Source organism: Paenibacillus sp. PK3_47 (genome assembly GCF_023520895.1).
Taxonomy (GTDB): Bacteria; Bacillota; Bacilli; order Paenibacillales; family Paenibacillaceae; genus Paenibacillus_AQ.
Map to the genome: position 1 here is coordinate 6341420 of NZ_CP026029.1, position 57671 is coordinate 6399090.

At 46.8% G+C, this 57671-nt stretch carries 47 protein-coding genes (1 of these 47 cut by a window edge); 35 read left to right on the forward strand and 12 right to left on the reverse strand.

Features of this window, described 5'->3' with window-relative positions; all coding sequences use genetic code 11:
* The first annotated feature begins 1053 nt into the window (after positions 1 to 1053).
* From C2I18_RS27505 to C2I18_RS27530, 6 genes are all read left to right on the forward strand, one after another.
* Positions 1054 to 6657: an S-layer homology domain-containing protein gene (locus C2I18_RS27505; RefSeq protein WP_249898875.1), complete on the forward strand. Its 5604-nt coding sequence runs from the start codon at positions 1054 to 1056 to the stop codon at positions 6655 to 6657.
* Between the two features lie 604 nt (positions 6658 to 7261).
* Positions 7262 to 7801, forward strand: a complete 540-nt coding sequence (locus C2I18_RS27510; protein WP_249898876.1) for an STM3941 family protein — start codon at positions 7262 to 7264, stop codon at positions 7799 to 7801.
* 279 nt (positions 7802 to 8080) lie between these two features.
* Positions 8081 to 8659: an RNA polymerase sigma factor gene (locus tag C2I18_RS27515; protein ID WP_249898877.1), complete on the forward strand. Its 579-nt coding sequence runs from the start codon at positions 8081 to 8083 to the stop codon at positions 8657 to 8659.
* On the forward strand, positions 8652 to 10148 hold the full coding sequence (locus C2I18_RS27520; RefSeq protein WP_249898878.1) for a DUF5643 domain-containing protein: 1497 nt from the start codon (positions 8652 to 8654) through the stop codon (positions 10146 to 10148). The genes C2I18_RS27515 and C2I18_RS27520 overlap by 8 nt, the downstream gene beginning before the upstream one ends.
* A gap of 215 nt (positions 10149 to 10363) precedes the next feature.
* Positions 10364 to 11662, forward strand: coding sequence for an NCS2 family permease (locus tag C2I18_RS27525; protein ID WP_249898879.1), 1299 nt, complete (start codon positions 10364 to 10366; stop codon positions 11660 to 11662).
* Positions 11663 to 11811: 149 nt separating this feature from the next.
* Positions 11812 to 12438, forward strand: a complete 627-nt coding sequence (locus C2I18_RS27530) for a copper amine oxidase N-terminal domain-containing protein (RefSeq protein ID WP_249898880.1) — start codon at positions 11812 to 11814, stop codon at positions 12436 to 12438.
* 61 nt (positions 12439 to 12499) lie between these two features.
* Here C2I18_RS27530 and C2I18_RS27535 read toward each other — a convergent pair whose 3' ends face one another.
* The 4 genes from C2I18_RS27535 to C2I18_RS27550 form a co-directional block, all read right to left on the reverse strand.
* Positions 12500 to 12865, reverse strand: a complete 366-nt coding sequence (locus tag C2I18_RS27535; RefSeq protein WP_249898881.1) for a GntR family transcriptional regulator — start codon at positions 12863 to 12865, stop codon at positions 12500 to 12502.
* Positions 12865 to 13527, reverse strand: coding sequence for an ABC-2 transporter permease (locus tag C2I18_RS27540; RefSeq protein ID WP_342760324.1), 663 nt, complete (start codon positions 13525 to 13527; stop codon positions 12865 to 12867). Before C2I18_RS27540 ends, C2I18_RS27535 begins: the two co-directional genes overlap by 1 nt.
* Positions 13511 to 14365: an ABC transporter ATP-binding protein gene (locus tag C2I18_RS27545; RefSeq protein WP_249898882.1), complete on the reverse strand. Its 855-nt coding sequence runs from the start codon at positions 14363 to 14365 to the stop codon at positions 13511 to 13513. The genes C2I18_RS27540 and C2I18_RS27545 overlap by 17 nt, the downstream gene beginning before the upstream one ends.
* 67 nt (positions 14366 to 14432) lie before the next feature.
* Entirely contained in the window at positions 14433 to 15314 is an 882-nt protein-coding gene (locus C2I18_RS27550) for a LysR family transcriptional regulator (RefSeq protein ID WP_249898883.1), read from the reverse strand.
* A 198-nt stretch (positions 15315 to 15512) separates the two neighbouring features.
* On the opposite strand from C2I18_RS27550, the gene C2I18_RS27555 reads away from it, so the two are divergent.
* Positions 15513 to 16007: a sugar O-acetyltransferase gene (locus C2I18_RS27555; RefSeq protein ID WP_249898884.1), complete on the forward strand. Its 495-nt coding sequence runs from the start codon at positions 15513 to 15515 to the stop codon at positions 16005 to 16007.
* A 5-nt stretch (positions 16008 to 16012) separates the two neighbouring features.
* Here C2I18_RS27555 and C2I18_RS27560 read toward each other — a convergent pair whose 3' ends face one another.
* Positions 16013 to 16558 carry a TetR/AcrR family transcriptional regulator gene (locus tag C2I18_RS27560; protein WP_249898885.1) on the reverse strand — a complete coding sequence of 182 codons (546 nt, stop codon included), beginning with the start codon at positions 16556 to 16558 and terminating at the stop codon, positions 16013 to 16015.
* 170 nt (positions 16559 to 16728) lie between these two features.
* On the opposite strand from C2I18_RS27560, the gene C2I18_RS27565 reads away from it, so the two are divergent.
* The 4 genes from C2I18_RS27565 to C2I18_RS27580 all read left to right on the forward strand — a co-directional run bounded on the left by C2I18_RS27565 (position 16729) and on the right by C2I18_RS27580 (position 19482).
* On the forward strand, positions 16729 to 17589 hold the full coding sequence (locus C2I18_RS27565; protein ID WP_249898886.1) for an aldo/keto reductase: 861 nt from the start codon (positions 16729 to 16731) through the stop codon (positions 17587 to 17589).
* A gap of 11 nt (positions 17590 to 17600) precedes the next feature.
* Positions 17601 to 18011 carry a cupin domain-containing protein gene (locus C2I18_RS27570; protein ID WP_249898887.1) on the forward strand — a complete coding sequence of 137 codons (411 nt, stop codon included), beginning with the start codon at positions 17601 to 17603 and terminating at the stop codon, positions 18009 to 18011.
* A 184-nt stretch (positions 18012 to 18195) separates the two neighbouring features.
* Complete coding sequence (locus C2I18_RS27575; protein ID WP_249898888.1) at positions 18196 to 18624, forward strand: MarR family winged helix-turn-helix transcriptional regulator; 429 nt, start codon at positions 18196 to 18198, stop codon at positions 18622 to 18624.
* Between the two features lie 3 nt (positions 18625 to 18627).
* Positions 18628 to 19482, forward strand: coding sequence for an SDR family oxidoreductase (locus C2I18_RS27580; protein WP_249898889.1), 855 nt, complete (start codon positions 18628 to 18630; stop codon positions 19480 to 19482).
* A 106-nt stretch (positions 19483 to 19588) separates the two neighbouring features.
* On the opposite strand, the gene C2I18_RS27585 is transcribed toward C2I18_RS27580, so the two are convergent.
* From C2I18_RS27585 to C2I18_RS27600, 4 genes are read right to left on the reverse strand one after another with little or no spacing between them, the layout of a single operon-like run.
* Complete coding sequence (locus C2I18_RS27585) at positions 19589 to 21049, reverse strand: glycosyltransferase family 2 protein (protein ID WP_249898890.1); 1461 nt, start codon at positions 21047 to 21049, stop codon at positions 19589 to 19591.
* The gene (locus C2I18_RS27590; RefSeq protein ID WP_249898891.1) at positions 21030 to 22121 is read right to left on the reverse strand and encodes a HEAT repeat domain-containing protein; all 1092 of its coding nucleotides are present in this window, start codon (positions 22119 to 22121) and stop codon (positions 21030 to 21032) included. The genes C2I18_RS27585 and C2I18_RS27590 overlap by 20 nt, the downstream gene beginning before the upstream one ends.
* Complete coding sequence (locus C2I18_RS27595) at positions 22118 to 23764, reverse strand: response regulator transcription factor (RefSeq protein ID WP_249898892.1); 1647 nt, start codon at positions 23762 to 23764, stop codon at positions 22118 to 22120. The genes C2I18_RS27590 and C2I18_RS27595 overlap by 4 nt, the downstream gene beginning before the upstream one ends.
* A gap of 20 nt (positions 23765 to 23784) precedes the next feature.
* Positions 23785 to 26094, reverse strand: a complete 2310-nt coding sequence (locus C2I18_RS27600; RefSeq protein WP_249898893.1) for a hypothetical protein — start codon at positions 26092 to 26094, stop codon at positions 23785 to 23787.
* Between the two features lie 318 nt (positions 26095 to 26412).
* Here C2I18_RS27600 and C2I18_RS27605 point away from each other — a divergent pair, with 318 nt between their 5' ends.
* Positions 26413 to 27948: a glycine betaine uptake BCCT transporter gene (locus C2I18_RS27605; RefSeq protein ID WP_249898894.1), complete on the forward strand. Its 1536-nt coding sequence runs from the start codon at positions 26413 to 26415 to the stop codon at positions 27946 to 27948.
* A 109-nt stretch (positions 27949 to 28057) separates the two neighbouring features.
* On the opposite strand, the gene C2I18_RS27610 is transcribed toward C2I18_RS27605, so the two are convergent.
* Positions 28058 to 29275 (reverse strand): NAD(P)/FAD-dependent oxidoreductase, encoded by a 1218-nt coding sequence (locus tag C2I18_RS27610; protein ID WP_249898895.1) that lies wholly within the window; start codon positions 29273 to 29275, stop codon positions 28058 to 28060.
* Positions 29276 to 29468: 193 nt separating this feature from the next.
* Positions 29469 to 29906, reverse strand: coding sequence for a hypothetical protein (locus tag C2I18_RS27615; protein ID WP_249898896.1), 438 nt, complete (start codon positions 29904 to 29906; stop codon positions 29469 to 29471).
* 114 nt (positions 29907 to 30020) lie between these two features.
* Between C2I18_RS27615 and C2I18_RS27620 the strand changes: the two genes are divergently transcribed.
* The 21 genes from C2I18_RS27620 (at position 30021) to C2I18_RS27720 (ending at position 49951) form a co-directional block, all read left to right on the forward strand.
* Positions 30021 to 30989, forward strand: coding sequence for a CgeB family protein (locus C2I18_RS27620; RefSeq protein WP_249898897.1), 969 nt, complete (start codon positions 30021 to 30023; stop codon positions 30987 to 30989).
* Between the two features lie 86 nt (positions 30990 to 31075).
* Positions 31076 to 31855: a glycosyltransferase family 2 protein gene (locus tag C2I18_RS27625; protein WP_249898898.1), complete on the forward strand. Its 780-nt coding sequence runs from the start codon at positions 31076 to 31078 to the stop codon at positions 31853 to 31855.
* Between the two features lie 39 nt (positions 31856 to 31894).
* The gene (locus tag C2I18_RS27630; RefSeq protein ID WP_249898899.1) at positions 31895 to 33325 is read left to right on the forward strand and encodes a CDP-glycerol glycerophosphotransferase family protein; all 1431 of its coding nucleotides are present in this window, start codon (positions 31895 to 31897) and stop codon (positions 33323 to 33325) included.
* Positions 33312 to 34520, forward strand: a complete 1209-nt coding sequence (gene pseC, locus C2I18_RS27635; protein WP_249898900.1) for a UDP-4-amino-4,6-dideoxy-N-acetyl-beta-L-altrosamine transaminase — start codon at positions 33312 to 33314, stop codon at positions 34518 to 34520. Before C2I18_RS27630 ends, pseC begins: the two co-directional genes overlap by 14 nt.
* Positions 34517 to 36292, forward strand: coding sequence for an N-acetylneuraminate synthase family protein (locus C2I18_RS27640; protein WP_249898901.1), 1776 nt, complete (start codon positions 34517 to 34519; stop codon positions 36290 to 36292). Before pseC ends, C2I18_RS27640 begins: the two co-directional genes overlap by 4 nt.
* A gap of 23 nt (positions 36293 to 36315) precedes the next feature.
* Positions 36316 to 37230, forward strand: coding sequence for an aldo/keto reductase (locus C2I18_RS27645; RefSeq protein ID WP_249898902.1), 915 nt, complete (start codon positions 36316 to 36318; stop codon positions 37228 to 37230).
* Position 37231: 1 nt separating this feature from the next.
* Positions 37232 to 38029 carry an SDR family NAD(P)-dependent oxidoreductase gene (locus tag C2I18_RS27650; RefSeq protein WP_249898903.1) on the forward strand — a complete coding sequence of 266 codons (798 nt, stop codon included), beginning with the start codon at positions 37232 to 37234 and terminating at the stop codon, positions 38027 to 38029.
* Positions 38023 to 39123, forward strand: a complete 1101-nt coding sequence (gene pseG, locus C2I18_RS27655) for a UDP-2,4-diacetamido-2,4,6-trideoxy-beta-L-altropyranose hydrolase (RefSeq protein ID WP_249898904.1) — start codon at positions 38023 to 38025, stop codon at positions 39121 to 39123. The genes C2I18_RS27650 and pseG overlap by 7 nt, the downstream gene beginning before the upstream one ends.
* A complete protein-coding gene (gene pseH / locus C2I18_RS27660) occupies positions 39110 to 39724 on the forward strand; it encodes a UDP-4-amino-4,6-dideoxy-N-acetyl-beta-L-altrosamine N-acetyltransferase (RefSeq protein ID WP_249898905.1) in 615 nt (204 codons plus the stop codon). The genes pseG and pseH overlap by 14 nt, the downstream gene beginning before the upstream one ends.
* On the forward strand, positions 39660 to 40712 hold the full coding sequence (pseI, locus tag C2I18_RS27665; RefSeq protein ID WP_249898906.1) for a pseudaminic acid synthase: 1053 nt from the start codon (positions 39660 to 39662) through the stop codon (positions 40710 to 40712). Before pseH ends, pseI begins: the two co-directional genes overlap by 65 nt.
* 141 nt (positions 40713 to 40853) lie before the next feature.
* The gene (locus C2I18_RS27670) at positions 40854 to 41639 is read left to right on the forward strand and encodes an SDR family oxidoreductase (protein ID WP_249898907.1); all 786 of its coding nucleotides are present in this window, start codon (positions 40854 to 40856) and stop codon (positions 41637 to 41639) included.
* Between the two features lie 29 nt (positions 41640 to 41668).
* Entirely contained in the window at positions 41669 to 41848 is a 180-nt protein-coding gene (locus tag C2I18_RS27675) for a hypothetical protein (protein ID WP_249898908.1), read from the forward strand.
* A gap of 171 nt (positions 41849 to 42019) precedes the next feature.
* Positions 42020 to 42697: a response regulator transcription factor gene (locus tag C2I18_RS27680; protein WP_249898909.1), complete on the forward strand. Its 678-nt coding sequence runs from the start codon at positions 42020 to 42022 to the stop codon at positions 42695 to 42697.
* On the forward strand, positions 42694 to 43698 hold the full coding sequence (locus C2I18_RS27685; RefSeq protein WP_249898910.1) for a sensor histidine kinase: 1005 nt from the start codon (positions 42694 to 42696) through the stop codon (positions 43696 to 43698). The genes C2I18_RS27680 and C2I18_RS27685 overlap by 4 nt, the downstream gene beginning before the upstream one ends.
* Positions 43699 to 43781: 83 nt before the next feature.
* Positions 43782 to 44504 (forward strand): ABC transporter ATP-binding protein, encoded by a 723-nt coding sequence (locus tag C2I18_RS27690; RefSeq protein WP_481857853.1) that lies wholly within the window; start codon positions 43782 to 43784, stop codon positions 44502 to 44504.
* Positions 44501 to 45250, forward strand: a complete 750-nt coding sequence (locus C2I18_RS27695) for an ABC transporter permease (RefSeq protein WP_249898912.1) — start codon at positions 44501 to 44503, stop codon at positions 45248 to 45250. The genes C2I18_RS27690 and C2I18_RS27695 overlap by 4 nt, the downstream gene beginning before the upstream one ends.
* Positions 45247 to 45996: an ABC transporter permease gene (locus C2I18_RS27700; RefSeq protein ID WP_249898913.1), complete on the forward strand. Its 750-nt coding sequence runs from the start codon at positions 45247 to 45249 to the stop codon at positions 45994 to 45996. Before C2I18_RS27695 ends, C2I18_RS27700 begins: the two co-directional genes overlap by 4 nt.
* Positions 45997 to 46090: 94 nt before the next feature.
* Positions 46091 to 46936 carry a hypothetical protein gene (locus C2I18_RS27705; protein WP_249898914.1) on the forward strand — a complete coding sequence of 282 codons (846 nt, stop codon included), beginning with the start codon at positions 46091 to 46093 and terminating at the stop codon, positions 46934 to 46936.
* Positions 46937 to 47401: 465 nt separating this feature from the next.
* A complete protein-coding gene (locus C2I18_RS27710) occupies positions 47402 to 47797 on the forward strand; it encodes a class I SAM-dependent methyltransferase (RefSeq protein ID WP_249898915.1) in 396 nt (131 codons plus the stop codon).
* Positions 47798 to 48708: 911 nt separating this feature from the next.
* The gene (locus tag C2I18_RS27715; protein ID WP_249898916.1) at positions 48709 to 49146 is read left to right on the forward strand and encodes an RrF2 family transcriptional regulator; all 438 of its coding nucleotides are present in this window, start codon (positions 48709 to 48711) and stop codon (positions 49144 to 49146) included.
* A 157-nt stretch (positions 49147 to 49303) separates the two neighbouring features.
* Positions 49304 to 49951, forward strand: coding sequence for a nitroreductase family protein (locus C2I18_RS27720; RefSeq protein WP_249898917.1), 648 nt, complete (start codon positions 49304 to 49306; stop codon positions 49949 to 49951).
* 86 nt (positions 49952 to 50037) lie between these two features.
* Here the strand turns inward: C2I18_RS27720 and C2I18_RS27725 are convergent, their stop codons facing one another.
* Positions 50038 to 55821, reverse strand: a complete 5784-nt coding sequence (locus C2I18_RS27725; protein ID WP_249898918.1) for a bacterial Ig-like domain-containing protein — start codon at positions 55819 to 55821, stop codon at positions 50038 to 50040.
* Positions 55822 to 56276: 455 nt separating this feature from the next.
* Here C2I18_RS27725 and C2I18_RS27730 point away from each other — a divergent pair, with 455 nt between their 5' ends.
* Positions 56277 to 56912 (forward strand): glycoside hydrolase family 11 protein, encoded by a 636-nt coding sequence (locus C2I18_RS27730; protein ID WP_249898919.1) that lies wholly within the window; start codon positions 56277 to 56279, stop codon positions 56910 to 56912.
* A gap of 122 nt (positions 56913 to 57034) precedes the next feature.
* On the forward strand, positions 57035 to 57671 hold the 5' portion of the coding sequence (locus C2I18_RS27735) for an SUMF1/EgtB/PvdO family nonheme iron enzyme (RefSeq protein WP_249902272.1). 230 nt of this gene lie beyond the right edge of the window; 637 of the gene's 867 nt are visible here — the first part of the coding sequence; its start codon is at positions 57035 to 57037; its stop codon lies off the right edge, out of view.

Genomic DNA, 57671 nt, shown 5'->3' on the forward strand with positions numbered 1-57671 from the left:
AGCCCAATGTACTTGGTTTTTCGGGTACATTGGGCCCGTTTCCCTTCGCAGCGACCAAATGTACTCGGTTTTTCGAGTACAATGGGCCCGTTTCCCCTCGCAGCGTTCCAATGTACTTGGTTTTTCGAGTACAATGGACCCGTTTCCCTTCGCAGCGTCTCAATGTACTCGGTTTTTCGAGTACATTGGGCCCGTTTCCCCTCGCAGCGGCCCAATGTACTCGGTTTTTCGAGTACAATGGGCCCGTTTCCCTTCGCAGCGTCTCAATGTACTCGTTTTTCGAGTACAATGGGCCCGTTTCCCCTCGCAGCGACCAAATGTACTCGGTTTTTCGAGTACAATGGGCCCGTTTCCCCTCGCAGCGTTCCAATGTACTTGGTTTTTCGCGTACAATAGGCCCGTTTCCCCTCGCAACAATCTATTGTACTCGGTTTTTCGAGTACAATAGATTGCTTTCCGCTATAAGAGGACACAGGGACGGGGGAGAGAACGAAATGCCCGTTTAACGTGGAAGTGAACATGAGAAAATCACACTGAATTTGAACAAATGAGTGGCCGGGCTAGCGTCTTTAGGCACAGTTTGGTTGCATGAGGCTTCCCTCCAGGTACGACCCAACCGTTGGATGGAAAGTCTGTTTACCCGCAAAATGCTAAGGTGTGAATCTCAAAAAAGATTAAAAAAGGTACATACTGACCTTAAAAACGCCCCGGTCGGGTCAAACGGCATTCCTATATAATCAAAAACAGCAATATAGTAAGCGCTTACCGTCCCTTGCAGGTGGTTCTTGCAGGGCTGACAAAACAGGCTAAGCTCAATCATTTTTAGCAGGGAGGAGGTTTACGGAACGAGGAGATCCTTCACTTTAAAATATTTAACGGCAGAAGTGCCGTTAGTCCAAGAAAGGTGAGTGATTATTACCCATGAAGAAAACCTTCAAGAGGACGGTTGCCATAATCGTCACTGCTCTTTTACTCCTGCAGTCCCTTACGCTTACCGGAGTGTCCAAAGTGTACGCCGGTAGGACTGAGCCCCATGAACAGTATGGACCTTATGTGTCATCAATACCGGTGCCGCAGAACAGCAAATTGATTAACCCAGACTATAACAGGACCTATGACAACACGGTGGTAAAATCGGAAGCAGGGTTTGTCCATCCCGGATTCTATGTCAACCGCGAGGATTTGAACACCATGCGGGATATGGTCTGGCAGGGGATGTCGCCCTGGAAGGAATCATTCGAGAGCTTCAGAAAAAGCGCCTATTCAAGCTTGTCCTACATTAACAGCGGACCTTTTACAGAGCTGACCAGTGACAGGGAGACCTACGCGCTTGTTAGGGATGGCACAGCTGCATTCAACCTGGCGTTGATGTGGTACATCACCGGGCATGAGCAATACTCCGATAAAGCCAAAGCGATCCTGAATGACTGGGCCGGCACCCTGTCTTCAGACGCCAAAAAAGATGTGATCCGCAATGGGCAAGCCGTCCCGCAGCTGGTGATGGCTGCCGAAATTCTCAGGTATACGCCGAGTTCAGGGTGGGGAAGTCCGGCTGAGCTTGAGGATTTTGAACAGATGCTGCGCATTCTTCTCCCGGGAGTTGACCGGAAAGACGGATATTTCAATCAAGGGAACTTCGGAGCGCAGGCCTATATGGCCATCGCGATTTATCTGGATGATCTGGCGATGTATAAGGATGCTGTGGAACGCACAGTACGGAATCAGGCTATGACCGGTTTACCGGGCGAGAGCAACAATTTCTCAGTTGATGCCATGATTCTGGACTCCGGGCAGCAGGTTGAGATGGGCCGGGATATCCCGCATGCCCAGGATAGTATGATTCCCATGGCGGTTATGGCACGTACGGCTTATTTACAGGGCACATTGGTAAATGAAAACGGCCAATTTAAGACTTCAGCGGAGGGCGGTACCAATCTGTTTGAAGTGCATGAGCAGAAACTGCTGAAATATGCCGCCTATTTTTCAAAATACAATCTTGGAGAAGACGTCATCTGGCAGCCGAATATTAACGGTACCGGGGACCGGGCGCCTTACGCCAAAGTGACCACAGACGGCAGAGGCAGAATTTACAATTCTTTCAGCGCGCTAGTGAATTACTATAAATATGTGCAGGGCTATACCGATGGCGAGGAAAGACAGGATCCGTACATCGGGCATGAAGACGGAATTTACCTGGACCTATACGGTGACGGCACATACGGCAGTTTATACAAGTATATTGACGCCGCTTATGAAAGCGCCGGCATGGACGGGATTGATGTGATGCTTACAACGCCGTGGTATGTCAGTATCGGCCAGTCTGGAGCCGGTCTTCCTTCCGAACCGCAGCCGGCAGATAATACTTATGAACTCTACAACCGGATTGCCGGGCATGAGTATACCGCTACCGGCGGAACGGAAGGCGGAGTGATTACCGAACCTTTCCCGGACGAAGACGGGATTACGCGCTTTGCAACCAGCAATGTAAAGAACGGGGCGTGGACCGCTTACACAGTTGATTTTGACCGGTTCGGATCGACACCGGATCATCTGGCGGATCTCCTCATGTTCACATACGGCATCAACTCCAATGTAGGCGGAAGCATAGATGTCAGAATCGGTGATCTGGAGAGTACCCCTTCAGAAAAAACCTTCAGCAGCGCTGCACTGGCGGGTACCATTCACGTTCCGAACACTACCTGGTACAGCATTTTCAAGACCCATTCGCAGAAGCTTACCGTCAGACCTGACCTGCTGACAGGTCAAAAAACCGTCTACTTCTATTTCTACGGTTCGGGAAACGGGTATAATTTCCATGCGGATACGCTCTGGTTCAAATTTGCCTCTTCCTCTTTAGCGGCGCTGACAAAGGCAGCGGATGCCGATGTGTTCAGTTCCACCGGTGCGGTTAAGAATGCTGATGAGACTGTAACCCTGTCGGACGGCGGATATATCGGATTCGAAAATATGGAGTTCGACAAAGGCTACCGGACATTTGAAATCAATGCTGCTTCTACCGGCGGGACGCTGAAGCTTAATCTCGGCTCTCCCGGCGGGGCTACCATTAAAGAATACGCATTAAACAGCACTGGCGGTATTGCCAGAACCTTTTCGATAGAGCACGAAGAAGATGTTCCATTGTATGGACAGAACAGCGGTAATAACGACCTGTATCTGGTGTATGAAGGTGACGGCAGCATTACAATGAGCCATTTCACCGGAAAACCTGCAGCCCATACCGCCGCCTTCCAGCCGGTTAGCGGAGGAAGCTACGCCTTCAATGTTCAGGGACAAGCGGTTCGCGAACAAGGAACAGAAGGGGCTGTTAAACTCCGGATCTCTCCGGGAGAAGACAGTGCTGTAACTTATACAGACGTGGATTTTTTAAACGGAGCACCAAATCTTCGGGTTAAAGTCAAAAGCGATACGGATGCCGTGCTGCATTTTGATATGCTCGGTAATCCTGTAGGCCGGATCGCCGAATTTCATATTCCCCGTACAGACGGATTAAGTCCGGACGGCTGGATTAACGTCAGCTTTGATTTATCCAAGACCGGCTATAACACCCAGTCCGGGGCAAGCAACTTCGTTCGAGTGACTGCTTCCGGTACAGGAACCGGAACTGTAGAACTGCAGAGCTTTCTCTTGAATGAACCGGGCGAGTATCCAGTCATGAACGCTTCCTCCCTGGACACTGAAATTCTGGTCTATCCGGGCGCTAAATACGGGAATCACATTACAGCTTCGGATGTGTATGGCAGCAGAACTGCCGTCAAGCTGACCTCCAAGCCGGAAGCAGCAGCCTATGACCCAGAATCCGGTGAATTCATCTGGAGTATTCCTGATCAAGCCGCAGAAGAAAAGGGCTATATCACATTTGCGTCTACCGGCGCCGACGGAGTCAGTACTTCGGTATTCATGATTCAGTACACTTTACTGGACATTGAAAGCTATACCGCAAAACTCATCGAAGAAACGATCCTCATGTATCCTGCGATTGAAGCGCTGGAGGAGGATGATTATACGCCGGAGGACTGGAACCTGATTGTAACGGCTCTGAATGAGTCCAAAGCTGTTACCGGGCAGAGTTCACCTTCCAGAGAGGATGCGGAAAAAGCTTATTATGGCCTGAAACAGGCACTGGAACAGGTGCAGCCGATTCCTGAGGCAGACATTTTCGGAAAAAGCGCAAATATTACGCTCAATAACGGCAACACCGGCGATACTGCCCGGAGCATAGTATCCGTCTGGTTCGATAACAAACCGAATACGTATACAGAATGGCAGGGAAGCAATCAATGGGCGGTATTTGATTTTGGACCGGGTACAACCTTTAAGCTGAACCGGGCAAAAATTCTGGGCAGAGCACAATGGGGATCCAGAATAGCCGGTGTCCGGGTTGAGGGCTCGAATGACGCCAAAACCTGGACGCAGCTAACCGACACTGCGGCAAATACAGATGCTCTGCAAAAGTTCTTCAGCAAGGATGCGGATACAGAATACCGCTACATCCGGATCTACCGGCCGGGAAGCTGGTACGCAAATCTGGCTGAGCTTAAATTGTACGGCAGTTTTACGGAATTGAATCTGAGCCGTGAGATCAGCGCGGTATCGCTTACTTCAGACAATGGCGATCCAATGGTTGCAAATGCCGGGGATACTGCGACATTGGCTTTTACTGCTGATCATGTTATTGACGGCGTTAATGTTGTAATGAATGGTAAAGCTGTGCCGGCAGTATCTCCAGACGGTTTGAACTGGAAGGCGGAATATCCGGTCGGCGAATTTGATCTGCCGGGAGCCATTATTTTTGAAATTAACTATAGAAACGGATGGCCAGTTAACCGGACTACAGATGGAACAGGAGTTACTATCCTTGAAGAACCCGGATTCATTGAGGATGTAATGAGTAAAGCGGATTTCATAGATTCAACGCCTAACCGTTCCCCGGATGCAACGCGGACTCAAGCAGGTTATTTGTTCGACGGTTTGACCGGAACGAACTCAGATTTCCGCGGTCCCGGCAATAACGGTGCCGGCTGGCTCGTCATCGATTTCAAGGAAGGAAATTCGCTTACGCTATCAAAGGTGAAACTGATTGCCCGCCAGGACCTGCCGGCACGTGCGGGAGGAACTGTAATTCAAGGTTCAGCCGATAACAGCAGCTGGAGTAATCTGGTGTCCGGCATACAAGGTATACAGGAGTGGCAGTCATTCAGTGTTCATGATCCTGCCGGTTACAGATATTTAAGAATTTCCAATCCGTCAAGCAGCTGGTTCGGCAATTTGGGAGAGCTGAAGCTGTACGGAAGCCTGAATGCAGAGTCAGGAGACCAGAAATCCCCGGTATGGCCGGAAGGCAGTGTACTGGATGTCTCAGGTGTCTCGGCCAGCGGTGTGACTCTAACCTGGACGGCGGCTGAGGATGACACGGCGGTTACCGGTTACCGGATCTACAACGGTATAGATGCGGAGCCGGTAACGGTAACTGGGGAAGTGTACAGCTATAGTTTTACCGGATTACATCCGGCGACGGGATATAGCTTTAAAGTGGAAGCCGGCGACAGCTCAGGCAATTGGAGCGCAGATGGTCCGGCAGTACAGGTGACGACGCTGCCGGCGGCAGATATGGCGGCACCGGTATGGCCGGAAGGCAGTGTACTGGATGCCTCCGGTGTCTCGGCCAGTGGTGTGACTCTGACCTGGCCGGCGGCTGAGGATGACACGGCGGTTACAGGTTACCGGATCTACAACGGTGTAGATGCGGAGCCGGTTACAGTAACGGGGGAAGTGTACAGCTATAGCTTTACCGGATTGCAGGCGGCGACGGAATATAGCTTTAAAGTGGAAGCCGGCGACAGCTCAGGCAATTGGAGCACGGACGGACCGGCAGTACAGGTAACGACGCTGGGCGGCGGAGGAACGGCTCCGACAAAACCGCCTGAGATTACGCCTGTGCCTCAGCCGACACCTGCAGTAACTCCTGTACCGACAGCAGGTATACCGGCACCGGCAGCAACTACTGTTCCGGCGGAAACTCCCGTTACTACCCCTGCGCCTACAATGGCGCCAGCGGCTACACAAGCACCATCGCCGCAGCCTGCTGTCAATCATTTTCAGGATATCGGCAGCAAATATGAATGGGCAGCGGAGGCTATCAACAGGTTGTATGCAGAAGGGATTGTTAAAGGGACCTCCGGAACCTCCTTCAGTCCGGAACAAAAGATTACCCGTGCCGATTTTGTCCTGCTGCTGGTCAGAGCCTTGGGATTGCAGGCGGAGTCAGGCTTTAACTTTGCGGATGTCCATCAAGGCGCCTATTACTATGAAGCTTTGGGAATCGCCAAGCAGCTCGGAATAGTCAAAGGCGTAGACGGCAACCGCTTTAACCCTAAAGAGGATATATCAAGGCAGGATATGATGGTCATGGCCGTCAGAGCGCTTAAGAGTGTTCAACAATGGACGGGAAATGCAAGGGCAGCGAACTTGAGTGACTACCCGGACGCTGCCGGCATAGCTGCATATGCCAAAGACAGCGTAGCTGAGCTGGTAAGTGAAGGCATTGTCCAAGGTGACGGCAATGCTATCCGGCCAAAGGATACAGCAACCCGAGCGGAAGCAGCAGTTATTATTTATAGAATATTTTACGGCCAATAGTTTTTTGCCCGGTGACCTGTCGTCAGACAGGTCACTCAAGCTGTTGAGGAAGTCTCGAAAACCTTTTTTATATAATTCTGATTTCATACGGCCGCGTTAACAATTGACGGCTCCAACCCATTACCTCACGCGCAACAGAATCTATTAATGACTTGAATATGCTAATGCTAACGGACCCTAGGTCCTTTATTTTACGCTAGAGGTGTGTATGGGAATCCTAACGGACCCTAAATCCGTTATTTCATTCGCATGGGCTTATTTTAAGCATCATCTAGCGGATTAGAGGAACTACGGTCCGTTAACGATGGAAACGAGGCGATTTTCGGCAAATAACGGACACAGTGTCCGTTAGCGTGCGAAGAGGACGACGCACGTAACGGATGCAGCGTCCGCAAACATGGAAAAACAGCAAAGAAACCCGAGACCATTAAAAGACCCGGGGTTCTTAACACTCTGGGTGACCTGTCGTCAGACAGGTCACTTTTCGTTCGATTAAAGCTGCAACCTGTGAAAGCTATAGTCAATATAAAGAGTTAAATAGTGTCAATCTATTCATTTCAGGTGATATTCTTAGTGGATAGAATTTATTGGGAGGATACATACGATGGATTATTCAACACATTTAGACAAACCTCTTGAGGTGTACAACGGAAAAGGCAGGCTGTGGGTGCTGGGCTTTGCCTGTCTGGGTTTTGTAGCGGTAGGGGCCTGGTTCTTCCTGGAATATCTGAATGGAACCATGATCTTTCTTTACGGATTAGTAGGGCTTGTATGTATTGTTTTTTTTGGGGCTTGTATGCTGTACTTTGTCCGGAAGATGTTTGACCGTACTCCGGCGATTATAATAAATGATGAGGGAGTCTTCGATAATTCCTCTTATATTCCAGGAGGGCTTGTCCGCTGGGAAGATATTACTCATATTGAATTGTATGAGCTGGCGGGCCAGCAAATGATCGGGATTCAACTGAAGGATCCGGATACCTTTCTTAAGGGCCAGCAGGGCTTAAAACGCCGGCTGATCCAAATTAATCAGGGTATGGTCAAAGCACCGGTGAATATAGCCCAATCTGCACTAACTTTGCCGCTGGCCCAAATTTATGAGGAAATGCTTATACGCTGGCAGTCCCATCAGGAGCCGCGTTAAAGTTCATTACTTATCCGGAGTAAACCGCTAATCTGCTGACAGATTAGCGGTTTTTTGTGCGGGTAAGGCAGGATAACGCCAGCACACCCACTAAAATTGTCTGTCAGGAACCCGTATTATTGTGGGAAATACGCTTTCCGCTGCATCGGTTAAAGAGGCTTTTAACAAAAGCCCGCTGTTCCGATAAATAGATGTATTCATATTCATCAGAACAAAAATGAACCAAGGCCGCCCTTACGGCGCCTATATACTGTAACTTAATAACGGGAGGTATTGAAGATGAAGGAAGAGGTGGAGGACGAACCTTACTTGATAAGCCGCTGCCGTGCAGGGGATGCTGACGCATTTTATAAGCTGGTTAAGCCGTTTATGAACCGGGTATACAGTGCGGCTTACGCCATTTTACGTTCCCCGCATCTGGCCGAGGATGCTGTCCAGAATGCCATGCTCGAAGCCTATCGCAGCATAATGAACGGCAAGCAGATCCGCAGCTTTGGGCCATGGTTCAAAAAGGTGGCGGCGATGCGGGCGATGGATCTCGCACGCGAACGCAGCCGGAGGCTGAAGAAAACGGGTGAAATGAAGCAAGGCGAATTGGCTGACCAGAGGCAGCAGCCGCTCGATGCCGTGGTCAAGAAGGAAGCGGAGGAGCAGCTGCTTCAGCAAGTGTTGTCGCTGAACAAGCGCCACCGCTGCGTCATTGTCCTGTATTATTACCACGAAATGACGGTTGAAGAGATCGCGGAAATACTCGGTGTTAAGGCCGGGACAGTAAAATCCAGACTGTATCATGCAAGGATGAAATTGCTGAAGCTAAACCAAAATACGGACTCAAAGCAGGTGATATTTAATGTTTGAGCAGAAAGCAGACCGTGAGCTGCGCCACAAACTGGAGGAAATCAACGCGCCGGATTCTTTGCACGAATTTGCAAGAAACATTGTTCTACACGCTTCGGAGACGGTAAAGGCGGAACATTCCTGGCGCCGCGGCGGCACAGCGGGACAGTATAGAATGAGAAGAGCAGCAATCGGCCTGACGGCTTGCAGTACAGTGCTGGCCGCGGCCCTATTTACGACTCAGGTCTCCCCGGTCTTTGCCGGTATGGTAAGCGGCATACCCGGGTTCGCAATCGCGGCGGAATGGCTGGACGGACTTCGCAGCAGGGACGGTGTCCAGAACGCCAGCGACCACAATTACCGTCCGTTTGAGCAGGTTGTCCGGCAATTTGCCGATACCAGAGTTACGCTCAGTGATGTATACCTGACAGGTGATAAATTGATGTATAAAGCGTTTATCCAGTTCAAGGGAATGGCAGCGCATCTCATGACCCATCCGGACGGCACTGAAGGCCTCGACCAGTATGCAGCGGGTTATCATGTGCAGAATCTTGATTTTGCGGATGGTGCTGAAACGGGAATACTGCATGTAACCTATGATGAACAAACAGGCGAGCCGGTTATGGCCATACCTGTAGAGCAAAAGCTGAACCCGGCAAAGGTCAGCGCTTTTCTCGCTGGGGATCCTTCTAAGCTGAGCTTCGCTCTCTATGTTCCCGTTGAGGGACAAGAGGTACCGGACAAACATATCATTGAAGTGGGCTTTGATAAGACGCAGCTGTTGAAAGATTGGGAGATTGCGGTTAACCGTTCAGTTTCCGTCTCAGGAAATTCAGGCGTCAAGTCTTTAACAGTGGATAAGCTGCAGATTACACCAGTCAACACGGCTCTGGAAGTGAAGCTGGATGAGGCTGAACGTCACATTTTGAACCTTGATTATGAAGATCTGCAGCTGGAGCTGACGGACGACAAAGGGAATGTCTATCCGTTCGAAAGCTATTCCCATCTTAAAGAAGTTCCGGGGCGGAGCGGCTCAGACAGGATCAGTCTTGTATTTGCGGGCTCTCCATATTTTAATGATGCGGTACAAAGTCTGAATCTGCGTATCGGCAAAATACAGATCTCGCAAATCGGCTCGTTTATGCTGACTCCGGGACATGCATCGCCGCAGACCGTCCGTTTCATGGACAAAGATTTGGTAATCTCTGTGCCGCAATACAAGGATGGGATGCTGCAGTTCTCGGTTCACCAGGATGCAGATAGCCTGAAGGGAATGGAGTTTAACATACCGGCTTACACCGCTGATGTATTAGGTTCTCCAGAGTTATATAAGCGGCTTTATGTTGATCAGGAGGGATACCGCAGCGGCAGGCTTTATCCTCTGGCAGGAAAGGAAACATACAGTATATCTGTTATGGCACCTGATGAAAAAAATTATAAGATCGAGGTTATTTCTGAGCCTGAGCAGGTGGAACTCGGCAAGACATTGCAACTTGACTTACGGGAATAAACTTGGCTAATGAAGCCGGGCAAACAGGTAATTCGTTGACAAAGCATGTTATATTTATTAAAATTCGAAAGGGGCATCAGGTTAAAACATCTGTTAAATCCTAATAAATCCTAAAACGAATATAGGAGCGGTGATATTACCATCCTATATGAAGATTAGGATTTTTTTTGTTTTCAACTCAGAACATAATTTGCAGGCTGGAGGCTGGCTTTACCATGGACAACTGGTTCAAACTGAAAGAAAGAGGCACGAGCGTTTCAACAGAAATTATTGCCGGGATCACAACATTTTTCACGATGGTATACATAGTGATCGTTAACCCGGGTATACTCAGCAGCACCGGGATGGATTTTAACGGAGTATTCATTGCTACAGTGGTGGCGAGCATTGTCGCGACTCTGATCATGGGGCTGTGGTCCAATTATCCGATCGTCCTGGCACCCGGGATGGGATTAAATGCATTTTTTGCCTATAGTGTAGTTGCGGGATACGGGGTAACCTGGCAGGTTGCACTCGGGGCTGTATTTATCGCAGGGCTTTTATTTATCATTTTATCGCTTACCTCATTTCGTTATATGCTGCTTGATGCCATTCCTGCAAGCTTGAAGCATGCAATAACAGCAGGGATCGGACTGTTTATTACAACGGTAGGACTGCAAAATGCCGGAATTATCGTCGCTTCCGAATCCAATCTGATTTCTATCGGAAATCTGGCCGAGCCCATGACTTACCTGACCATAATCGGACTCCTTATTACAGTCGTCCTGATGGCTTACAATGTTAAAGGTTATCTGTTCATCGGAATGGTGATTACAGCAATCCTTGCCTGGATGATGGGCTTGTTTCAAATGCCGGAATCCATTATGTCCGTACCGCAGGGGCTCACGTCTACGGCTTTCCATCTGGACCTGGCAGGCGTATTCACAAATGGCTTGTATACCATTATCTTCACCTTCCTGCTCATTACGCTGTTTGATACGACAGGAACGATGCTCGGTGTCGCCGAACAGGCAGGACTGCTTAAAGACGGGAAATTCCCGCGTTCTCGCGGCGCGCTGCTGGCAGATGCGGTAGGGACTACCACCGGTGCTTTGCTCGGAACAAGTCCTACATCGGCTTATATCGAGTCCAGCACAGGAGTGGCTGCAGGCGGGAGAACAGGACTGACGGCGGTGACGGTAAGTGTGCTGCTTGCGCTTACTTTGTTCTTTACACCTATCGTAAGTGTGATATCCGGCATTCCGGCAATCACTTCACCGGCATTAATTATTGTCGGGTACTTTATGATCAACGTGATCAGCAAAATCAAGTGGGATGATCTCGAAGAAGCCTTTCCTGCTTTCCTGATTATCATCCTCACTCCGCTGACACACAGTATTGCAACAGGCATCGGCGTCGGGTTCATTTTCTATCCGGTACTCAAGCTGCTTCGTGGAAAAGGCAAAGATGTGCATCCGGTTTTCTATATTTTTGCGGTATTGTTCTTCATCCAGCTTGTATTCCTCGACCACTAAATTACGTAAGGAGAGCTCCTGATACAGGCGGCTCTCTTTTTTTTGTGTGAGTGATAAATCTCATAATTAATGCCAGTAAATATATTCCTTTATGATATTTACTATGTTATGATTCATAGGTAAATAGAACCAGCAGGAGAGTGTACATAATGAATAAAAAGGTCCTTGTTACTTCTTTACTGTCTTTAATTCTTTTATCCAGTGCAGCAAGCGGGTCAGCTCATCCAGGGCGGACAGATTCAAATGGCGGTCATACATGCAAGACGAATTGTTCCAAATGGGGTTTAGAGTACGGCGAATATCATTACCATAATGGTGGCGGGTCTTCCTCAAGTCCTAAACCGTCCAGCAGCTCGGGCAGTTCTTCTTCAGGCAGTTCTTCATCTACCAAAACAACAAAACCGAAAGAAGCCAAACCCCAATATACGCAATCTTCCCTGAAGGTGTATGTAAACGGACAGAAAATTGATTTTACCAACAAGCCTGTACAATATCAGGGCAGCAATCTGCTTCCTTTACGCGACATTGCCGAAGCCATAGATGCATCGTTTACATACGATCCCGCCAGTGCAGCGATTGGCCTGACCAAAGGAAAATTAAAGGTAACCCTAACAATTGGAAGCAAAACAATATTCAATAACGGTAAATCCGCTGCGCTAAGCCTGGCCCCTAAAGCGATTAACGGAATTACCTATATCCCAATACAAGCCATTACAGGCCTCGGCGCAACCCTGAAATTAGATTCCAGTAACAATACATTGAATATTGAGATTTAATACTTGTAAAGAAAAAACGCAGCCGGGTGGGCTGCGTTTTTTTATATGTCCCGTAATACCTTCAATAGATCTCCTTCATAAGCTCAACAACTTCTTCTAAGGTAAGCCCGAAGGATTTGTAATAGGAAGTGTCAACAGTCATCTGCTTCAAAATCATTTCGTTACGCTTCCGGAGCATTTCACCGGACGAGAGCTCTGTGACAAAACAGCCTTTACCAGTCACCGTATAAATCAAACCGCAGCGTTCGAGTTCTTCCCATGCTTTTTTCACCGTGATGATACTGACATGGAGCTCGACAGCTGCTTGCCGGATGGGCGGAAGGCTATAGCCGCTTTCCAGCTCACCCTTGAGAATTTGGGCGCTGATTTGTTCAAATATCTGTTGATAAATCGGTTTTTCCGAGGTGTTCGAAATCGCAATATTCATTAAATTTCCACTTTCACAAATCGTTTATTGGCAATATGATAAGCGAAAATCGTAAATATTGCAAAAATCCCAAAACCAATGAGCAGGATGCAGAGCTGAACGGCCAAATTGTCGGCACCGTTTCCTTTGAACAGCTCATGCACCGCCGGGTTTTGTATACTCAGCCATTCTGCGGCAATCGCGAACAGTGAAGCCGAGGTTACGGATACAATCGTGGCTGCGCCGTAGTTATAGGCTGTCTTGTAATACATAGGAAAAAAGATCATATTGAAGACCGCCAGCATGACCAGGCATAATCCCCAGAAACCAAAGGTTGGCGCAAAGAAAATATAGTCCAGATCCGGATACAAACGGACAGTAATGAACCCGTAAATTATGGCGATAACCAGATGCAAGAACTCCAGAATGACCACAAAGGTTATCCGCGCTTTGACAATATCCTTTTTAGATACAGGCAGCATGCCCGTGAACATCAGATCGTTTTGGCTTTTATATCCCCCGAACATATTCGGTATCGTAATAAAGCCAAAGTATAGAATAACAATGAAATAAATCCACCCCGGAATTAGCATTAAAGCCCCTGTCAAAAAGGGCAGTACGTAAAAGAAAGGACTTACTCCTAATTTGAGTTCCTTCAGCAGCAGGTTATACATTGATCTCATCCTTTCTCGAATAGTAAATCATAATCTCTTCAAGATTAGGCAGGGTGGATTTAATACCTGAAGACGGATCTAAATCTTTGGTATGAATCAAGCCTGTAAAGCCGAAAGAATTTATTTTGCAGGAAATCAGCCGGTTCTTGACCAGCTCCAGCTGCTCTTTTTTCCCGTTCAACAGCCGGTATGTATCGACAAAATCTTCTTTCCCTGCGCTGTTAATAATCTGTCCGTTATGGATGTAGGTAATATAATCGGCGCATTTTTCAAGGTCTGAAGTGATGTGGGTGGAGAAGAGGATGCTGATTTCCCCATCCTGCACAAGCTCTTGGAATATACTCAGCAGATTGTCCCTGGCAGCCGGATCAAGTCCGCTTGTCGGCTCGTCGAGTATCAGAAGCTTGGCACCGTGCGACAGAGCAATGGCCAGGTTGTATTTGACTTTCATTCCGGTAGATAATTGAGCTATTTTTTTATCTTCAACCAGATTAAATTTTTTCAGATATTTATGATAGGTCTCATCATCCCAGTTCCGGTAGAACGTTTTGATTACATTCGTTAACGTTTTGATTTTACTGCGGGTATAAAAATCAATCTCTCCAAAGGCGTAGCCTATTTCTTGTTTCAATTCGACATTCCGCTCCGTTATATTTTTTCCCATAATATGTATCTCGCCGCTGTCCATGCTGATCAGATTCAAAATCGATTTGATCGTCGTGGTTTTGCCCGCACCATTGGAACCGATAAAGCCCATGATATAACCTTTTTCCATTTGAAAAGACACGTCTTGCAATGAAAAATGTTCATATTTTTTTGTTAAATTTTTAACATCTAACACAAACACCGGCCTCACTCCTTAAAAATATTGTGTATGTTGTGCATGCACAATATATCATCAAGACAGCAAGGTGTCAAATGCGAATTTGATTTCGCAGCTCCTCTAGAAATTTTTTTGCTGCACTAGAGAACACCTGATGCTTTTTCCATATCACATTTAAATTGGCCTCCAGTCCGGGGTTTAATGGTTTGAAGCAAAGCTTGCTGTTCCCGGAAGTATTAATAAGCTTGTCTATACATAAGGCATAACCAATCCCTTCCTCAACCATTAATGCAGCATTGTACAGCAGGTTGTAGGTCCCCACAACATTTAATCCTTCGATATCCTGACCCAACCATCCTGACAATTCATTGCTGACTGCAGTTTGCCGGGAGATAAGCAGAGGTTTATCTGTTAAATCCGCAGGCTCGACAAAAGGTCTATCCGCCAGTTCACTATCCTTTCGCATCAATACGCCCCATACATCTACAGCAGGCAGTTTTACGTAGTCATATTTTTGTTTGTCAGCGGGTTCAATTACAATACCGAAGTCTAATAATCCGCTGTCTAACTTGTCGCTGATATCATCCGCATTGCCGCTAAATAAATGAAACTGGATATCCGGATACTTTTCCAGCAATGATTTGAACGTTCTGGCAATCAGCTGCACCGCTTCAGTTTCTCCCGCGCCAATGTATATTTCTCCGCTGATAAAAGATGATGTTTGTTTGAAATTCGCTTCCGTTTTATCTACTAATTCAACAATATCCTTGGCACTTTTCAGCAAAAACCTTCCTTCGTCGGTCAAGGTGATTTTCCGGTTTCCCCTGGTAAACAGAACAGCCCCCAGTTCCTTTTCCAATTCACCTAACTGTCTTGATAACGATGGCTGTGACAAATGCAAATATTGAGCTGCAGCTGAAATGCTCTGCTCGCTCGCTACCGCAATAAAATATTTTAGCAAACGGATATCCATATCGGCCTCCTTCTATAGCCATTAAGCATAGTTGAGTATTTAGTATAGGTATTTGTTATATATATTTTCACGTCTTATGATAAAAATCAAATATAAGTAAAAAAGAGAAGGGTGGGTACGGTAATGGAGATGCAGCAATTTTTGGATTATTGCAGACAAGGGAATCCTGTTTCAGGAGAGGATAAGGAGCTTCATCACTTGTTATTGCAATGCAGCTTTGAAGCCCAAAGGATCACCATGGCACTGAATACGTCTTTTCATACCAGAGAAGAGATTGTGGAGATTTTCAGTGAACTCACAGGGAACAAAGTGGATGATTCCTTCACGTGTTTTCCGCCATTCTATACGGATTTCGGAAAAAATATTGTTATTGGTAAAAATGTGTTTTTCAATACAGGATGCTCTTTTCAGGACAGGGGAGGCATCAGCATCGGAGACGGCTCATTCCTCGGCATGAATGTTACGGTCGCTACACTGAATCATGGCCTGGCCTTAGAAACCAGAAATACAACCAATTCATTTCCCGTAATTATTGGCGACAATGTATGGATCGGATCCAATGCAACAATACTGCCGGGAGTGACGATTGGAAACAATTCTGTGATAGGCGCAGGATCTGTCGTAACTAAGGATGTCCCGGAAAATACTGTAGCTGCTGGCGTTCCGGCAAAATTTATTAAAATGATCGATTAACATAATCACAGGTTCCTGTCCAGCAATATCCCCATCTGCTCAGCTACAAGTTCGGAGGGTTCAATTAATCCGCCCATAATCCAGCCTATGATAGTCTCTACTATGGCAGCTCCGAAAAATTTGAGAATGATATCCTTACGCATTCCCTGATTTATTCCTTCGTCTACTTTTACATCGCCCTCCAGCTCATCAATGACAAACGCCAGAAATTGGCTGCGGAAGGCGAGGGCTCCTTTACTGGCTAAAAGGGTCGAAAAGAAGGGATAGTTCGTTTCAAAATATTTACACCACATCAGGTTACCCTCAGCAAAGCTCAGATCAGCCGCTGCTCTGCACAGCATCCTCAGTTCATTGATATGCTCTGCAATCAGCTTGTCCAGCAGGTCAAACTTATCCAGATAATGATCATAAATGGTCCTGCGGCCGACGTTCGCTCTGTCAGAGATATCCTGTATGGTAATCTGGTCGAAGCTTTTTTCAGCCATGAGTTCAATAAAAGCTTTTTTGATCGCTTCTTGAGACTTTAGAATTCTTCTGTCTACTTTGGGCACTTCCTATCACCAGGCTCTCTAAAAAATATCGTACATTTATAAAGGATTTGTGCGGTAACACACAAAACACGGGATTCTGATTATTGAAGATGGCTTCTAATCATTTTATATTATACACAAATGTGCGGTAACGCAATACGATGCGAAATAGTTTATAAAGGAGATACATTATGTATAACGTAACTTCCAAATTAACCAATGGCATTGAGATTCCAATGCTGGGACTCGGCACCTGGCTGCTTGACGATCAACAGGCTGAACAGGCCGTGCGGGAAGCAGTAGCCATCGGGTATCGCCATATTGATACGGCCCAGGCTTATGGAAATGAGAGGGGTGTGGGCGAAGGCATCCGTTCCGGCGGTGCTGCAAGAGAAGAGCTGTTCATTACGACAAAGGTTGCTGCAGAATTGAAGACGTATAATGAGGTTACCAAGTCCATTGATGAATCGTTAGCCAAGCTGGGCCTGGATTATATTGACCTGCTGATCATTCACAGTCCGCAGCCCTGGAAGGAGTTCCGTGAAGAAAAACGTTACTTCGAGGAAAACAAAGAAGCCTGGAGAGCCTTGGAGAGCGCATATAAGGCAGGCAAAGTGAAGGCCATCGGCGTGTCCAACTTTCTTCAGGACGACCTGGAGAATATTCTGGCCGGGTGTGAAATCAAGCCTATGGTCAACCAGATTCTGGCCCATGTCAGCAATACACCTGCTGAGCTGATTGAATTCTGCCAAAAGAACGATATCCTCGTTGAGGCTTATTCACCGATCGCACACGGGGCAGTCCTTGATCATGCCGAGGTGAAGGTTATGGCGGAGAAGTATGGAGTATCAGTTGCCCAGCTTTGTCTCCGCTACGGTATCCAGCTGGGTCTTGCAGTCATTCCTAAGACAGCCAATCCGGATCATATGCGGAACAATGCAGAGCTCGACTTTGTGATCAGCGATGCAGATATGGAGACTTTGAAGCAGGCAGAGCCTATCCGGGACTATGGTGAGCACAGCTTCTTCCCGGTATTCGGCGGAAAATTATAGGAGGGACAAAAATGGCAAAATATGAGAATGTTGCAAATGGCGTTATTTTTCCGTCAGGCGAAAAAAACGAAGCCTTTGCACAATATTTTGTAGGACAAAGCTATCTTAAGAGCCTGGTGGCTGATCCCGACGTGAATGTGGGGGTTGGCAATGTAACCTTTGAACCGGGATGCAGAAACAACTGGCATATCCACCGGGACGGCTTTCAAATTTTGCTTGTAACCGGCGGTGAAGGCTGGTACCAGGAGGAAGGTAAACCTGCACAGTTCTTGAAAGCCGGTGATGTTATAGTCACCCATGACGGTGTCAAACACTGGCATGGCGCCGCCAAAGACAGCTGGTTCGAGCACATCGCCATTACTGCGGGCAGACCGGAGTGGTTAGAGCCTGTATATGAAGAGGAATATAATGCTTTAAGTTAAATTTTATAATATCTCAGAGCCTCAGCCATACGGCGAGGCTCTTTATTTTAAGAAGACGACATTAAGCAGCAGTATTATCAGGGGTAACCTGATTTTAAAATGTTACCATATCATCGATTGACATAACTAAAGATTAGTGCCAGTATATAGTTAGTTTAACTAACTACATTGGAGGCTTAAGGCATTGGATCATGAAAGTTTAAGTGAAAGTGCAGATACTATCGGCTTATTTTGCCGCCTGCATATGAATGCTAAGAAAAATTTGCCGGTAAGGTCCAGTGAAATGGGCGTCCTAATTTATACCGGCAAACAAGAAGTACCTGTAACACCATTAATGATAAGCAGCTTTTTCAAGGTGGCGAAGCCCACTGTAACCGTCTTAATTAACACGCTGATCCAGCAAGATTATTTGTCGAAAACCATGTCTTCTACAGATGGGAGAAGTTATACGGTCTCGCTGACCCCGAAAGGGGCTGAACTTGTCAGGACGGCCAGCTCTGTGTATTTCTACAATCTGGAATTATTGGAGAAACAAATGGGCGGAGAAGACTTCCAGACCTTCATCTCGCTGATGATGAAAGCAAATGAAATCTTATTGCATGGAGAGGGATAAGGTATGAGCGTGCTTGTTACAGGGGCTTCCGGCAACGTCGGGACTTATGTCGTCAAAGAGCTGATGCGGATGGGGGAACAAGTCATAGCTGCCGGGACGGACACGGAGAAGCTTAAACGAAAATTTGGCGCACATGCCGGTACAGTACTGCTTGATATGAGCAACCCGGCAACATATGACTGTGCTGTTGAAGGTGCTGACAGAGTATTCTTGATCAGGCCTCCCCATATGGGCAAACCGGAAGAGATGTATCCGTTTATTGATGCGCTCAAAGATCGGAATATTCAGTTGGTTGCTTTCCTCTCCTTGATGGGAGTTGAGAAGAACCCGATTCCGCCTCACCATAAAATCGAGAAATATATAGAGCATGCAGGTTTGCCCTATGCCCATATCCGGCCTGGATTCTTCATGCAGAATCTGTCAGGGATTCATGCGACGGAGATTAGAGAACTGAACCAGGTGTTCATTCCGGCAGGGAGGAGCAGAACAAGTTTTATAGACACAGCGGATATTGGCCTGGCAGCAGCGACTTTGTTGCGTGAACCGATATTGTACCGGAACACCAGCTACACCTTAACTGGTTCAGAGTCACTTGATTATTACCAGGTTGCTGAGATTCTAAGCAGAGTAACCGGACGCAGGATCAATTATGCCAAACCCAGCTTTTGGAGATATATACAATACTACATCCATCACCGGAAACTGGATTCTGCCTATGTCAATGTAACGGCTGCACTTTACCTGATGACAAGACTTGGAACAGCCGCGCATGTTACCACGGATTTTCAACAATTGACCGGGCGCGAGCCTCGGACCCTGGCGGAATTTGCAGAATGTCATTTAAAGTGCTTTATATAAAGTTAAGATATTACATTTTAAATTTAGAATGGCATAAATCATGTCCCTGATTCAAATCTCACAGGGACATGATCTTCTTATTTGGATTAAGTTTTTCCTTTCGCGTCTAAGCACCCGGTTTCTTGGAATTCATGACATTGCTGCGGACCATATCTCCCCATTGATGCTGTTTCCCCCGTATGGCCTGGTACAACCCTTTACTGCGCCAGGCTAACATCAGCGGACGGAACCAGAATGCCTCTGAGAGCGCATAAAAGAACAGGCGGAATAAATCGGCAATCTTGTTATAGCGGCCAACGTACCACTGCTCAAACAATACAGCCCCGGCGGATAGGAGGGAACCGTAGATTACCATCACCAGAAGCAAGGCCATACTTAGCTCCAAGTTAACCATACCGAGTGAGATACCCAGTACCAGAGAAATTATGGCGAGCAGCTCTATCACTGGTGACAGCAGTTCGACAAATAAAAAATACGGCATGGCGACCATTCCGATTCTTCCGTAACGCGGATTCAGGAGCATTACCTTGTGCTTCCACAGGCTTTCAAAAAGCCCACGGTGCCAGCGTGTACGCTGCCGGTGAAGAACCTTCAGAGTCTCAGGCGCTTCCGTCCAGCAGACGGGATCCGGAACATATATAATTCGCGCTTTACTTTTCTTTTCCCTGATCCGCCGGTGCAGCCGGACAATCAGCTCCATATCCTCACCGATCGTCCCCGGTTCATAACCGCCGGCTTCAATCACCCAGTCTTTCTTAAATACGCCAAAAGCACCGGAGACGATAAGCAGAAGATTGTACCGGCTTAGGCCGACACGCCCCATTAGAAATGCCCGTAAATATTCAATTACCTGCATGATGACCAGCGGTTTCCTGGACAGAAAGACATTATCGCTGCTGAGATGGCCGCTGTCGACATAGCTCCCGTTAGCAATGCCGACGCTGCCTCCGGTGGCGACAATTTCTTCTCCGGGCAGGGCATCCGTTACAGGCTTCATCACCTTGATAAAAGCATCGGTATCGAGCACCGTATCGCCATCCAGTGAGGCAAAATACGGATATTGGCTTACATTGATGCCAACGTTGAGAGCATCCGCTTTTCCTCCGTTCTCTTTGTCGACGAGCACCAGATTATGATGCTGCAGGGAACGGTAAATGCCGCGTATAGGTTTGGTTTCCCGTCCCAGGCCAGACCACTGCACCCTGCTTTTGATTTCTACCATTTGAAATTCTTCAATCAGGCTTTTCGCCGTTGCATCCTTGGAACCGTCGTTAATAACAATGATTTCAAACTGCTTATAATTGATTCCAAGGAGTGAGCGGACACTCCAGACTATATTAAGCTCCTCGTTATAAGCGGGAACCAGGATAGACAGGGGAGGTGCCAGTTCGCTGGTCAAGAGCTTGTCATATTGGATGGGCTTGATGTCCTTTTCCCGGAACAGCTTTCCCGCGGCAAGAATAAACAGTGTAATATAGACCAGGGTTATAAAAGCAACATAGAATACCAGCCCGTAGGATAAGCTGTTCAGTATATTATAGACAATTTCAATAAAAGACTCCTTCATATCGTTTCCTTTCCAGCGCTTCTTCCGCCATTTCTCTGGCAAAACGGTCCGGATGATGGTGAGCTGCGCTTCTCAGATGCTCTTCTCCTGATTTGTACCGGGACAGCGAATCGCTGGCCGTCTGACGGACAGGATAGGACTCATCGCCCAGAAATTTCAGCAGGACCGGAATATAATGCTCCTCACGGATGCTTCCCATCAGCCGGGCCAGTGCCTGCCGTTCGCTCCAGGAATATCCGCTTTGCGGCTGCTGGAGAGATGCCATCAGCTTGCTGTCACCTTCCGGACTGATATATCCGAAATTAGCAACCGCAAGGATTGCAGAGAGGCGGAGAGCCGGCTCCGTGCTGTCCAGCAGTGACTCCAGAAGGGTAAGGACCGGAACCGAGCGTTCATTCCGCAGGCGAAGCGCATCTACCATGGCACACTGCACCCTTAAGGGATACGCATGGAATTCACTAAGGACTGCATTCTGCATAGCGGATTCCAGCGGTAAAAGCAGCTGCAGCAGCTGGGAATCCGACATGAGGTAAGCTTCTTCCCGGAGATAGGGCAGAACCTCTTCCATTTGAAAGCCGGCTAACGTCCGCAGAATGAGGAACTTTTCAGTATCAGAGAGTCTTGCGCCAAGCAGCTTGATAAGCTCATCCCGGAGGGAATCTATCCGGAAAAGCTCCAGTTCAAGCAGAGCATTAATACGTGTACTCCACCGGCGCTTCTTCAGCAGTCTGGCATAATAATCATGAAGGTGTTTTCTTGCGTATGCATAAATCCGGGATCTTTCCAGCTCTGTTCTGCTTACGGACAGGTGAATTCGCAGCGCCTCGATAACCGGTGACCGGCGGTACGGGCTGACGTTGAGTACACGGGGTTCTTGGCCTGTCTCCAGAAAGAATTGCAGGGCAGAGTCCTGTTCCAGCAATTGCTGGAGACCGCGGCTGTAACGGCTATTGCGCTTGTTCATTGCTGCTCTGCGTACGGACAAATAGATCAGCAGACCCACCAGCAGGATGATAAGTACAAGACCGGATATTCGTACAACCTGCAGGATCATATCAGAAAGGCCGTTCATCTATTCATCCCCCGCAAGAGTCTGACTACCCGGGCTTCCAGCTCTATAAGACTGAAGGGCTTGGTCAAATAATCATCCGTCCCGGCCTGAATGGCCTCGGCAATCTCGCGTTCCTCATTTACACCGGTCAGCATAAGAATCGTATACTCGCCGTGTCCTGCACCGCCGCGGAGCTTCCGCAGCACCTCCATGCCGTTCATACGCGGCATCATACGGTCCAGCACCAGGAGATAACGGCCCCCCATGGAATGCCAGGCATCACTGAAGAATTCTTCCCCGTCCTTATAATTGCGGATCTCCATATTATGGTTCTGCGAAAGATCGGAGAGCTGCTTGGTAAGCAGGTTGCGGATCAGATCATCATCATCGATTACAGCCAGTCGCAGCGTCTGCTCCTGAACATTGTCTGCCTGATTGTCTGAATACCGGGTACAGATTCCACCGCCGGCCGCTTTGGAGGCCGCAACGGCCAGAGCTGCCTGTTCCAGAATTCCTTCGCCGGGCACACTGCTGCTGACAGCCGTTACACCGGCAGAAAAGGTAAGCGTTGGCGGTAATTGCGGGTTCTGGCTGTATTTAAAACCGGCAAAATCCTGAATCAGCCGCCGGGCAGCATGTTCAGCTTCCTCTTCTGTCAGGCCGGGCTGCAGCAGCAGAAAGCGGTCTGCGCGTTCCCTTGCCCAAATGTCCTGGTCCCGCAGACGGGAGGAAATATAAGCCGAGAAGGAACGCAGAAGCTGATCCCCTTTGGTATAATCCCCGTCGGCATTCCATTTACGGAACTCATCAATATCAAGTGCCGTCAGGCTTAAGGGGGAATCCGCAGCTGCCGAAGCGCTGCGCCAGCGCTCCAGCTCCTTCCTTAAGAATTGGCCGTTATAAGCGCCTGTGAGCTCATCTAGCATCAGCATGGAAGTCAGCCTTAGCCGTCTGGAGAGCTGACGGCCGATGCGTGCCGCGAATTCATCGCGGTCAAACGGCTTGGCGATAAAATCATCCGCTCCTGAAGCATAGCTCTTCATCCGGGTGGCTTTGTCATTCCTGGCGCTCATGAGCAGGGTAGGGATGAGCCGTTCTTCGCAGCGGCTGCGGATATTGTCCAGCAGTACAAAACCGCTGCTGTTCTCCAGAACAATATCGAGCACCACACAATCCGGCTCCAGCTCATAACACCATTCCAGCGCTTTCGAGGGCAGGGAGGTGGCCAGAACCATCCAGCCGCAGGCTTCCAACGTTTCTTTAAGCACTCTAAGCATGGCCGGATCATCATCTATAATAACAATCAGGCATTTTTTCTCAGAGCCGCTGGACGCTGCCGTATAAGAAGAAGGAACTTCGGATGGGGCTTCTATTTCTGCAGAAGCAGCGGCAGTCTCCGTTTCCCAGGCAGGAAGGAGGGAATATAACGGCTGAAGCAGCACTTTCAGATCGTCTGCCAGCCATTCCTGTTCCGATCCCTCCCGCAGGTACCCCATCAGCCGTGCGGCCTCAGTTGACCATTCTGATAACCCTATAGTGCCGGCTGTACCTTTAATGGTATGAACCAAACGGTAAATTTCCCTTTCCGGGACAAGCGGCGCGGAGGCCAGAACCCCCATTTTTTCTGTCATCTGCTGAAGAAACAACTGCTGAAATTTGTCCATGACAGGCTCTTTCTCCTTTCTCACTCCCCGGTTATCTGTTCTTTGCCATACAGCTCCTGAATCACAGCATAGGATTGCTTCAATCTTTCTTTGGACTGCGGAAGATCCCAGCCTTCCCATTCGTAACGCGACATCGTGCCGAGCTGGCCGCTCATGCCCGTTGCCGGAAAAGAATCTGCCGCCCGCAAAGTACCGGAAGAGCTCCCCAAAGGTGCCGCATTTCCGTCAGCACCGGGTTTGTAAGTGATCACCGCAATATCTATCCCTTCAATGAAGCTGCTGTTTTGCAGGCCGCCGTCCCAGACGTTTCCGTGGATCTCGCGGGTACTCGGGTCCTTGACATTCAGGAGAGACCAGGGCAGCCGCAGCTCGATCATAGCTTTATCCGGGTTAACAAAGAAATCCGCCAGCGAGTTATAATCCTCAGCCTCAGGATTCCCGTTGCCCTGCAGAAGCTTCCCTGTCTCATAGAAGGAGAACGGCACTTCTTCACCTGTGGAAGGAATGGTTAATTGTTTATTCAGGGCGAGTCGGACCGGGTGGAAGATACCGCTGTTTTGGGCAATAGGATAGGACAGCGCCTCTATGGATTCTCCGTATTGGAACTGGAACAGATCGTAGTAGCTGTCGACGACGATCCTTGATGAGTCTTCCCCTTGAAGCTGAACCACGAAATCTATCCCTTCTTCAGTCCTGACTCCGGTCTCATTCGGAAGGTCCGTATTACCTTGGCCTTGAAGGGTATTAAATGCGATCAGTGTATTCATGGCTCCAAAGGGATTACCTTGATCCATGTCCTTGAAGTCCACCCGCACATAAAGATAGCGTTCATCATGATTGACATATACCTTATTCAATGTCCGCTGTTCATCCCGCCCGTCATCTGCAGATTGAAGCGGGCCTGAATCCTTTTCGTAGAGTGGCGAAGCTCCACTTGCTTCCCAATCCTCTGTGCTGCCGTCTACACGGATTTTGAGCGTGTCAAAGCTTAACAGGCCGAACTGCTGCTCATTGGTCTGCGCATTGGACCAATAGGGTCGTCTGTCCGGGTTGTCCAAATCCATCGTGTTCCAGGTTCGCTTGAACCATTCATCCTGCCAGGTGAACACCAGCCCGCCCATCATTCCTGCGTACATAATATCTTCATACAAACTGGCGCTGATTCTGCCCTGTTCCGCTTCGGAAAGAAAGCCCTGATTCATACCGAAGGGATTCTCATGCGTCAATCCTCTGGAGCTTGGGACACCAAATTCGGCAATGAGAACGGGGAGTGAGTGGGCCTCTTTAAGAACCTTCAGATAAGCGGCATAATTATTGGGATTTCCGCGATGATCTTTGTATTCCAGATAAGCAGGCTCATAGTTCAAAAAATCAGGATAGTAGGGATACACGTGATAGGAAGCGAACTGCCCGGTATGGATATCCTCTTTTAAATGGATCACATTGGGGTTCACTGCGACTATGTCTTCTTTGTCAGAAGGCTCGGCCGGATGCTCCAGGAGATCTGTCGTGACCCAGTTGGTGAAGCTGATCGGGCGCTGCCAATGATAGTTGGTTAGCTCATATTCCAGAGTATGGTCAAAAATACCGGCAAGCCAGTTCTCAAACGGGGCAGCGTTCTCCGTATACACATATTTGCCCGCGTATTCACCTACACTTGCATTCACAAGATTGGTTTGCTGCACCATGTCAGGGTCCCATTCGACTCCCAGGATCCACGCAGCCACATATGGGGAAATATCAGCCTTGTAGCTGCCGCTGGCGTGACCGGGCCGGGGCGCAAGCTCTGCATTTCCGTGGATTACATTAATAACGTTTTCAATTTCCTGCTTAAAAGGCTCCAGATTCTCCGCCTGGAAGGCATCCATGGTGGAAAAAAGGGATTCTTCTTCAATCCATACGCCGTGCATCACATATAACTTAGATTCATGCGAATCATTAAACCTTTTTAGAGCATTATAAAAGCCGGGCGGGTGCAGCGTATAGACCCGGATCATATTGGCATTCATATCAGAGATCATTTCCAGCCAGCGGTAATAATCATCCTCTGTAATTCCGGCTTCTCCGGGCCACGTACCGGGCTTGGCCATCCCCATATTGACGCCCTTGATCTGCATATCCTTCCAGGCATTGTTCTCATAAACCTGCAGGCGGTTATCAGCAATCTTGGCAGAGTAGCGGGTACCAGCCTGCTCATAAGGTGTAGTTACCGTCATAGTACCGTTGATATCTCCTGTCTCAGCAGTTTTTCTGTCACGAAAAAGCAAAATCGCTGCGGCAACAACAAGCAGAAGGACTGCGCCGGATACCGCCAGTTTTTTCAGATTCATAATCCCTCCCAAATTTTAAGTAATATATATATAAAACTAACATGTTCATACTTGGCCAGCAACAAGAAGACGAAATGAAGAGCAAACCAGTGATTATTTGCCTAACTATTAGGAATATGTTAAAGTCCTATTTATGTCAGTTTTATTACGTTTATCCGTTTTTAAAGAGGGAGCCTGCACAAAGCGGGCTCTTTTTGCTGTTTTTGATTATATAAGAAGGGGAGGGGATAACCTAGACCGGATCTTCCGAAATATTACAGGCTGAAGTAACACATACTGAATGAAACGGTTCAAATTAAGATCAAATGGAGGTTCATTATGGTTTTCACCATTGCAATTACCATTGTTGCGATTTTTGCATTATGGGGAGCATTTGCCCCTGACCAGCTGGCTGATACAGCCAACGCCGCTTATAATTTTTCCATTCAAAATTTCGGCTGGTTTTATTTATTGGCTACTCTGTTTTTCCTGATCTTCACCTTCTATTTAGCATTCAGCAGGTATGGCAGCATCAGACTTGGGGATGACGAGGATGAGCCGGAATATTCCACGTTATCCTGGCTGTCCATGCTATTTAGCGCGGGTATGGGGATTGGACTTGTATTTTGGGGTGTGGCTGAACCTTTATCCCATTATTTATCTCCGCCGGAGGGCGTTGAAGGGGGGACAATAGAAGCTGCAAGGCTTTCCATGCGTTATTCCTTTTTTCACTGGGGACTGCATCCGTGGGCTATCTATGCCGTCATCGGCCTGGCACTTGCTTACTTCCAGTTCCGCAAAGGCTTTAAAGGCTTGATCAGTTCAACCTTTATCCCTTTATTGGGGGAACGTCTGGTAAACGGCTGGCTGGGCAAGATGATCGATATCCTGGCGGTTATCGCCACCATATTCGGGGTAGCTACTTCGCTTGGACTTGGTGCGCTGCAGATTGCCGGAGGATTGGATTATTTGTTAGGGATTCCGAATACTGTTACTTCTCAGATTGTAATTATCGCTGTAGTGACCGTATTGTTTCTCATCTCTGCGACTACGGGTCTGGATAAAGGAATCAAAATCCTTAGCAACACAAACCTTGTTCTGGCCATTCTTTTGATGCTTTTCGTATGGGCGACAGGTCCGACCTCTTTTATTCTCGATATATTCACAACCACGTTAGGCAGCTACCTTCAAAATATTATTAATATGAGTTTAAGATTAACGCCTTTTTCACAAGGAACCTGGATAGGAGCATGGACATTATTCTATTGGGCCTGGTGGATCGCCTGGGCTCCTTTCGTCGGAACTTTTATCGCCAGGGTATCCAAGGGAAGAACCATCAAGGAGTTTGTCATTTGCGTCATGATTATTCCGAGTCTGTTTGGTTTCATCTGGTTTTCAGTATTTGGCGGTACGGGGCTTCACCTGGAAATGTTCGATGCAGCCCAACTGGCAGCAGCCGTTAAAGAAGATACGACCACCGCTCTTTTTGTTACATTGGAGCAGCTGCCCCTAGGTACCATAATTGCTTTTATTGCTACGCTGCTGATCATGATCTTTTTTATCACCTCAGCCGATTCGGCTACCTTTGTCCTTGGCATGCTGACTTCAGACGGCAAGCTGAATCCCAGTGCAAGAGTCAAATTAACCTGGGGGATCCTGCAGTCTGCCTTAGCAGTAGTACTGCTGATCAGCGGCGGGTTGAGCGGTCTTCAGACTGCCTCCATTGTGGCCGCCTTGCCTTTTGCCATTGTCTTAATCGGCATGTGTTTCTCTCTGCTCAAGGCTCTTCAGGCTGAAGATAAAGAGCGCCGCCAACGGGAGAAACGCCAACGCCAGGAGCTGAAACGGCTGCTGGAGAAAAAGGAATTATATTAAGTAGCCCTCAGCCCGATAAACCTGATAAATAAGTAAAAAAGGCCCGAACCATGCAACCAGAAGAGGTTAGCGGTTCGGGCCTTTTATCGTGAGGCGTTCTTAATGTCTGTTACCGTGGAACAAGAGGCCTGCTTTGCAGGTAGATATCCAGATCCGGATTGGATCCATTCAGGATCTTCTCCGCAATAATTTTAGCCAGAACACCGTTATACACCGTTCCGTTATCTCCGTAAGCCATAAGGAAATAACAATGAGGATACTTTTCATATTGGCCGATGATAGGTAAGCCGTCATGCGTCCCTCCATAAAAGGCTCCCAAATAGTATTCCGGCTCGGCTGGAATGTCCGGGAACAGGGTGTTAAATGCTTTAAGAAGTTTATCCTTGCTTGCCAAAATTTTAGAATCTCTTGTTCTCGCGTAGGATGTATCCTTATCCATTCCGCCGATAATAACCCGGTTGTCAGGGGTTGTACGCATATATACATAGGGGCGTGCCGTTTCCCATATTAATGTTCTTTTATGCCAGCCGGACAGATCGGCAACCGGCTTCGTAATGACAGCATAAGAGCTGGCCAGGGTAGCATTTTTTTCGGTTTTAAAGTCGCTGTCCTCATAACCGGCCGCGATGATAACGTGTCTGGCCCGGATTTCACGTTTTTCTTTGGTGTAAAACAGTGCATAATCCTGTTCAAAACGCCTGCCCGTGATTTCTGTGTGTTCATAAATCAAACCGCCCTGTGATTGCACTTTCTCAAGAAGCCCGTAAACAAATTTAAGCGGGTTCATCTCGGCATCATCGTAATAGTAAAGTGCTGCTTCTTTCCGGAACGGATACAGTGCGGATATACGCGCGGCATCCCATAAATCTGCTTTAAACCTGTATTTCCGGAGCAGAACAAGCTCTTCGTTCAATTCAGGAAGATCCTCTTTAGAGCTTGCGTAATACAGGCTATCCCTTCTTATAAAGTTTGGATCAATGGGTAACTGAAGGCATACCCGTTCAATGTCATTGATAGCTTGCTCGCATAGTTTAAGATGACGGGCAGCCGTTTCCTCACCAAAAGAGCGGCTGAGCGAAACAAAACTTTTTTCTCCGGAATACTGAATCAATGCCGTATTTGAACTGGTGCTGCCTTCACCGGCTTTTCTTTTGTCGACAACAACAACAGACAGCCCTTGTTCAATGAGGATATTTGCACACTGGGCGCCGGAGCTTCCCGCACCGATAATCAACACATCGCAGGATATGTCGTTTTCAAGCCTGGGGTACGAAGGGGGGGAAGAAACTGTCGTCGGCCAGTACAAATTACCGCTTTGCAAATCCATATTAAACGTCTCCCTTGTTAATGTTGATCCTTAGTATGGTCACTTTTCCAGTACTAGATGCAGATAAATAAAGCAAAGGCCCGAATTCTTTTAACCTGATCAGGTAAAAGGTTCGGGCCTTTATCGTTGTAATGGCTGTATCAGAATAGGATATGTATACGCCGCCCGGGCCAGCCGGGGAAGCTGAGTAAATTTATACAGGCGCATATACTTTTCCCGTTATATTGACTGGCCCGGTTAGAGTGATATCTCCCTGGAGGTCCTCCGGGTTAGAGGCATACACTTGAACTACATGAAATTCTGTAGACACATTCGTAAGAACTGTCTGGAATGTTGTGGTCATCTCTATCAGTTCATCTTCATCGTATGGAATGGACTTTTGTTCAGCACTGCCCACAAGGATTCCATCCATATAGATCTGAAGCAAAAGCTTTGGCAGTTGTGGGGGAGTGACAAAAAGGTATGTTGCCTGCCAGCCTACTGTTGTAGTGAATTCAACAAAATTGGTTGCAACGGGAATATTCACTCCAAATTCTAATATCAATTTAGGTGATCCATCAACAGGAACTATAGCGCCATTATCCAGGTTGGTCATAATGCTTCTGACGAATTCAACTAAGTGTTGTGCCATAATTTAACCTCCACTACTTTTATTTAACATTATATGGTTTCGTCTTTTTATTGTTTGTGGCATTATCCCGATAAACCAAAAACTGTTAATTAAGCTGAGGGAGGAAGAAATCTAATGAAAATTCTTTTTATAACTTCAGGTTTCAGAGCGGTTTATTGCTTTTTTGAACAAAGTATAGCAGAAGCGTTTCAGAAGGCTGGCCACTGTTGTGAATCCTTTTCATTAAATAAAGGTTTAGAGGAGTTAAAGCTTGCCCAGCAGTTATTGCAGCCGGATCTAATTCTAGCAATGGCCGGCTTGAAGCTGCCGAGTCCTGTATTGGAATTCTTGCAGCAAACCCAAGCAAAGACAGCCATTTGGATGACAGAGGATCCATATTATATGGACTGGACCTTTCCGCTCAGCACTTATTTTGACTACATCTTCACCATAGATCAGGCAGCATTAGAACAGTATACAGGAATGGGGCATCCGCACGTGTACCATCTCCCGCTGGGAACAGATCCGGAAATATTTCATTGCGCACCTGTCTCTGATGAGTTTAAAAGTGATATTTGTTTGGTAGGCGTACCCTATAGTAACCGGATTGAACTTGTTGAATTCCTGCTGGAGAGCACCAACTATCAGGTCCAAATCGTCGGAAGAGGGTGGGGCAGGCTGCACAAGGAATGGACAAAAAAGAAGAACCGGCATTTAAATGCAGTGAATGCTTGGGTAAGACCCGAAACAGCTGTTCAATACTATAACGGCTCTAAAATTGTTTTAAATATCCACCGTCCAGCGGATGAGAAATATAACAGGAACCGTATGGGCATTGCCGCGAAAAGCATTAATAACCGCACCTTTGATGCTGCCAGCTGTCAGGCATTTCAGCTTGTTGATTACAAAGAAGAGCTGGGAGTTCATTTTGAGGAGGGAAAAGAATGTATATCCTTTCTGGGTAAAAATGATCTCCTTGACAAGGTTCATTATTATATCGGGCATGACGAAGAACGCAAACAAATCGCCGTGAAAGCAAGAGAACGCGTACTGGCTTCACACACCTTTCAGCACCGGATAGAGCAATTGTTAATGAAGCTTTAATTCTATTCAATATAGCCTTTCAACCTATTACGTTTTGATTACAGAGACATACTATAGAAAATAAGCAGCACAAAGGAGGTTTTAGATTGGCGAAGGTAACCATAATAATGACTAGCTATAACAAGCCGGCATATATAACAAAGTCCATCCAATCCATTGTGGATCAGACATTTACAGATTTTGAGCTCCTCCTGATGGATGACAACTCCAATGCAGCAACAATCAAAGCTATTGAGCCCTTTCTGGCAGATACAAGAATCCAGTTCTATCAAAGTGATATTCAAACTATGGAGGAGAGAGTGGAGAAGGTAAGATATGCCGCTCTGATCAATGAAGCCCTGCTTAAAGCGTCAGGTGATTATATCTCCTATGCGACTGATGATAACTGCTACAGACAAACAAGACTGGAACAAATGGTGAATTACCTGGAGAATAATCCGGATGTCATGATCGTGTATTCTGCCTCCATGGTCAATTACCTGAATGAATCAGATGAGATTACGAGACAGCAATTAAGACCGGCCAAAAAAATAGTCTCGGTGGCTCCCTGCCAAGTCGACCATTGCTCTGTTATGCATAGAACATCCATTCTTCCAATCATTACAGAAAAATTCGGTTCCTGCTGGGATGAAAATCCGGAGTTTTACAGGATCGGGGACGGCAGATTTTTTTGGCGTCTGAATCAGTTCTGGGATTTCTATCCGATAGAGGATATTCTGGATGATAACTATATAACGGAACTATCCATCCATTACCAACTCCAGCAGCAGGAAAAGAGCCGATTTATTCAAATGCTGCCGCCTCAAAGAACCTGTAAAGAACTCAGGGAAGAGCTAAGAGCAATGCAGCAGAAAACAAAGAAATAGCTCTGCCGAGCTCATAACATAGGGGAGGGATCTGACGGGATGTCTGTTTACTTATCCAATTACTGGTCTCTTTATAGTGAATTCATCCATGTTTTCAAAGAATTAAAATATAGAGATATCCCCTTGGCGCTCATGACGAATTTCTATCAGCAAATTAATGATGAGCTTAGAAGTAATATGGAGCAGGAAGATTTTGCAGCGAAATTGAACAATCCGGGCATAAAGGAGCTAAGCGGAATTCAACCTTTTTTCGATAAAATGACAGCACCTTTAAACCGGACATTTAAGACAAATTCAAAGGGAAAGCTCCTGGTCAATCTGGACTACACAAGAATTTCCGAGAAAACATTAAACGAACATTTCAGTCCAGATCATACATTAATATTGTCGCGTTCCCGAGCACCGGAGTACTTCGGAATTCCAAATCTCTATATTGGTAATTTTAAGGGTGACACCAGATCCGCGGCCGAAGAGCTGGTCCAATCAGCAGCCTCAATTTTTGCAAAATATGAAGAACATCCGGCGTACGGCCATCCTTTTTTCAGTCAAACCTTCATTAAGCGGATTCCCGGGATTATAGATACCATAGAAACGGTTTTTAATCTTTACGATCAAAACCCGGTTGGTGCTGTCTTGATAGGCACAACAGAAGATGTTGTCAGCCGGTCTCTTGCAATCATCGGAGGTATGAAGGGAATCCCCGGCATCTGCCTGCAGCATGGGATTTTAATGGGGGAAGAAGCCTTTATTCCCGTGTTCTCTAGTCATGTTGGGGTATACGGAGAATATGAAAAAGCGTGGTATGTGACAAGAGGGCTTGAAGAACAACGGATCGCAGTGATCGGCCATCCCCGTTATGATGAAATTTTTGCTTCTACACGACAGCCTGATCCGGCAATTTTTGAAGCGTTTGATCTTGATCCGGACAAAATCACGTTATTAGTAGCTACAGGCCCCCAGTTAGATGCCCGTAAGATACAGACGCTGGTGACGGAGCTGGTTGCGGGCGGACAATTCCAGGTCATCATTAAACCTCATCCGTGGGAGCTATCCAAAAAACTGATATCACTCTATACAGACCTGGAACAGAAGCATAAATCTGTCCATGTGATCCAGGATAGAAAAGTAGATACACGGGATTTGATTCTGCATTCAGATGGTGTCATCGCTACACTTTCCACCGTGGCATTGGAAGGTTTGTTATTTAATAAGCCTGTCTTCGTCTATTATTTCATTACTGCAAATCGTGAATACGATTATTATAATACCCTGGAAAACTATATTCAGAACGAACCGGAAGAATTAATTAACACCGTCTCTTTATATTTTACAACGGAAGAAGAGAAATTAAAGTATGAAGAAGTGAAGAAGAGGTTTTTGCTGCATTCGTATCAAGTACGGCATTCCGGTGAAGAGCTTTTACATTTAATTCATCAATTAATGGAGCGTTATAATCATGAACATAAGTAAATTAGCCATCCATGGAGGAACTCCCGTACGTGCCCGTTACTTGCCTTATGGAAAACAAGTCATCGATGAGGAGGATATCCAGTCGGTGATTAAGGTACTGCAAAGTGATCACCTGACAAGCGGGCCTGCCATTGCACAGTTTGAAGCTGACATCGCAAGCTTTACAGGAGCAAAGTATGCCGTGGCATTCACAAGCGGAACAGCAGCTTTACATGGTGCCTGTTATGCAGCCGGGATCGGCGAAGGGGATGAGGTGATTACCACTCCAATGACTTTTGCAGCTTCTGCTAACTGTGTATTATACCTGGGAGGTACACCCGTATTCGCAGATATTGATCCGTTTACCTATAATCTGGATCCCGCACGGATAAAGGAACGGATAACAGCACATACAAAAGCCATCATTCCGGTTCATTTTACGGGCCAGCCGGCCGAGCTGGATGAAATCCTCACAATCGCCAAAGAACACAACCTGGTTGTCATTGAAGATGCTGCCCATGCGCTTGGCGCAAAATATAAGAATAAATCGATTGGTTCCATTGGCGACATGACGATGTTCAGCTTTCACCCTGTAAAGCATATAACAACGGGAGAAGGAGGGGTGATTACTACAGATAACCCAATGTACTATGAGAAACTGCTGCAATTCCGCACACACGGCATAACAAGAGACCAAAAGCTGTTACAGAAAAACCATGGACCCTGGTATTATGAAATGCAGTTCCTCGGATTTAACTACAGGATTACAGATATTCAAGCATCACTGGGCATATCACAATTAAAAAAAATCGGGAGTTTTATAGAGAAGCGCAGACAGATATCGGAGTTCTATACCAAAGAACTGGCTTCAATAGAAGAGATCGTTCTTCCGCATCAGCTGTCCTATGTCGATTCAAGCTGGCATCTGTATATTCTAAGACTGCAGCTTTCCAGACTAACTGCCGGCAGGAAAGAGATATTTCAAGCACTGCAAAAGGAAAATATCGGTGTTAATGTCCACTATATCCCTGTCTATCATCATCCTTATTACGAAAGCTTAGGTTTTCAAAAAGCCATTTGTCCAGTTGCTGAAAGCTGTTATGAACAATTTATTACTCTCCCTCTATATGCCGGGATGGATCATCGTGATATGGCAGATGTTGTTGATGCTGTGAAGAAGGTGATCAGCTACTATTCCAACCAAAGAAGAGAGTGAGCGAAGTGGCCAGAGTAAAAGTGATTGCCGAGATTGCCAATGCCCACCTGGGTGACCCTGCAAGACTGACAGAATTGATCATTGCCGCCGCAGACAGCGGCGCAGATGGGGTGAAATTTCAGTGGTTTAAGTACGACAGTATCGCAACACCGGACTTTATTCATTATCAGCTTTACACTGATTTGTTTATTGATAAGGAGATATGGGCCGATGCGCTAAAGCTTGCGAAAAGTCTGGGCTTGGAAGTTTGGGCGGACATATACGATGAATGGGGAGTTGAAGTATTAGCGGAGCTTGAAAGCCTGGTCGACGGCTTGAAATTAGCAGCAACAGTGCTGCAGTCGGAAGCTTTAATTCAAGCGTTGAAGCGGTTTGATAAACCCATATTAATAGGTGTGGGGGGGTGGTTTGAAGAAGAAATGGATCAACAGCTATCTTTTATTAAAAATAACTTTAAAGGTCCGCTCATTTTAATGCATGGTTTTCAGGGATATCCTACGCGGACAGAAGATTCCAATCTTAGCCGTCTCTTTTATTACAAACAAAAATATCAGCTGGAAGTTGGCTTTGCCGATCACGAAGATGCCGCCACTGAAATGGCCATAGACCTGCCTGTCTATGCCTATTTATTGGGAGCCGGAGTCATTGAGAAGCATATTACCATTAACCGTTCAGCGAAAGGGATCGACTATTATTCCGCACTGGAACCGCATGAATTCAAAGTAATGGTTGAGAAGCTGCGCAGAGCAGAGGTGGTATACGGCAGCCTGGAAGTCAAAGAATCCGAAAGAAAGTATCTTGAAGATTCCTCCTTTAGAATAGTGTCCAGACAAGCGATTCGTCCCGGTGAGATCATTTCGCCAGATAAAATAATATATAAGCGCTCTTCCGTACCTGACGCATTTAGGGCACAACATGCAGAACAATTCCCCCTTATCTCAAAATTATATATTCCTGCAGATACACCCATCTCTCCTGATATGGTTAAAAAACCCAAAGTTTGCATTGTAGTCATTTGCAGATTGAAATCCACCAGACTTCGGCAAAAGGCTCTGCTGCCTGTTCATGGTGTTGCAGCGATAGAAAGATGTCTGATCAATTGCCTGGCAATGCCTGATTGTGATCAGGTAGTCCTGGCAACCTCTGATCTTCCGGAGGATCAGCCGCTTACGGGTTATAATTTGGATAACAGGGTGCAAATCGTTACCGGAGACCCGGCTGATGTTGCGTCAAGAATGCTGAAAGCCGCCGAAGCAGCAAATGCAGATATTGTTGTCCGCGTCACAGGTGATAATCCGGCTATATCTCCAGAAATCCTCGCGTTTTTAACCAATCAGCATATAACAAGCGGAGCCGATTTCACCCATGCAAAGAAGTCTACCATCGGTACTGCCGGAGATGTAATTACTGTTGAAGCCCTTAAACGACTGGTGCATTTATTAGAGCACTCCGCCGATCGTACTTATACCGAATATCTGTCATTTTATTTTATGAACAACCCGGCACTGTTTCATGTGAATTCGGCTGATCTTCCTGAACAATGGATTATGCCGGATTGGAGATTAACCCTGGATGAAGCCAAGGATTTAGAACTGCTGGAGAACCTATATAAAGGTCTGGATGCAGGAAAACGTCCGCTTTATTTTGAAGAATTAAAGTCTTTTCTGTTGAGTAACCCGCAGCTGGCGGATATGAATAGGGAAATCAAAGTGAAATGGCTGGATGATCCATCGCTGATTCATAAGCTTAATGAAGTCACTACATTCATATAACCATAAAGAGTCGGGTGCTAAAGATGATGAACCATTCTAAACTTATGCTCGGGACGGCTCAATTGGGCGGGAAATACGGCATTGCGAATATAGCGGGTATGCCGTCCTTCCAAAAAAGCTGCGAACTGATTCAGTATGCTGCTGCCTCAGGGATTCGTTATTTGGACACTGCACCGGGATACGGGGATAGTGAACGAATCATTGGAAACTGTTTGAAACGAATGGAGTTGAACAGCCGGCCTAATATTGTGACGAAGCTTCCTTCTATACAGAGGTTAGGTCTCAAAACGGAAGAAGAGCGAAAACAGTTTGTGTATTCCTCCATCGCGTCTTCTCAGAAATATTTACAGCTGTGCGCTTTAGATACCTGCCTCTTACATGATCCCGGGGATATGTACTACCAGAGCGGCGGGATCCTCACAATTCTCCGTGAACTGAAGGAACAAAAGATTATTCATAAATTAGGCGTTTCGGTATATGATCTGCAGGATATTGAGCTGTTTTTAGACTTCGATTGTTTTGACTGCATCCAGCTCCCCGTTAATTTGTTTGACCAGAGATTGATTGGAAATGGAATGCTTGAAACGCTCTCCAAAAAGGGAATAGAGGTATTTGCACGCAGTATCTATCTCCAAGGACTATTGTTAATGGATGCTGCGAATCTTCCTGAACCGCTGAAATTAGCCAAAGTGCCTTTGGAATCCTTATCTGAATACAGCTTAGAAACAGGAATATCCATAAAGGAGCTTTCCTTTCTGTTTGTAAGAGATCTTCCAGGTATATCCCGGATCATTGTCGGGTGTGAGACGATAGGGCAATTGCGGGATAATCTGAGACTGATGGAGTTACCTCCTCTAAATCAAGAGAGAATGCAAGAGATCCGTCATTTATTCGCTGATGTTCCTCTAAAGATTATTGACCCCAGGATGTGGAGTTGACATGGAGACTGCAATTCATGAACTTTTCAGTTTAAAAGGTCAAACGGCGGTCGTGACAGGTGGTGCGGGTTATTTAGGAAAAGCAATCTCAGAAAGTCTGGCCGAGGCCGGTGCTGCTGTGTATATCGTAAGTTCAAATGAAATAAAATGCAGGCATTTGGCGGAGAAGCTTACAGAAACAACTGGATCCAAGTGCTTTGGTGAATACATCGATATCCGAAAAGAGGCATCTGTAAAAGCATGTTTTCAGCAAATTTATGAGACTGCAGGACGTATAGATATCTTGGTTAATAATGCGGCATTCAGCTCGCCGGGGCCCTTAATCTCCATGAGTGAGGACGAATGGCTGAAAGGGATGGATGGAACGATCAATGGAACTTTCAGATGTACTGCAGCTGTATTGCCTTACATGATGGAGCAAAAAAAGGGTTCGATCATTAATGTATCCTCCATGTATGGTGCAGTCTCTCCTAACCCTGAAGTCTATGGCGGCAGCGGGATGGATAACCCGGCTAATTACGGGGCAGGTAAAGCGGCAATTAATCAGTTCACCCGTTATATTGCCTGCCACTACGGTAAATATGGGATTCGGGCAAATACAGTATCACCGGGTCCGTTTCCCCATCCGGCCGTTCAAGCAAATGTGCAATTCATCAAAAACCTTGAAGCCAAAAATCCCTTGGGCAGGATCGGTAAACCCGGGGATCTGAAAGGAATTATGGTTCTTCTCGCTTCTGCTGCCTCGGATTATATAACGGGTGGGAATATAACGGTTGATGGCGGCTGGACGGCATGGTAACAGGATATTTTCCGGGCATTAACATCTTTTTCCGGGTCGATTCTTCCTATGAGATGGGCACGGGGCATGTCATGCGCTGCCTGACGCTTGCCGATGAGCTTAAAGCCAGGAATGCTAAAGTTTCATTTGTTTGCCGTGATTTACCCGGGAACTTGGCAGACTATATCAGGAACAAAGGTTATCCAGTATTTATACTGCCTTTTCAGGCTGAAGAGGCTTATCCATCCTGGCTGCAAGTGGACTTCAAGACCGATGCGCTGGAAACTGCACAAATCCTTACTGCATGCACTCCAGTGGATTGCCTGATTATTGACCATTACGGAATCGATCTAAGATGGGAAAAATTAATTGAAGCGAATGCGGCGAAGATTATAGTGATCGATGATTTGGCTGACCGGCCGCATCTATGCAGCATTGTATTGGATCCGAATAGTTCCAGTGACGAAGACCGGTATCATGCTCTGGTCCCGGACAGCTGCATTCAATTGGTAGGGACCGGTTATGCAATCCTTCGGCCGGAATTTCGGACAGTGCGAAAGCAGTTAGCAGCACGCGATGGCAGAATCCACAGAATACTTGTCTTTTTTGGCGGCACAGATCCTACTAATGACACATTAAAAACACTGCAGGTATTAAATAAACCCCAATATTCTTATTTATCCATTGACGTGGTAGCAGGTAAAAATAACAGAAACAAGGTTCTTATAGAAGACCTATGCAGCCATATGGCAAATGCATGGTTTCACTGTCAGATCGATAACATGGCTGAGCTGATGGGAAAGGCCGATCTTTCCATCGGGGCGGGCGGAAGCTCCACCTGGGAGCGGTGTTATTTAGGGCTGCCTTCACTTTCCATTGTAACTGCAGATAACCAGAGAGCAATCACACAACACGTGCATGATAAAGGGGCGACGTTTTGCTTGGGTGACAGCGCTGAAGTTAAACCGGAAAGAATTGAGCATGAAATCAATAAGCTGCTTACCAGCCCCGCTCTGGTGAAGGAGATGTCCCGGCAAGCCCTCCAGCTGATGGGGGAGGATAAATGGGGTGCGGTTGTAGACCTGATTATGGGAGGGGACCATGCCATCCATTAATGATTATACACTGAAGCAATTAGGCCCTGACGAAATAAACCTTGTATGGGAATGGCGTAATGCGGATCATATACGGCCCTTTATGAATCAGGATGACATTATTCCGCTAGATGAGCATATTGCCTGGGTGAAGGCTGTAGAGAAAGACGCCAGTAAAGTGCTGAAGCTGTGCTTTTATCAGGAAAAACCCGTTGGTTTGGTAAGCTTTTCACGAATAGACTCCAAGAACCATACTTGTGAATGGGGATTTTATATCGGAGATAAATCCTGCCCCGCCGGTTCCGGCAAAATCATGGGGATTTTGGCTTTGGATTACATTTTTAAAGAACAACCAATGCGGAAGGTATGCGCCCAAATCCTGGACTTTAACTGGAAGAGCCTGTCCTACCACCGGAAATTAGGTTTTGCTGAAGAAGGCAGGCTGGTCAGGCAAATTTTAAGAAACCATAAATATGTAGATGTCGTGTTGATGAGCCTTTTCAAGGAACAATGGGAGCAGCAAAGTGAATTTTTGAAGGAGGAGGTTGCGGGGGCAAATGAAGGAAATACAGATCGGCAGCAGACATATAGGAAAGGACAATCCTCCTTTTATCATAGCTGAAATGTCAGGAAATCATAATCAGTCGCTTGAGCGGGCATTGGATATTGTAAAGGCAGCGGCAAAAGCCGGGGCGCATGCGTTTAAAATTCAAACGTATACTCCGGAAACGATGACTCTTCCTATCCAGGACGGAGACTTCAGGATCGAATCAGGCGGACTTTGGAAAGGAAGGTCTCTATTTGATCTCTATAAAGAGGCGCATACTCCATGGAAATGGCATCAGCCGATTTTTGAAACCTGTAAGAAATTGGGGATGATTCCGTTCAGTACAGCCTTTGATGAAACCTCGCTTGAATTTTTGGAATCCCTGGATGCGGCCTGCTACAAAATTGCCTCCTTCGAAAACAATGATATTCCATTATTAAAAAAAGTCGCTTCTACAGGAAAACCAATGATTATTTCAACCGGATTGGCTTCGCTTGGTGAAATTGAAAACATCGTTAACACTATATCGGCTGCAGGCTGCAAGGATTATATTTTGTTAAAATGCACGAGCAGCTATCCCGCTTCGCCTGAAAACTCGAATCTGAATACGATCCCCTATTTAAGAGAGGTTTTTCATTGTCAGGTCGGTCTGTCCGACCACACCTTGGGAATTGGAGCAGCTGTGGCAAGTGTAGCGCTGGGAAGCACCGTCATTGAAAAGCATTTTACCCTTAACCGTGAAGAAGGCGGCGTTGATTCTGCCTTTTCCCTGGAGCCTGATGAATTCGCATCACTTGTAAAAGAAACGGACACGGCCTGGAAGTCATTGGGTAAAGTTTCAACCGGTCCAACGAAAGAAGAAGAACATTCACTTCAATTCCGACGGTCCATTTATATTTCCAGGGATATCCGTGCAGGTGAAGTGTTGACGGCAGAAAACATAAGAGTGATCCGGCCAGGATTTGGTTTGGAACCGAAATACTATGATCTGCTGTTAGGGAAAAAAATAAACAGGGATCTTAAACGCGGAACTCCTTTAACCTGGGAGCTGTTACTGGAATAACAGAGCGCAAGGTGCATGGCCTCCTGTAGATACAGGGGGCTTTTTTTGGTGAAATCACGAATGTATTTTAAACAAAAGCACATAATAATTTCTGATTAAATGGTATTGAAAGAATTTGCGAAAAGAGAGGAATTATCAAATATGAGTAAACGCTTTGACGATAAAGTGGTAATCATTACAGGAGCAGGCTCCGGATTAGGCCGGGCATCTGCAGTACAAATCGCCAAAGAAGGCGCAAAATTGACGTTAGTCGATTTAAACACCGGCTCTTTGGAAGAAACCCGGCAATTCGTGCTGGAAGCTGCACCTGAAGCGGAAGTGCTTTTGGTAACCGCGGATGTATCAGATGAAGAAGCAGTCAAAAACTATGTGAATGAAACCGTCAAAAAATACAGCAAAATCGACGGATTCTACAATAATGCAGGGATCGAAGGGAAACAAAACCCGACGGCTGATTACGGAAGTAATGAATTCCATAAAGTCGTTAGAATCAACCTTGACGGTGTATTTTATGGACTAAAATATGTCTTGGAGGTAATGAAAAATCAAGGGTATGGCGCAATTGTCAATACAGCCTCTGTCGGCGGGATCCGGGGTGTGGGAAACCAGTCGGGTTACGCGGCAAGCAAGCATGGTGTTGTGGGATTAACCAGAAATTCAGGTATCGAATACGGCCAATACGGTATAAGCATCAAGGCGATTGCCCCGGGTGCAATCATGACACCAATGGTTGAAGCCTCTTTAAAACAAATGGGCGGTGACCATTGGGAAGAAGCAGGCAAAGAATTTGTAAGTGTTAACCCGATGAAACGTTTTGGAAAACCGGAGGAAGTGGCCCACCTGGTGGCGTTCCTGTTATCAGATGAGGCCGGTTTTATCAATGCAGCAGTGATCCCGATCGATGGCGGACAATCCTATAAATATTAATTCATATCATCTAAGGAGGCGCTAAGTGAATGTCCAATAAAAAAAGCTACTATGCATTTGAGGCTCCGTCCGGGACCACCATCGAATTTCAAGCCACAAGCCTGCAGCAAGCGATGGTTATAAAAAAGAAGAGGGCGCATGAGCTGGGAATTCCTAAAGAGGCTTTTGAACTGACCAGCATACGCAAGAAACCAAGCCTGAGCGAATAGTCTTTTTCCATGAGTACTCATGAAATTAAAAGCCGCATACTAGCGGCTTTTTTGATTTACGATAAAATCATTCCGGTTTCCCGGGAAGTTTGCAAGCTGGGGATTATTCTGCTTATGATAAGACTGAGACAGTATCCAAAACAGTACATACTTTAGAGAGAAGGTTCATACTTGAAAAGAAACGTATTATACATTGAAGATAATGAGAAAATAGGCAATTGGGTAAAGGAAGAATTGGAACAGCGGGGATTTTCAGTTCAGTGGCTGCTTTCTGGTGAAGGGGCCGAAAAAGAAGTGAATCAGTATGAAATCGTTATTTTGGACATCATGTTACCTGGTTTAGATGGATTTACTGTGGGAAGACGATTGAAAAAGGTAGCTCCTGCTGTTCCTATTTTGCTGTTGTCTGCCCGGACATCATTAGATGATAAGGTAGACGGTTTGCAGTTTGCTGACGATTATGTCACAAAGCCATTCCATACGGATGAATTAGTTGCAAGATTAGAAGTATTAATCCGCCGAAGCGGGGGATCATCCTCTGAACGCATTTCATTAGGAACTCATATTGAAGTAGATCCGGAAGCCCAAATGGTATATGACAAACGATCAGGAGAAGAAATCATATTAACAGGGAAACAACATCAAATTTTACTGTACTTCTTACGCCACCCTAATAAAGTTTTGCCAAAAGAACAAATCTATGAAGCTGTCTGGGAAGAACCCTATCTCACTGGTGACAAAACATTAATGGTACATATCCGCCGGCTGCGTCAAAAGCTGGAACGTAATCCGGATGCCCCTGAGATTATTGAAACCCTCAAGGGAATAGGCTATCGGGTGAAATTATGAAACAGAACAGATCTTTATTCCGCCGTTTTCTAAAAGGTCATTTTCTATTTATCTTTTTCCCCCCAATGGTGCTAATTTTCTTTTCTGCGTTCTTTGGGTTATCTATCGAAGGCGGAAAACTGAATACGTTAAATCTATTTTACGTTACATTGCTATTATTTGGTTTTATTATTGCCGCTTTTGTGGTAATGTCCTGGCTGTTCTTCTTGAGACTCCGCAAACGTCTCACCGGCTTACAGGAAGCTATGTCTTCAGCTAATCAACGCTCCTTTCCCAAACCCGTATCTGTTCAAATTGATCGTATGGATGAAATAGACCAGTTAGGAAGCTCTTTTAATTGGATGATTCAGCAGCTTGAAGACAGCCGCAAGCGGGAATCGGAAGAGGAATTGTTACGGCACCGGCTCATTGCGAATTTATCACACGACTTACGGACGCCGCTTACCATTCTGAGAGGACATGTCACCAGATTAAATAAAGAGTCAGTAAGTTTACAAGGACAACACTCATTGGCAGAGATGGACCATACGATTACTAGAGCCGGAGATCTGATGGATGATTTACTTTCCTATACATTGCTGACCTCAGGAAAATATCCTTTTGAGCCCGCTCCAACAGATATTGTACGTCTAGTAAGAGCATCTGTTGCTGCCTGGTATCCTGTTCTTGAAGAACAAGAAATTCAGATCGATGCTGATATACCGGCCGGGGAGACTTTTTATTGGGAAGCAGACCCTAAATGGTTAACACGGGTTCTGGATAACTTATTTCAGAATATTCTCCGCCATGCAGCAGAGGGTAAATATGCACACATTGTGGTTGATACAGTAAAAGAACAGATCATTGTTGCCGACAGAGGTCCGGGGATGGATAACTCTTCCTACGGGCGCGGGGCGGGAATTGGACTATCGGCTTCAACTTATATACTGAAAAAAATGAAGCTGAAAGCAGACTTTACATCCAATGAAAATGGCACAAGCATAGCTATTGGCCGTGCTTAACCTAGAGTTAACCCAAAATTAAACGGGCTGATAGCGGAGATGTTACTTTGCTTCTCTATACTTAGAACCATAACAGAAAGGAAGTGTTATGGTTGCTTACCATTCATAATTTAGTCAAACGCCGCGGAACTCAAGAAATTTTATCAGGTATCAGTTTTAAAGCCAGACCTGGAAGAGTAACCGGTTTTTTAGGTCCTAACGGGGCAGGTAAAAGCTCTACACTCCGTATCCTGCTTGGATTAGACCGTGCCACCTCTGGCAGTGCATTAGTTAATGGAAAACCGTTTGCAGAATTACATAATCCTCTGGCAACAGTAGGTGCTGCACTTGATGGATCCGGAGCGCACCCTATGCGGACAGGACGCGCACATCTGCGCTGGATGGCCCTTGCCGCAGGCTTGCCCCGCTCACGCGTCGAGGAGGTTCTGGAAATCGTGGGTCTTAGCGATAGTGCCGGCCAAAGAGCCGGAAAGTATTCCCTTGGTATGGGGAAAAGACTTGGGATGGCAGCTGCCCTGCTTGGTGATCCCGAAATATTAATATTAGATGAACCCGTGAACGGGCTCGACCCGGAAGGTATCCGCTGGATCCGTTCATTCTTACGTCAACGCGCTGCGTCAGGTAACACTGTATTGCTATCCAGCCATCTCATGGGAGAGCTTGCAGAGACGGTTGATGATGTGGTCATTATTAATCATGGAAAAGTCGTTGCAGATGGAACGCTGGAAGAAGTCATAGGTAACCATTCTACGCTGGAGAATGCCTTTTTTGCCCTAACATCTGAACATAGAGGTAATGTGGTATGAGAGCATTTAAAGCGGAACTCTCTAAATTGTTCTCCCTGCCGGGTATTTGGCTCGCCTTTCTTATTGGAGCATTTGCCCCTGCGGTCATCGCTGCCTTGGACAGTGCTGCGCAAAAAGAGGAGATTATAGCTGGAGTCAGCTCACGGCTGCCGGAGGTTGGTTATATCGGATTAGCTCTTGGTGTGCAGGGTGTCATTATTGCGGGTGTGCTTGCTGTCAGCAGCGAGTTTTTAACAGAGAGCAGTGAATCGGGTGGAGGACGGCAGATTACAACAAGTTTGGCTGCTGTTTCATCCCGGATTTATTTTTTGTTGGCAAAAGCAGGCGCTGTAACAGTGATCAGCATACTGCTGTGTATGGTTGCAATAGTGACAACTTTATCAGCAACACATCTAATTCTTGGTGATTATACCCCGTCATTTGAATGGTTCAAACTTACGGGTGCCATTTGTTACTGGATATTTACTGCTCTTTTGGCATTCAGTTTTACTGTACTAACTAAGAATGCTATGATTCCGCTTGCTGTGCTCATGATTAATTCATCCGTTGTATCATTAAGTGTTCTGCTCTCCAAGGCTACAACATTGGCGTATTACTTACCCGATCGGGCTGGTGTTGAAATGTTTATATTAATGAGTGATAGATTTCATCCCCCGTTCACTGGCGGCTTAGTCATGTTAGCCTGGGTAATTGTTCTTTTCATTGTTGCAGCTGCTGTATTCCAAAGGAGGGACATTGCATCATGAATGTCTCTTCTAGCAAAAAGATACAACGAATCCTAGGTGCTGAACTGTATAAATTAATTACTTTACCATGGATTTGGCGCATGCTTACAGGTACATTCTTTTTCAATATAGCTTTAGCCGCAGCCTTTACTTCAGCCGGTCTGCAAAGAACAGCAGGGGCTCAAAGTATACTGGATATAGGACTTGCTTCTATGAGGTATCTTCAAGCCGGGTTTATAATTCTTGGTATCCTGACTGCTTGTTCGGAATATGCGGGTGGACAAATTAGGGCTACTTTAACTGCAATACCTTGGCGCGGGGTTCAATTATTTGGAAAGCTTTTGGCATTGGCCATTATAACCGTTCCTGCGTCGCTTATTATTGCTGCGTCAGGTGTACTATATACTTTTATTATGATGAGAGAGACAGCTGCAGTTATCGAAATAGACACAATGCTTACAGCATTAGCAGGTGCAGCAGGCTATCTGACCTTAACCACACTTCTCAGTGCGGCTGCAGGCGCTTTATTTAGAAGAACCACTCCAGCTTTAGTGATGCTGCTTGGTTATTACTTCCTTGCCAGTCCATTGTCGGGTAATTTTCTGCTCAGCTATTTTCCGGATACGGCAGGATATTATATGTACATGATGCCTCACCCTGATGAAGTACATGCCCTTACACCTATACAAGGGACAGGTATTTTAATGCTGTGGACATTGTGCTTCATTACATTAGCTACTGTTTTTTATTGTAAAAGAGATGCTTAGGGTTAGGTTTCATCATTAATGTTAAGTCTTTATTTGACCACAGGAAGGAATAGGAGTATCATATATGGCATAATATGGTACTTAAGGGGTGAAATTGAAATTGCTGGAACTTGGTGATATGAACGCTGATTCTTTAACAGATATGCTCAAGGCTTCATTCTCGCTGCATAATTGGACAGCAATGATTGAAATAGCAGACAAACTTTTCGGAACCGTCGCAGTGATTCATGGAACAAGTTCACAGGGAATAGAGGCAAGAGGGCTAAGGAGATCCCTGGCCTATTATTTCGGATTCAGTCTATGCGCGAAGGGTATTGCTTTGCAGAAGATGGGCAATTATGCCCGCGCAAGGGAGTGCATATCGAAGTATTCAGATTTGAGCTGGACAAGGCTTGATGATGAAGAATCGCTATCTGAGATCGAATTTTATAAGAGCACTGCCATTGCGAATGCCTATGTTATTGAGATTCTCGAAGGGAACACAAAAGTACTGCCTGAATACGTAGAATTTTTAAAGGTTTGTGACAGGGAAGAGTTGACAGCCGGTTTGATGAACATTCTGGACTCTGCTCTAAAATTCAGTTATTCAGTGGATTGGGCATTGGAAGAGTTACAGCGTGACGTGGAAAAAGTCAGTGCCGAATCACCAGAAGTGGATGTTAGGTATTATATAGATTTTGTATATTTGTTATCCGTCTACCTATATAAACGGGGCAAAACTGTTCATGCAATAAACCTGGCACTTGAGAATATTGTACTCAGTAGTAAGCTGGGAGATGGGACAGGTTTCCAAAAAGCCATTGCTTTTTATGAGCTTGTCAGAGCCGATGCCAGTGCTGACCAGCAACAGGAGTACCACTACATAATGAAAAAAATCATAGAGAGGGAGTTTAACGATGAAAAAGAAGCTTTTGTTGTTGACAACCGTATTGCTGATTAGTTCATTTGCAATTCTGACTGCTGCAAGTGCTGACAGTGTGATCAGCAGCAGCTACACCTCATCTGGCGGAACAATTACAATAAATAGTCACGGTATGGGACATTGATTTTTTATTGACACAATATTGATATCCTTTGCTAAAAGAATGCCACCAAAACCCGCGCTTAGCGCGGGTTTTCTGTGTTAAAGAGCATCCATACAAAAACAAATGAAAATCAGTTTTAAAATTGATGGGCTGAACTTATGGACAATCGCTGGAATAAAATCATCTACAGGCTTTGGGCTCCTTTGTATGACCGGGTTTTCAATTCAGGGGCTTTTGCCAGGACGCGGGTAAAGGCATTATCCGGCCTTGATTTGCAACCAGGCCAGCGTGTGTTATTGGTTGGAGCTGGAACGGGTACGGATTTACCTTTAATCTCAGGGTAAGGTCCATGGATCACCGCCATCGACCTTTCTCCGGAAATGCTGGCTGAAGCCCGCTCGAAAGTCAAAGAAGGCGGGAATATAAATTTTTTAGAGATGGACGCGCCAGATCTTCGTTTTGAGGATGCTGCATTCGATGTAGTAATCGCAAACCTGATCTTATCCGTAGTGCTAGACGCAGAACGATGCATGCAGGAAATCGTACGCGTCATAGGCAGTGGCGGCAAAATTGTTATTTTCGATAAATTTGCACCTGACGGGCATATGTCACCGGTAATAAAAGTGTTACGTCCGCTGATTTCAGTTCTCGGAACGGACATTGGCCGGGACTTTAATCTGCTGATACTTCCCCGTAAGGGCCAGCTGACTATTAACGAGGACCAGCCCCTCCTGATGCGAGGGATGTACCGTAAAATTGTGCTCAGAAAAACTTGAGGCAGTATCCCGCTTACTGCATAACATATAACTACGAATATATGGAACTTACATATTTTAAAGAGAGCATACAAAATGAAAAAATGCAGGCGATAACCCGATGAAGGTACGCATAAAGCCATCATTTTTAACTATTCTTCGAGGTAGTAAGCAACTTGAAATTAGAGGCTATAGTAGAGACAAATAAGCCTGCCGAATCGGCAGGCTCAGGGTGCAGATAAACCCAGCTTTTAAATAACTTGGGGTTTCTTTTCTGTGCTTCAATGTCTCCGTACGTGCCGGTGCAATGACTGGGCGGGCACATAAGGCTATCGGGCGCGACCCTCCATGCTAAACACGGACACTACATCCGTTATACGCGCCGTCCCTTTATCATGCTAACGGAAACTGGATCTGTGATAAGCCTCGTCTACTTTCTTGCGCTAACGGACACTGTGTCCGTTATTTGCTGATAATCGCCCCGCTTCTACCGCTAACGGACCGTAGTTCCTTTATTCTGCCAATATTGGGATAAATAGCGCCTTTTCGGTTGTAATAACGGATCTGGAGTCCGTTAGAATTCCAAAACACACCTCCAGAGCAAAATAACGGACCTGATGTCCGTTAGCCTTATCATTGTCAAGTAATCAATATATGCTGGTGGGGTTAAGGCGACAGGTTGAGGCGACAGGTTGGGCCGGCATTAGTTAACGCGGTGTCGTATGAAAGCGAAATTACATAAATCAGGCTTCCAGGACCTTCTCGACAGCCTGAGACTGCTGCTTCGGCAGGCTTTTGCTTGGATTAAATGTTTGAGTTATAAACTCCAGCCCATACCTGTGATCGTTAGCGTGAAGGCTTTCTTTTTTGCCAAAATAGTCTCCGGCGTTCTATACTTAACGTACATCAATGAGTCAGAAAGGAACACCGGTATGACAAAAACACGAAACAGCGGCGCTTTCCCGCATAAATCCTTCGGACTGGTGCTGCAGGCACTTGTAGTGCTGGCCCGTAAAGGCGATACCTGCTCAAGCTGTGAAATGGCCGAGCTGCTCTCCTCTGAGGCGACGCTGCTGAGAAAGACGATGGCGAAGCTGACGCGAGCGCAGATTCTGGTAACCAAAGAAGGGCGTGAAGGCGGCTACGGCCTTAACCGTGATCCTGAAGAGCTGACACTTGCCGAAATTTATCAGGCACTTGAGACGGCCGAATCATGCAGTAAAGCGGTGAACGAGCCGATGTGCGGCAATGCGCTGGGAGAGCAGATGCAGGAAGCTTACAGCGGTATTCTTGCCGAAATGGACCGGAGTATGATGGCGGTATTGAAAAAACATACACTGGCTGATGTAGTGCGAAAAATAGATTGTTGACGGGATAATTTTATGAGGTTATACTGTGCATAATAAATCACAGTTAATCACCTCATCAGCCGAAATAGTAGGGATATATAATTTTTTTTGGCGTTAACTGTGCTTTTATAAGCACAGAATATAATTCAACCGGATGAGAAAGAGGAGGAGTTTAACAATGACAGTAGAGCTCAAAACGGAAGCGGCATTTAACAAGGTGATCCGGGAACGGCATTCCGTACGGAAGTATGACCCATCCTGGATAATTTCCGCAGAAGAAATTCAGGAGATTCTTGGTGACGCCATTCTGGCACCATCCTCCTCTAATTTGCAGCCTTGGCGCTTTATCGTTATTACGGATCAGGAGCTGAAGCAGCAGCTGCTGCCAATCGCCTATAATCAGCAACAGGTTGCAGAGGCATCGGCTACCATTGTTGTACTTGGCGATATTGAGGCCTATCGCAATGCTGATAAAATTAATGAACAAGCCGTAGCGGCCGGTTATATCACAGCGGAAGTGGGAGCGGCGATGGCCAAACGCAGCAGGGATGGCTATTCAAGCATGCCGGTTGAGAAACTGAAGGAAATCGCCCTGGTCGATGGCGGTCTGGTTTCCATGCAGCTGATGCTGGCTGCCAAAGCAAAGGGTTACGATACCGTGCCTATGGGCGGTTTTCTTCCCGATAAATTACGCGAATTGTTCAGCATTCCGGAGCGATACGAGCCTGTAATGCTGATCTCTCTCGGCAAAGCCTCAGCTGCAGCCCACTCCACAGCGAGATTGCCGCTGGAAGAAGTAACGCATTGGAACGGATTTGAGGGATAATCCTGCATAGAAAAAGACCGGAAGAGAGCTGAATGCTTTCTTCCGGTCTTTGTTTCTTTTACCGACTGGTCAGTTTTAGGTTACCTTTATTGCTGCACAAGAATTCGATACATCAGCATGGCGGCTTCAGCACGCGTCGAATGTGCAGCAGGCAGAAGCTGCTGCCGGGCGTTCCCCTTGATAAGACCAGCTGCTGCCAAGGTCGCAATATCATCTGCCGCATAAGCGGAGATTTCGTTCTGATCCGTAAAGCTGTCTAATAGAGAGGCAGTGACCGCACCTTCTATCAAGCCGTCTGCAGCCTTAAGAGCTCTGGCTGTCATCACAAACATCTCTTGTCTGGATACCGGCTGATTCGGATGGTAAAGACCACCTGGCTGACCTGTAACCACTCCAAGCTTCTGGGCAGTCATAAGTTCTTTATAGAAATAATCCCCCGGTGACACATCCGTGAATCCGGCTCCTTCCGGCGCGTTAAGTCCAAGACTCCGAACGAGTAAAATTGCGAAATCTGCACGGCTTACGAAATGTTCCGGTCTGAATTCAGTGTCTGACACACCATTAATTATGCCCTTGGAAGCAAGCACCTCAACTGCGGACTTTGCCCAGTGGGAAGGGGAAATGTCCCCAAAGGTTTTGTGATTATAGACCGCTGCATACTGACCGGAAGAGTGTGTTGTTAAGAAAATGGCTTGCTGCTTCTCTCTGCTATACTCCGCGCTAATTACAGGCTGGATGATTCCCTTGTCATCTACATTCCAGACCACAATAAAGGCATTATTGGCTGCAGGAACGGCTGGTGCATGCGGAAGCCCGATCTCTATGGCTGACTGCAGAGTATCAGGCTGCAGCTTTGCGCCTTCCAGATGAAGCTTAACTTCCACAAGCGGACTGCCGCCTAACTTAGCTTTTAGCTGCCCTTCAGCATCTACGGTTCTTAACGATAAGGTCACAGTGCTTGCACCGTCCAGCATCTCTGCAGAGAATATACTGTCAGATAAACTAACCGCCGCTAAGGATGAACTAATCTCAAACTGCAGAGGCGCAGCATCTGAGCGAAATGCTGAAGCAGGGAGGCTTAGCTCAACTTCCTTCATATTCTCAGCTGGCTCAGCGGTCAGCTGAATCCGGATCGTCTTTTCACCAGCAGCATTGGCTTTGGCTAAAGTCATTATCTTTTGCAGAGAGGAATCATTCAGCACAGCTCTAGCTTTTCCTGTGCTGACATTTACGGGTAATTCAACTCTGACGCTGCCGTCCAACAGGAGGGCCGTAGTTAAAGAATCTTTAATGACTGATCCGGCGCTGCCAGTGTCCGGTGCAGCTGAGGGATCTGGTGTAGCCGTCGGCTCCGGTGCAGGGGAAGGACCCGGCGTTGCCGAAGGGCTTGGTGACGGATTTGTCCCTGGTTCTGGTTCTGGCTCCGGTTCCGGCTCAGGCTCTGGTTGCGTACCCGGATCTTCAAAAGGAATGAACTTCAGGAAATCACCCCAGATGATATTTCCCTCCGTATCCCTCGAATAAGAGGTCACCGGCTGCAGGCTTGCAAAGTTAGCCTCTGTCAGCTGCTTGCCCGACTTGTTGACTGACACGGCACCATCGTACATGAAGTTATGGTCTGCAGCCAGCGAAGCAGGATACTGGTCTTTGCCAATGCTCTTCGTCTGATAGGATACAAAGCCGTCGATCTTAAAGTCTGCAGTAATCTGGTCATAGGTGGTGAAGCTAAGGTTCCCGCGGGTATTATTAAATCCGGTGTTGTTAACAGCAATAACTCCCGGATTACTGTTACTGGTGTAACCATAAGCGCCGTTGCCGAAAGCAATGGAATTACGGATGATATGAGGGACGTGAATGCCTTCTCCACCCAGTTTGAAGCCGTTCTTATCCCCGGCACCTGCCGTTCCGTCGGTTAAATATCCGTTATTGAAGGCAGCGCTATTCTCGATGATTACGGGACCGATCGCGCCTGAGCCTGCCTTAGTATATAAGTCCCAGCCGTCATCAATGTTATTATGTGCCAGACAGCCTCTGAAAATATTCCCTACTCCGGAAGTCAGCTTCGCTGCAAAGCCGTCTGCGTTATTGTCGGACGGATCCCGGTTATCAAAGGAGGTGCTGTTCAGAATCAAGTTATATGATGGCCATTCGGCTATTGTTTGTGCGGTTCCGTCTGTCCGGCTGATCTGCAGGCCTGTGTCACCGTTCGCATAGAAGCGGCTGTTTTCAACAATGTTATAGCTGCCTCCAACCGTAAAGCCCTTGGTATTGGCCGCTGAACGGGTAAAATCCAGACCCTTCACATGCCAATAGTTCCCGCTGAGCAGCACACCTTCTGTTTTTTTATCAAAATCAATGATTGGCCTTGCACCCGGTGCAGCTTCAAGAACCTTTTTGGCAGCCTCCGTACCATCATTGTACTTTGCAATGACAAGCGGTGATTTGCGCACATAATGACCGTCAAGCACAATAATATGCTGACCTGGCTGGACATAATCAATCGCGGTATCAAGATCAAGCGGATGCGCGGTGGTTCCATCCCCGGCGCTTGTTCCTGCAGGAGATACATAAATATCTGTTCCCTCGCCATAGCTGTTTCTGGTTACGGTGAAGTTCTGGACGATTTTATCGTAAGAGGTCAAATACTGGGTATCCTCCGGCCAGAAAGTAACGCTGAAGTTCGTATCCCCTTGTTCACCGATTACCGCTGGAACCGCAAGGCGCTTACCGGCTATCGCCCCGATATCCTGTGCGATCATCTTCGATCCCTGCTTCACGGTTAAGGTTCCGCTGACATTAGAACGCACAATCATCTGATATTCCGGTATAGAGGTCTTGCTAGGAGACAATATGCTCAAGCTTGGCGTAACCGGCGCTGCCGGGGGTTCAACTTTAGGTGGATCTGTAGCGGCGCTTGTCACCGTCAACTCGATATTGCGGATGTCTATCGTAGCTAGACGGGCGGCATAGAATCCGACATACATTTTGGAGTCTTGGACGTTAAGGATATCGGGCTGAAAGATGATGGATTCCTGATCGTTATTAAGCCTTCCTGTGAAACCGCTATTCGTCTTCGACAGCGTTAGCCGGTAAGGCGCTGCAGGGACCGTATTGCCGGGTGCAGGCCGCTCATTTTTCAGCATAATTGTCTTAATGCCCTGGCTTCCGGTTCCATCGGATTTCAGGGCGCCGGAGCGGACGAACAGCTGGGTTCCCAGAGGACTTTTGGTCCCGCCGCTGTAGCCGCCGACCGCTGCGATATTCGAAGCGAATACACTGCTGTTCCCGGATGTCCCAATAGCATCACGCGCCATAATGCCGAAGGATTCTTGTCCGTCATATGGAGTTTTGGCGTACGCCAGCACCTCTATATCTGCGGACAGCACGAAATTATCTTCTTCAGCATCGAGCTCTGTGTAGTAGAAGGTAATGCCATCGTGGTCTTCAGTGACCTTACCGCCGCCTTCCAGGGCGATCAGCTCTACAGTGCCGTCTTCTTTTTGAACCACTGTGTTGTTAGCCGCAGAGGTGGACTGGCCGAAAGAGATACTGTGCCAGACAGGCTCAATCTTTTCCTTTACCGTGACTGCATACGTAATGGGCTGTATGGACGAATCCTCTGGTATGATTCTAATTTCATAGACTCCGGCCTTTTGGTTATTGAACCTGGAGCTGTCCAGCGTAAAACCGCTTAGAACTTCCCGGTCCGAGCTGTCGTACACCTTCGATACGGTCAGATGATCGCTGTTAAAGTCATCATTAATGAAAAAGGTGGTTGCCGGATAGCTTGTGACTTCGATGCCTGTGAGCTGCTTTATTTTAACCTTAACCGTGAAAGCTGCTGTTATTCCTTTGTGAGTTACCGTGATTTCCTTCTCTCCTGGTGTAGAGGTATTGAGGGGAGAGACGGTGTACTCCTCTTTGGTCAGTCTTACTTGAGTGTGATCAGAGTAATGCGCATACAGGACTAAACCTTCTAATTGAAGGGAATCACCGATGTAATAGACGGTTTGTTTGGGCTCATGTCTAATCTCTAATTTGGATAGGGAAGCATCAATGACGTCAACGTTAAATGATGTAGTGATGGCCGGGTTCTCAGCCGATGTGATCATGACTTCATGCGAACCTGATTTTGTGAATGTATAGGGCAGCTGTTCCGTCACCGGTTGTCCGCCGATGGAGAGGGTATAAAGGTCATAAGTCAGCTCCTTGCTGAGATAGCCGTCATTATAAACAGCAGCAAGAACCAACCCCTCCGGATCAAAAGCATCCCCCGGATAATAGACCGTTTTGGCCGGCTCATATTTTACAGATAATGAGGTCATGGATAACGGCAGAATTTGCAGTGAGATATCTGCGGAAGCACCGTTATAATGAATGGTCACGGTATTCTCCCCAGCCTTGCTGCTGTCAAAGCCGGTAACGATGTAATCAGCCGGAGAAAGGGTGGCTTCACTGTTATCTGAGAACAAAGCTTTAATGACCAGTCCGTTCAGGTCCAGGGGTTCGCCAACCAAATAAGAGGTTTTCGTCATTCCGCCCGTATCGGCAGACAGGCTGATTACCTTTGTGGTCTCAGCCTGGATGTCCAGATTGCTAAAAGTTACCGTTGCATCTCTGGCCACATAAATTCCGGCAAAAAGCGTACCGGTAAACGTATCCTCCAGTGTCACGATTTCCGTCTGGCCGTCGACACTTAGAGAATAAGTACTGCCCGATTTTTTGATGCTAAGATCGTAGACTTCACCCGCAGCCGGGACATTACTCCCGCTATACGGATTCAGTTTGACTTGTGTATTTTTCTTATAAAATCCTTTCATCGCTAAATCCAGCGCACCCACAGCAGCATAATTGGAGGTGGTAGTGCCGGATTCTCCATGGTTTCCAACCGTATCCCTAATCATGAGTCCAAAGGATTTCTGATTAGGTGTGCTGACGGTACTGTTAGTATTAAATGCAGTGACACTTGCCCGGGCTTTTAGCTCAAAGTTCAGATCAGCGGGAAGCTCTTTGTAATAAAAAGATAATCCCTCATCGCTGCTGGAGATTTTACCGCCGTAAGTAGACATCGTTACTGTAGACTGATCCTCAACAATCGGTTCGGAGTTTTTAACCGGGCTGGTATTGCCTCCAAAGGCGCTGAACGCCCAAGGTCCCAAATCCACTGCTCCTTCCTGGATCAAATGAACGTTCCGGAAGGTGACTGCCGTATTTCTGGCGGTATAAAGACCGGCATATTGTATAGAGCCCGCAAAGCTATCAATGATTTTGATTTCACTGCCGATCTGCACCGTATACAAATTCCCGGTTTTCTTGATGCTTAATTCGTAATCTTCGCCCTGGGCCGGCCGGTTTGCAGCCGTAAGTCCAAGCTTCTGCAAGCTGCCGCCCTGTGACTTGTGAAACGCTTTCATTTCTTGGTCCAATGCACCTGCGGATACATAATCACCAGTGTAGGCTCCGGATTGGTTGTCCCACACACTGCTCCGCAGCATAATGCCGAAGGATACCTGATTATTGGCCGTCCAAGTATCTACATGGGCTGTTGCTTTTAATTCAAAATTCACTGCCGGATCGATCTCCTGATAGTAATAAGCGATTCCTTCGGTGCTGCCCGAGATTTTTCCTCTGTCATTCGAGCTGCGGAGTGTAACTGTTCCTTCGCCTTGCTCGGTGATCCCAAAGTTCGCTGGCGTAATTTTGTCCTGACCCCCCACATCACCGAAGACACTTCCTTTCCACTTGCTCTGAATGCTGATCATCCCGCTGTAGGGATCTGTCACTTCCTCTGCCGACATAGGTAAGGGAACGGACGATACCAGGAGCAGGAAGCTTACAAACATGGCTGACAGGCGTTTTGTTTTTTTCACAATGATTAGAACCTCTCCTTATTGAAAATAAATTTGATAAGCGCATAACTCTGATCTCCGAAATTATACGTCACCTCTGAAAAGTACAGCTATAATCAATACTTCATAATCCGCAGGATATAAGGGATGGGAGGGAGGATGTGAGTTAATGACACTTGGTTTATACCGGATGCTCTTGCACCAAATAATATAATATATGAAAAAATCAGGATAAAACCTTTAATTTGGCAGATTGTTATGACAGCGCTATCATTTTATAATTATCCCGTATATTTGCAAATATGCGATAAGAACCAGATGAACGAGAGGAGGCCGCAGGAGAACAGAGGAAGTTGATTTAGTTCATGTACTCCAGGAGATTCTGCAGATGTGAATTCAAGGGAATAAGGGCAGGACAATATTCCAGCAGGATACCGCTCGGCAGTAATTATCTAATCACTCTAGGAGGTATATTCATGTTCAAATTTAAAAAGGTTCTCACCGTGCTTCTTACCGCTTCTATGGCTTTCGGCATGTTTGCAGCAACAGCAGGTGCAGCTGCGACAGACTATTGGCAGAACTGGACGGATGGCGGCGGAACTGTAAATGCTGTTAACGGCTCAGGAGGGAATTATAGCGTGAACTGGTCGAATACCGGCAACTTTGTTGTCGGCAAAGGCTGGAATACCGGCTCGCCTTCCCGAACAGTCAACTATAATGCCGGTGTATTCGCTCCATCGGGCAATGCGTATCTGACACTCTACGGCTGGACCAGAAATTCTTTGATTGAATACTATGTGGTGGACAGCTGGGGTACCTACCGGCCGACCGGAACTTATAAAGGTTCAGTGACCAGTGACGGCGGCACTTATGATATCTACACCACTATGCGGTATAATGCGCCGTCCATTGACGGCACCGCCACCTTCCCGCAGTACTGGAGTGTCCGTCAGTCGAAGCGGCCGACCGGCAGTAATGTTGCTATCACGTTCGCCAATCATGTCAACGCATGGAAGAGCAAGGGGATGAATCTCGGCAGCAGCTGGTCTTACCAGGTACTCGCTACCGAAGGCTACCAAAGCAGCGGCAGCTCCAATGTAACCGTATGGTAAACGGTTAACCGTAATCATACTGTGGGCCGTCCGGCTGAGCCGGGCGGCCTTATCATTAGTATTGTAGCGCGCAGGCTCGGCCTTCGCCTATCAGCTTAAAGGAGGGCTAACCCATGCAAAAGATGAAGAATGTGCTCACAGTCATAGCAATGGCTGTAATCCTTATCCTCAGTGCCTGCTCTCAGCAACACGGCGACCCTCCGGAACCCGCCGGTGAACCCGTCAAGGAGGATCCACTTGTATTTGTCGAAGGCGGGAAGTTCGTAAATCCAAAAACCAATTATTATGGGCAAGAAACCCGGATTCCTGATTTCTATATAGGCCGTAACGAGGTTACGCAGCAAGAATGGCAGGAGGTTATGGGCGGCAACCCCTCACTTTTTAAAGGCAGTCAGCTGCCGGTGGAAATGGTGAGCTGGTATGATGCAGTAGAGTATTGCAATCGGCGGAGCATACAGGAGGGCTTGGAACCCTTTTACCGGATAGATAAGCAGACTAAAGACCCGGACAACAAAAACGATAATGATACGCTGAAATGGACGGTCAGCCTGAATGAGGGGGCCAACGGTTACCGGCTGCCGACGGAAGAAGAGTGGGAGTATGCGGCAAGCGGAGGGCAGCGGAGCCAAAGCTATACCTACAGCGGCAGCAATAATGCAGACGATGTGGCCTGGTATTGGCGCAATGCCGGAGACCACTACCTGTCAGGAGATTGGCAGTGGCCGGTCATCGAGCAGAATCATAATAAAACTCATGCCG

Coding starts and splice junctions, on each gene's coding strand:
- C2I18_RS27720 (WP_249898917.1), top strand. CDS start 49,304: ATGACAGTAGAGCTCAAAACGGAAGCGGCATTTAACAAGGTGATCCGG.
- C2I18_RS27645 (WP_249898902.1), top strand. CDS start 36,316: ATGATGAACCATTCTAAACTTATGCTCGGGACGGCTCAATTGGGCGGG.
- C2I18_RS27600 (WP_249898893.1), bottom strand. CDS start 26,094: ATGAATCTGAAAAAACTGGCGGTATCCGGCGCAGTCCTTCTGCTTGTT.
- C2I18_RS27565 (WP_249898886.1), top strand. CDS start 16,729: ATGTATAACGTAACTTCCAAATTAACCAATGGCATTGAGATTCCAATG.
- C2I18_RS27670 (WP_249898907.1), top strand. CDS start 40,854: ATGAGTAAACGCTTTGACGATAAAGTGGTAATCATTACAGGAGCAGGC.
- C2I18_RS27585 (WP_249898890.1), bottom strand. CDS start 21,049: ATGAAGGAGTCTTTTATTGAAATTGTCTATAATATACTGAACAGCTTA.
- C2I18_RS27580 (WP_249898889.1), top strand. CDS start 18,628: ATGAGCGTGCTTGTTACAGGGGCTTCCGGCAACGTCGGGACTTATGTC.
- C2I18_RS27695 (WP_249898912.1), top strand. CDS start 44,501: ATGAGAGCATTTAAAGCGGAACTCTCTAAATTGTTCTCCCTGCCGGGT.
- C2I18_RS27595 (WP_249898892.1), bottom strand. CDS start 23,764: ATGGACAAATTTCAGCAGTTGTTTCTTCAGCAGATGACAGAAAAAATG.
- C2I18_RS27525 (WP_249898879.1), top strand. CDS start 10,364: ATGGACAACTGGTTCAAACTGAAAGAAAGAGGCACGAGCGTTTCAACA.
- pseG (WP_249898904.1), top strand. CDS start 38,023: ATGGTAACAGGATATTTTCCGGGCATTAACATCTTTTTCCGGGTCGAT.
- C2I18_RS27520 (WP_249898878.1), top strand. CDS start 8,652: ATGTTTGAGCAGAAAGCAGACCGTGAGCTGCGCCACAAACTGGAGGAA.
- C2I18_RS27605 (WP_249898894.1), top strand. CDS start 26,413: ATGGTTTTCACCATTGCAATTACCATTGTTGCGATTTTTGCATTATGG.
- C2I18_RS27710 (WP_249898915.1), top strand. CDS start 47,402: ATGCTGGCTGAAGCCCGCTCGAAAGTCAAAGAAGGCGGGAATATAAAT.
- C2I18_RS27510 (WP_249898876.1), top strand. CDS start 7,262: ATGGATTATTCAACACATTTAGACAAACCTCTTGAGGTGTACAACGGA.
- C2I18_RS27630 (WP_249898899.1), top strand. CDS start 31,895: ATGTCTGTTTACTTATCCAATTACTGGTCTCTTTATAGTGAATTCATC.
- C2I18_RS27675 (WP_249898908.1), top strand. CDS start 41,669: ATGTCCAATAAAAAAAGCTACTATGCATTTGAGGCTCCGTCCGGGACC.
- C2I18_RS27615 (WP_249898896.1), bottom strand. CDS start 29,906: ATGGCACAACACTTAGTTGAATTCGTCAGAAGCATTATGACCAACCTG.
- C2I18_RS27610 (WP_249898895.1), bottom strand. CDS start 29,275: ATGGATTTGCAAAGCGGTAATTTGTACTGGCCGACGACAGTTTCTTCC.
- C2I18_RS27730 (WP_249898919.1), top strand. CDS start 56,277: ATGTTCAAATTTAAAAAGGTTCTCACCGTGCTTCTTACCGCTTCTATG.
- C2I18_RS27620 (WP_249898897.1), top strand. CDS start 30,021: ATGAAAATTCTTTTTATAACTTCAGGTTTCAGAGCGGTTTATTGCTTT.
- C2I18_RS27650 (WP_249898903.1), top strand. CDS start 37,232: ATGGAGACTGCAATTCATGAACTTTTCAGTTTAAAAGGTCAAACGGCG.
- pseH (WP_249898905.1), top strand. CDS start 39,110: ATGCCATCCATTAATGATTATACACTGAAGCAATTAGGCCCTGACGAA.
- C2I18_RS27530 (WP_249898880.1), top strand. CDS start 11,812: ATGAATAAAAAGGTCCTTGTTACTTCTTTACTGTCTTTAATTCTTTTA.
- C2I18_RS27715 (WP_249898916.1), top strand. CDS start 48,709: ATGACAAAAACACGAAACAGCGGCGCTTTCCCGCATAAATCCTTCGGA.
- pseC (WP_249898900.1), top strand. CDS start 33,312: ATGAACATAAGTAAATTAGCCATCCATGGAGGAACTCCCGTACGTGCC.
- C2I18_RS27515 (WP_249898877.1), top strand. CDS start 8,081: ATGAAGGAAGAGGTGGAGGACGAACCTTACTTGATAAGCCGCTGCCGT.
- C2I18_RS27570 (WP_249898887.1), top strand. CDS start 17,601: ATGGCAAAATATGAGAATGTTGCAAATGGCGTTATTTTTCCGTCAGGC.
- C2I18_RS27540 (WP_342760324.1), bottom strand. CDS start 13,527: ATGAGATCAATGTATAACCTGCTGCTGAAGGAACTCAAATTAGGAGTA.
- C2I18_RS27590 (WP_249898891.1), bottom strand. CDS start 22,121: ATGAACGGCCTTTCTGATATGATCCTGCAGGTTGTACGAATATCCGGT.
- C2I18_RS27550 (WP_249898883.1), bottom strand. CDS start 15,314: ATGGATATCCGTTTGCTAAAATATTTTATTGCGGTAGCGAGCGAGCAG.
- C2I18_RS27535 (WP_249898881.1), bottom strand. CDS start 12,865: ATGAATATTGCGATTTCGAACACCTCGGAAAAACCGATTTATCAACAG.
- C2I18_RS27685 (WP_249898910.1), top strand. CDS start 42,694: ATGAAACAGAACAGATCTTTATTCCGCCGTTTTCTAAAAGGTCATTTT.
- pseI (WP_249898906.1), top strand. CDS start 39,660: ATGAAGGAAATACAGATCGGCAGCAGACATATAGGAAAGGACAATCCT.
- C2I18_RS27700 (WP_249898913.1), top strand. CDS start 45,247: ATGAATGTCTCTTCTAGCAAAAAGATACAACGAATCCTAGGTGCTGAA.